Source organism: Mesorhizobium sp. WSM4308 (assembly GCF_002294905.1).
Classification (GTDB): Bacteria; Pseudomonadota; Alphaproteobacteria; order Rhizobiales; family Rhizobiaceae; genus Mesorhizobium.
The window spans coordinates 54,883-109,662 of record NZ_NSFW01000010.1; the positions used below are offsets into that span (position 1 = coordinate 54,883).

Sequence of the window (54,780 nt, forward strand, 5' to 3'; positions counted from 1 at the left end):
GAATCGATGACGACCTTTTCGCCGTCGCGGATCACCGGAACGGTTCTCGAAGCGCCGCCCTCGATGGTGGGCACCTCGAGAAAACGCGTCGGCGCGGTCGAGATATCGAGCCCCTTGTGGGCCAGCGCCATCGTCGCCTTCCAGCAATGTGGACTGAACGGACGGCTCTCGTCACGCCCGACGAGCTCATAAAGCAGAATGGTCATTGGCGCGGGTCTCTTTGCGGTCTAGGTATCGCTCGCGACACCCCGAAACGGGGCGGCTGGAGAAAAGATGAAACAGCATTTCATGATGTTTGCGGCGTATAATCAATGGGCCAATGGCCGCATCTATGATGCCGCCGCGGACCTCGATGAAGAGGAGTTCAATCGCGACGTCGGCGCCTTCTTCGGCTCGCTGATGGGCACCCTCAACCATCTGCTCGCTGCCGATCGCATCTGGATGAAGCGCTTCACCGGCGAGGGCGACGCGCCGACGGCGCTGGATGCCATACTGCACCGGGCCTTGCCCAAGTTGAGGACGGCGCGCGAGGCGGAGGACCGGCGGATCATCGACTGGCTCTCTGGCCTGAGCGACAAGGCGCTGTCGGGCCGTTTCACCTATATGACCCTGTCGGACATGCGCACCGTCTCGCAGCGTCTTGCGCCCGCGCTGGCGCATGTCTTCAACCACCAGACCCATCATCGCGGCCAGGCGCATATGATCCTGACGGTCCTCGGCCGTCCTTCCGTGCCGCTCGATCTGGCGCATTTCCAGCGTACCGAAGAGGGCAGGGCTTTCGCCTGATCCGGGCGAGCTGCCTGCGCCGACTACCGCCGCATCTTCTGCAGAAGCATGGCCTTCACGTCAGGCCATTCGGAATCGATGATGCTGAACCGCACGGAATTGCGTTTCCTGCCGTCCGGCATGATCCGCTCATTGCGAACGATCCCTTCCTGCTTTGCCCCGATCCGCAGAATGGCCGCTCGCGATGCGTCATTGAGCTCATCGGTGGTGAACTGCACCCGCACACACGCCATGACCTCGAAGGCATGCGCCAGGAGAAGGTACTTTGCCTCGGTATTGACCCCTGAGCGCTGAACCGAGGCACTGAGCCACGTGTGCCCAATCTCCAATTTTCTGTTCATGCGATCGATCTTCCAGAACCGCGTGCCCCCGCAGACCGCTCCCGTGCCGCGCAGGACGATTGTATAAGGCATGACAGTCCCGGCCCGTCGTCCAGCCAGGGCGCTGGCTACATAGTCATCGATCGTCGCTGGCCCGGGAACCACGGTCGCCGTCAGGTTCCACAGCTCACCGTCTGCGGCGGCACGCAGAAGGCCCTGCGAATGCCTCGGCTGAAGCGGCTTGAGTTCAACAATCTTGCCGGCCAGGGCGGGTTGCAGGGATTGGACGTCCATTAGCCGACGGTCCTCAATTTTTTGACCGGCGGTCATCGGGGGAAAATTGGGCGCTGATACGAATTTCAGACAGCTTCGGTAGCCAGATCGCGGATTTCACTGTCCAATTGGCGTTGCGTCAAAGCCGCTTCCGCCATGACCCATTGTTTGAACAGCAGCACCTTGCGTGCGGCAAGGCACTTGTGGGGGGAGACGAAATACCAGCCGGCGGTATTCGGATGGTGGACGGCAAAGGGAGCGACCAGCCTTTCGGCGCGGATGTCGCTGGCCATATAGGCACGGTTGGCCACGGCAAAGCCCATTCCGGCATTGGCGGCCTCATAGGACATCATGCACGAGTCGAAATAGATGCTTTTGGTCTCGCTGAGCACGAAACTGGCGCCGGCAAAGCCAAGCCAGGACTGCCAGTTCTGGGTGCAGGTGTCGGAATGCAGAAGCGTGAAGTGCCTGAGGTCGTCGGGCGTCACCTTTGACACCGGCTTGTTGCCAAGAATCTCATGGAACAGTTTGCGGCTGCACACCGGTGTCAGGTCTTCCCGAAACAGCAGATCGGATGGCAGCCCGTTGAAATGGCCGTCTCCATAGCGGATTTCGAGATCGAAATCGGAGGCCGTGAACTCATGCGTCGCGTAGGAGGTCGACACCCGCATCACGATATCGGGATGTCGCCGCTGGAACTCCGGCAGGCGCGGAAACAGCCAGCGCGCGGCGAAGGTCGGCAGCACGGATATTTTCAGCACATGTTCCTGCGATTGTCCGGTCGCTTCCATGCTGGCGGCGACGATCCGCTCCAACGCCTCGCGAACACGCGAGACATAGGTCTCGCCTTCCGGCGTCAACGACACCGCATTGCCACCGCGCTGGAAAATCTTGAAACGCAGCTGATCCTCCAGGCTCTTGACGCGCTGGCTGACCGCTGAGGCGGTGATGAACTGCTCCTCGCCGGCCCGCGTGAAATTCCCGTGGCGCGCAGCACTCTCCACGATTTTCAGCGAATTGAGGTTGACCTGACTGAGCAAACGCACGGGCTTCGACCTTAAGCTGGGCTTACACTAGCACCAGCATTCCTAATTTTACAGGGGGGGCTAATTTAATCGACTGTTAATCAAGTGTTTGCCCCCCACTTGGAGAAGTACAATGAACGCACATACCATACCCGAACTGCGCTATGCGATGAGCCGTGAGGCCATTATCGGCCACGAAACCGCCTGGAAAGTGTCGAGTTTCGGCGTTGCACAGTATCTGCATGGCTATGACCCGGCACTGCTCGCCGCAATCGAGGAGGCCGCTTTGAAGCTCAAGGACAGTCATGCCGTGCACAAGCACCTCGACCTGACCTTCATCACCGGCGCCGACCGTTTCATCCCCGAAATCAAGGAATTGCTGCACGACAAGCGGCGTCTGGAGCGGCTGTCCGACATGATGGGCACGAAGCTGGAGCCCTATCCGCTGTCGATCGTCGGCTCGACCGTCACCTTCATGAATCCCAGGGACGGCGCCGTCGAATGGCATTGCGACGGCGTCCCGGTCACCGAACTCATTCCTTTGTCGATCAGCAACCCGCTGGTCGGCGGCCATCTCGAAATCTATTGCGACGATTCCGAGACGGGCCGCGCCATCCTCGAATCCGGCCGCGAGATCCCGCGCAACCGCATCATGCGCATCGATCACAAGATGAATTACGCGACCCTCGGGCAATTCCTTGGCGTCCTGCATCGCACGGCGCCGATCCAGTATGGCGAGCGCGTCACCCTGGTGCTCAACCAGCGTTCGGTGGCCAAGCCCTATGTCGACGACAACCGCATGTTCTATCTTGCCGCCGACAATGATCACGACCGCGACTGGGTCAACGAATTGGCCGAAGACGTCTGGACCAACCAGCTGCCGGCCTATCGCCGGTTCGAGGCGGAGCATCCGACGCCCGCCCCGTCCGCCGAAGCACAGGTTTCGGGCGGAGCCAGGGAATCATGGTAGTCAACCATGATCCCGAAAAGTGGGAGCCGGTCTTCGGGCAAGATCATGGTCCAACACAGGGATAGAGCCCCAGGCCGATTGTTTCGGCACGGATCAGGTTCGATATCCGCGCTGGTCTTTGCCGCCGGCGCGGTGGCTTTGTGGTCGACCAATGCTTTGGTCGGCAGAACCCTGCTGGCAACACATCCGGTGTCGCAAGTGCAGTTCCTGCAATTTGCGGGAGCTGCACTGGTCTTCGCCTTGATCCGGCTCATGAACCGTGAGGAAGCGCGGCCAATGGCGCCGAGGGCGACACTCGCTCCTCTCGCTGTCGGATTCATCGGTCTGGTCGGCACCATGGTGCTGCAATACGTCGCCTTCGCCTCGATGCCGGTAATCGAAGCCAATCTCGTGGCCTATACCTGGCCCTTGATGGTCGCCGCGGCAGTGATCGCCTTCGACAATCCCCGGCGTCCGGTCATGCTGGGGCTTGCCGCGGCCCTTGGCTTCGCCGGCGTTGCGCTGGTGATTTCGGGAGGGCGTGAGAGCAACTGGTTCCAGGGCAATCTCCTCGGCTATTTCGCCGCATTCGGGTCCGCGCTGTGCATGGCTTTCTATTCGGTGATGGTTGGACGGCTCGCCACTTCACCCGATCGGGTGCTGCTGCCTTCGTCGCTGGTCGGCGTCGCGTTGACGCTTCTATGGTCCGCTGGCGACGGCGTCGCCTGGCCCTCCGGCGTCGATCTCGCCCTGGGGCTCTATCTCGGCGCCGGCCCAATGGGACTGGGTTATTACTTCTGGTCGCGCGCCTTGAAGCTCGAAGGCAGCGGCAAGGTCGCGGTCGTCGCCTATCTCACGCCGATTGGCTCGACATTGCTGCTGACCCTGTCCGGTGAGCGGTTGACGGCAACCGCAATTGCCGGCGCCGTCCTCGTCATCGGCAGTTGTATCGCGGTCGGCCTGGAGCGCTCGGAGGTGCAAGACTATGTTTGACGACAATGAACGTCTCGCCAGGCAGGAAGCGCATTGGCTGATCAAGGAATTTGGCGCCGAAGCACCGCTCTACGCGGCGATGAAGGCCGAAAAGGCGATTGAGCAGAAGGATTTCGGGCGCTGTGCCCGTTGGCGGCGTATTCTTGAGATATTGGCCGACGCTCGGACGACCAAGTCTGCTGCTTCCAAGTATTAGATTTTCTAATTTGCGCAGCGTCGATTTTCCATAAAAATAGTTGACGCCAAGTCTTGATTCGTTTTGGCACTTGGCGCCCGTTGGGGGACGCGGTTAAAGAGATACATCGACGAAAGTCTTCGCTGGGGTGGATGGCTTTCTCGCAAATAGGATGAAAGAATTGTCAAATATCGAGGATAAGACCGTTATAGAGCTAACGGCCGATATTGTCTCGGCCTATGTCGGCAACAATCCACTCCCAGCTTCCGGCCTGCCTGACCTGATTGCCAGCGTCAGCGCCTCGGTTCGAAAACTGGCTGGCGCGGTCGTCGTGGAAAGCCCGAGCCTGGTTCCGGCCGTAAACCCCAAAAAGTCGGTATTTCCCGACTACATCATCTGCCTGGAGGACGGAAAGAAGTTCAAGTCGCTCAAGCGACACCTCAGGACAGACTATGGTCTGAGCCCGGACGACTATCGGGCCAAATGGAGCCTGCCGCCGGACTATCCGATGGTCGCTCCGAATTACTCGGCGACCCGGTCGGCGCTGGCAAAGTCGACGGGACTTGGCCGCAAACCGGCAGCGGCGCCGGCCGCCGTGGCAAAGGGTGCCAAGCGCAAGGCGGCTGGCTAAGCGCGAAGCGTCCCTGCCAACCGGCCTGGACGCGACAGCCAATGGAACCCGGAAAGCGGCTTTGCCCTTCCGGGTTCACCGTCTGATTTGCGGTTGATCGCGCAGAACCACGTTCAGCAACGAACTGTGCACCACGAGTTTCCCATTGTACTCGGTGAATCCGAGATCGCGGAACTTGTTCATGAAGTGCTGACTCCCGGTCGCGTTGTGCCGATCATTTCGGCAAGCGTCTCCTGGTTGACCTTGCCGAGAATGGGTTCGGGCTTTCCTTCCTTGCCGAAATTTGCCAGCAGCAGAAGTGCCGTGCCAGGCGCTTTTCGCTGAAGCCGCGACATCGCCTTGCGAGAATATCTTCTGGTGGCCACCAATTCGCCTCGCGCTCCCGCCTGTGTTTCAGGCCTTGTGCGGCCAACTGGCCCGCAAGGTCTTGCGAAGAGTTGATGTCCGGTGCAAAAGCGCGGCCATGCTGATCATCAACGACCTTTCGCTCCGCATGGCAGGGCGCCTGCTTCTCGACCATGCCTCGCTGACCTTGCCGGCCGGCACCAAGGCCGGCCTTGTCGGCCGCAACGGCACCGGCAAGACGACGCTGTTCAAGGCCATCACCGGCGATTTTCCCTCCGAGACCGGTTCGATCAGCCTGCCGAAGAACACGCGCATCGGCCAGGTGGCGCAGGAGGCGCCGGGAACCGAGGAGCCGCTGATCGAGATCGTGCTCAAGGCCGACCTCGAACGCACGGCGCTGCTCGAAGAGGAAAAGACCGCGACCGATCCGCACCGCATCGCCGATATTCACATGCGGCTGGCCGACATCGACGCGCATTCGGCCGAGTCCCGCGCGGCCACCATCCTCGCCGGCCTCGGCTTCGATGACGCAGCGCAGCGCCGGCCGGCCTCGTCCTTCTCCGGCGGCTGGCGCATGCGCGTGGCATTGGCCGCCGTGCTGTTTTCAGAGCCTGATCTGCTGCTGCTCGACGAGCCGACCAACTATCTCGACCTCGAAGGCACGCTGTGGTTGGAAAACTACGTGTCGAAATACCCGCACACGGTTCTGCTGATTTCGCACGACCGCGACCTGCTCAACCGTGCCGTCAACTCGATCGTTCATCTCGACCAGAAGAAGCTGACCTTCTGGCGCGGCGGCTACGATCAGTTCGAGCGCCAATACACCGAGCAGAAGGAATTGCAGGAAAAGGGCCGCGTCAAACAGGAGGCCGCCCGCAAGCACATGGAATCCTTCGTCGAGCGGTTCCGCGCCAAGGCGTCCAAGGCCAGACAGGCGCAGTCACGCATCAAGGCCCTGGAAAAGATGAAGCCGATCGCGGCGATCGTGAACGATTCGGTGCGGCCGTTCTCTTTTCCCGAACCGGTGAAGACCGTGGCATCGCCGATCGTGGCGCTGAACAACGTCAATGTCGGCTACACCGAAGGCCAGCCGATCCTGAAGAAGATGACGTTGCGCATCGACGCCGACGACCGCATCGCGCTGCTTGGCGCCAACGGCAACGGCAAGTCGACCTTCGCCAAGCTGCTGTCGGGCCGCCTCAAGCAGGAGAGCGGGACCATGACGGTGGCGCCCGGGCTGAAGGTGGCGATCTTCGCCCAGCATCAGCTCGACGATCTGCGTCCGGACGAAAACGCCTATGAGCATGTCCGCCGGCTGATGCCGGAGGCGCCGGAATCCAAGGTGCGCGGCCGCGTCGCCCAGTTCGGTCTGACGACCGAGAAGATGAATACGCCCGCCAAGGACCTGTCCGGTGGCGAGAAGGCGCGTCTTTTGATGGGCCTGTCGGCCTTCGAGGGGCCGAACCTGTTCATTCTCGACGAACCGACCAACCATCTCGACATCGACAGCCGTGAATCGCTGATCCATGCGCTGAACGAATTTCCCGGGGCCGTCATCCTGATCTCGCACGACCGCCATTTGCTTGAGGCGACCGCGGATCGGCTGTGGCTGGTCAAGGATGGCGCGGTCAATCCGTATGATGGCGACCTGGAGGACTACAAGACGCTGGTCACCGGCGTGTCCGGCGACCGCCGCGGCAAGCGCGAGGCCGACAAGGCGTCAAAAGCCGACCGCCGCCGCGATGCGGCCGCGCGCCGTGCCGCCTTCGAACCGCTGGCCAAGGAAATCCGCGCCACAGAAGCGCTGATGGACCGCCTCCGCAAACGCATCGACGGCATCGAGGACGAACTGGCCAATCCGGCGATCTATGAAAGGGATCCCTCGACGGCGACGCGCCTGGCCAAGGAGCGCTCGCAACTCGCCCAGACGCTGGCCGGCCACGAGGAAAAATGGCTGACCATGTCGGCCGAGTATGAGGAAGGCACGGCGGAGTAGGGGGAGCGTTCTTTCGTTTGGGAGAGAAGGAAGGGCGCTATCTGGCCCTACACGCCACGTGCGAAACTCGCTAGACATGCTTCATGAACCAGCACGCCAAGCTTCGCATCGGCCATTCGGCCTGTCCGCATGATTGCCCGTCCACCTGCGCGCTCGAGGTCGAGTTGCTCGACGGCAACCGCATCGGCCGTGTCCATGGCGCCAAGGCCAACAGCTACACATCCGGCGTCGTCTGCGCCAAGGTCGCGCGCTATGCCGACCGCGTCCACCACCCCGACCGCTTGCTGAAGCCGCTGATCCGCGCCGGCGCCAAAGGCGACGGCGTCTGGCAGGAAGCGAGCTGGGAGGCGGCGCTCGACCTCGTCGCCGAAAAGTTCATCGCGGCCGAAGACAAATACGGCTCGGAGACGGTCTGGCCCTATTTCTATGCCGGCACGATGGGGCTGGTGCAGCGCGACGGCATCGACCGGCTGCGTCACGCCAAGAAATATTCGGGCTTCTTCGGGTCGATCTGCACCAATCTCGCCTGGACCGGCTGGATGATGGGGGCGGGCGCCTTGCGTGGGCCCGACCCGCGCGAAATGGCGAAATCCGACTGCGTGGTGATCTGGGGCACCAATGCCGTGGTCACGCAGGTCAATGTGATGACCCATGCCATCAAGGCGCGCAAGGAACGCGGCGCTAAGATCGTCGTCGTCGACGTCTATGAAAACGCGACGATGAAGCAGGCCGACATGGGCCTTGTGCTGAAGCCCGGTACCGACGGCGCGCTGGCCTGCGCGGTCATGCATGTGCTGTTCAGGGAAGGCCTGGCCGACCGCGCCTATCTCGAAAAATACACTGACGACCCGAAGGGGCTGGAGGCGCATCTTCGGACACGATCCCCTGAATGGGCGGCCGAGATCACGGGCCTGTCGGTCACCGAGATCGAGGCCTTTGCCCACCTCGTTGGCACGACCAAGAAAACCTATTTCCGTCTCGGCTACGGCTTCGCCCGCCAGCGCAACGGCGCCGTCAACATGCATGCCGCCTCCTGCATCGCCGCGGTCACGGGCAGCTGGCAGTATGAGGGCGGCGGCGCCTTCCATTCGAATTCCGGCATCTTCAAGCTCAACCAGGAGGTGCTGGAAGGCACCAGGATGCGCGATCCCTCGATCCGCCATCTCGACCATTCGCGCATCGGCCCGGTGCTGACCGGCGCCGGCGACGCGCTCTACGGCGGGCCGCCGGTGACGGCAATGCTGATCCAGAACACCAACCCGGTGAATGTCGCGCCGGAGCAGCGGCTGGTGAGGCAGGGCTTTCTGCGCGACGACCTGTTCACTTGCGTGCACGAGCAGTTCATGACCGACACCGCCAGGCTGGCCGATGTCGTGCTGCCGGCGACGATGTTTCTCGAACATGACGACGTCTACAAGGGCGGCGGCAACCAGCACATCACGCTCGGGCCCAAGCTGATCGAGCCGCCGGAAGGGCCGCGCACCAACCATTTCGTCATCGAGCAACTGGCCGCGCGCCTGGGGGTCGCGGACCGCCCGGGTTTCGGCCTGACCGAACAGCAGCATATCGACATCATTCTCGGCAAGCGTGGGCTGGGCAGTTTCGACAGCTTGAAAGAGCAGAAATGGGTCGATCTGCAGCCGGATTTCGAGGCCGCGCATTTTATCAACGGGTTTGGCCATGCGGATGGTAAATTCCGCTTCCGCGCCGACTGGACCGGCCAGGCGGCTCCCAACCGGCCGCCGAAGAGCATGGGCCTGTTCGGACCGGTGGAACGGCTGCCCGAGTTTCCCGACCATGTCGACCTGATCGAAGTGGCCGACGAAGCGCATCCATTCCGGCTGACGACCTCGCCGGCGCGCAACTTCCTCAACTCGACCTTTGCCGAAACGCCGGTGTCGAAGGAGAAGGAAGGCAGGCCGGCACTCCTCCTGCATCCCGACGACGCAGCGGACCTTGGGCTTGCCGACGGCGACCGTGTCGAGGTCGGCAACCGGCGCGGCGAGCTGGTGCTGCATGCCAAATTCTTCGACGGCATCAAGCGCGGCGTGGTGATCGCCGAAGGCATCTGGCCGAACAGCGCGCATGAGCGCGGCGAGGGCATCAACGTGCTGACAGGCGCCGATGCACCCGCGCCCTATGGCGGTGCTGCCTTCCACGACAACAAGGTCTGGCTGCGCAAGGTGGATTGAGCCGGGCGGAACCAGGTCGTCCGCGAGCCCATCACACCGGCAAGATCTCGGCCGCCTTCGTCCTGTTCAGCCGGTGCCTTATGTCGTCGGCGATCGCCTGGGCCTCGATCCCGATCTCGCGCAGCAATCCGGTGACTGCATTGTGGAAACCGATGAGGTAGAGGCCGAGATCCGAAGCTTTGGGGGTCACTCCACTGCGGTCCGGCTGGATGCCGGGCTCGAGAAATCTGGCATAGCCCGGCCGGTAACCGGTGGCGAAGATGATCGCGTCGAATTCGCCGTGTTTGCCGTCGGCGAAACGGGCGCCGCGTTCCGAAATCTCGGCGATATCGGGCGCGACCTTGATCGCGCCTTCGCGGATCTTGCCGATGGTGCCCACATCGATCACCGGAATGCGCGATGCAATCGCAATCTGCTCCAGCAGTCCCTGTCCCGGCCGTTTGAGCCCGTATTTTTCCAGCCTGCCCAGCACCAGGTCGAGAATGACCGGGAAAAGAACATCGTTGAAGCGCTGCGGCCCCAGGCGCGCGGCCATGCCGACCATCTGGATGGGCACGCCGAACAGTTCGCGCGGCACGATATGAACGCCGCCGCGCACGGAAATCGTCGGCCGTGCGCCGTTTTCCGCCAGATCGAGCGCAATCTCCGCACCGGTGTTGCCCATGCCGATGACCAGCACCGACTGACCGGCGAAAGGCCTGGCATTGCGATAGTCCGCGCTGTGCAATGTCTTGCCCGTGAAGGTATCGATACCGGCAAATCCGGGCCGCAAGGGCTCGGCATTGTAACCTGACGCGATCACCACATGTTTGGCGCGCAACGGCCTGGATAGCGCGTCCACACGCCAGCCGCGACCGTCCCGGGTGACCGCCTTCACCGTTTCTCCAAAGCGGGGCTTGAGGTCGAAGCGTTGCGCGTAGGCATCGAGATAGTCGACGAAGAGCGCACGCGGCACATAACGCGGATAGTGTTTGGGGAAGGGCACGAAGGGCAGCGACGAATAGCGCTTGGTCGTATGCAGGTGGACGCGCTCGTAATGGCGCCGCCAGGCAGGCGCGGCCTGCTGCTCTTTTTCGATGATGATGAAGTCGACGCCCGCCTGCCGCAGGCATGCGGCGACTGCCAGGCCCGCCGGCCCGGCACCGATGATCGCTACTGTCGTGGTGTCGTCCAAGCGCGCCTCCCAGCTCAATTCGCGTCCTGAGAATGTCAAAAGCATGGCGGGACGGACTGGACCCTGCCCGCCGGCAAGCTCAACCCGGCAACGGCACGGTTAGCCCGACCTTGACGCGGTCCATGGCCACGAAGGTGCGAAATTTCCGGACATTGTTGCTGCCGAAGAACAGCTTTCGCGTCAGCGCCTCATAGGCGCCCATGTCGGCTACGGTGATGACGAGGATGAAGTCGGCCTCGCCGGTGACGTAATAGCATTGCTGCACTTCGGGCGTTTGCGAGAATTGCCGCTTGGCCCCGTCGATAAGCTCGGTGCGCTCGCTTTCCAGCTCCACCTCGACGAAGATGGTGATGGGCTGGCCGACCGCCGCGGGTTCGATGATCGCGACATTGCTTGCAATGACGCCCGCCTGCTCCATGCGCTTGATGCGGCGCTGCACCGCCGGTGCCGACAGGTTCACCGCTTCGCCGATCAGCCGCTGCGGTGTCGTGTTGTCTCGCTGCAGGATGGCAAGGATGGCGAGATCGAAACTGTCGAGTGAGGGCGATGATGGAGGCAACGGGCGGCATCCCGGTGAAACAAACTTGCATTTCGCAGGCCTAATTACAGCGCTCTTTGCGCCTGTCCTGCAATATGTTGTCGCTGACTGCCAAGGAGGCGCCCAGTGTTCCTGCCCAATCGCAATGCCTTGCACGGTGAGCCGCTTGATGCGACCGATGCCGAAACCCTCGGGATCGCGGGCGCGGACACGGTCGAGCGCTTTCTCGCCCATCGTGACAATCACGCGATGACGCCGCTGCACGCGCTGCCGACGCTGGCGGGCGAACTTGGCCTCGCTGAGCTGCATGTCAAAGATGAGGGCTTTCGTCTCGGCCTGGGCAGCTTCAAGGCGCTGGGCGGCGCCTATGCTGTTTTCCGCCTGGTGCTGGAAGAGGCCGGCAAGCGCCTTGGCCGCCCCGTCGATATCGAGGATCTCGATCGTGCCGATGTTCGCTCGGTCGCCGCGAAGATGACATTTGCCTGCGCCACCGACGGCAATCACGGCCGCTCGGTCGCGCAAGGCGCCGAGCTTGCTGGCGCTAGGGCCGTGATCTTTGTCCATGCCGGCGTCAGCGACGGGCGCATTGCTGCCATAGCCCGCTACGGCGCCGAGATGGTTCGCGTCGATGGCAATTATGACGATTCGGTCAGGCAAGCGGCGCAGGTCGCGGCCGAGAAGGGCTGGAGCGTGGTGTCGGATACGTCGTGGCCCGGTTATGAGCGCATCCCCGGCCTGGTCATGCAGGGCTATACGGCGATCGTGCGCGAAGCGCTGCGCCAACTCGGCGAACCGCCAACCCATGTCTTCGTCCAGGCCGGCGTTGGCGGCATTGCCGCGGCGGTGGCCGGCCATCTCGCCATCGTGCTCGGCGACGCCAGGCCGACCTTCACCGTCGTCGAGCCGGCGCGCGCGGCCTGCGTTGTCGCGGCTGCCCGGGCAGGGCATGTGGTCAAGGTGGCGCACGACCAGCCGACGGTCATGGCCATGCTTGAATGCTATGAGGCCTCTCAGGTCGCCTGGCGCGTGCTGGCGCGCGTCGCCGATGCCTTCATGACCGTGGACGAGGACGACGCCGTCGCGGTGATGCGGCGGCTGGCCCGGCCTGCCGGCAGCGATCCGGTGATCGTCGCCGGCGAGAGCGGCGGCGTCGGTCTTGCCGGACTGGTCCGGGCGATGGCCGAAAACAGGGCCGATCTAGGCCTCGACGGCAAATCCCGCGTGCTGGTGGTCAACACCGAAGGCGCCACCGACCCGCATCGCTATGCCGAACTGGTCGGCTTGAGCCCGGCCGAGGTGCTGGCCGGCAAGCTCGCTGCCGAGGCAACAGCATGATTGCTGTCGATGCTCAGCGCCTGGTTGGCCGTATCCGCGAACTCGGCGCCGTTGGCCGCGACGGCGAGGGCAGGCTGACCCGGCTCGCGGCCTCCGACACCGACAGACAGGGCCGCGACCTCTTCCTCGGCTGGCTGCGGCAGGCCGGGCTCGATGTCGCTATCGACCGCATCGGCAACATTTTCGGCATCTGGCAAAGTGCCGGCAATGCGGGCGAAGCGCCGCTGCTCATCGGCTCGCACATCGATACAGTCATCGACGCCGGCATCTATGATGGCTGCTACGGCGTGCTTGCCGGGCTGGAGGTGATCGAGACGCTGAAGGCGTCGGGTTTCCCGCCGGCGCGCCCGCTCGCCGTCGCGGCCTTCACCAATGAGGAGGGCGTGCGCTTCTCCCCCGACATGATGGGCTCGCTGGTCCATGCCGGCGGCGTCGATGTCGAGGCGGCGCTCGCCGCTGTCGGCACCGACGGCAGCACGCTCGGGCAGGAACTCGCCCGTATCGGCTATGCGGGGGAACGCGAACCCGGCTTTCTCAAGCCGCACCTCTATGTCGAACTGCACATTGAACAGGGGCCGCTCCTGGAGCGCGAAGGCATTCCGATCGGCGCGGTGGAGACCCTGCAAGGCATCTCCTGGCAGCGCATCACCCTCGATGGCGTCGCCAACCATGCCGGCACCACGCCGATGTCGATGCGCTGCGACGCCGGATATGCCGCGGCACGCGTGGTCACCTTCCTGCATGACCTTGCAGCGGCCTCCAACGCGCCGACCGTTGCCACCGTCGGCACGATGCGATTCGAGCCGAATGCCATCAACGTCATCCCATCGCGCGCCGTCTTCACCGTCGACCTGCGCGATCCCGACGAGCAGCGCCTGCAAGCACAGGAGGCGTCGCTGGCCGCCTTTCTCGAACAGCTCGCCGCCGAGGGCATCACCGTGTCGGTCGAGCGGCTGGCCCGCTTCGAGCCGGTTGTCTTCGACGGGCAGGTCGTCGAATTGATCGAGGCTGCCGCCAGGAAGCGCGGGCTTGCCTCGCGGCGAATGACCTCGGGTGCCGGCCATGACGCGCAGATGATCGCGCGCATGGCGCCGGCGGCGATGATCTTCGTGCCGAGCGCCGGAGGCATCAGCCACAGCCCGCATGAATACACCGAGGATGCCGAGCTTGTTGCCGGTGCCAACATCCTGCTTGATGTCGTCGCTGAACTCGCCGCGCTCAAGGGCTGAACAAAATGGCTGAACTCGATCCGGAAACGCTGAAGCGAGAGATGATCAATTGGCGGCGCGACCTGCACGCGCACCCCGAATTCGGCTTCGAGGAGAAACGCACTGCTGCCTTCGTCGCGGCCAAGCTGCGGGAATTCGGCCTGGACGATGTCGCCGAGGGTGTCGGCGGCACCGGCGTCGTCGGCACTTTGAAGCGCGGCACCGGCAACCGTGCCATTGCGTTGCGCGCCGACATGGATGCGCTGCGCATATCGGAGCAATCGAGCGCGCCCTACCGCTCCGGCAATCCCGGCGTCATGCACGCCTGCGGCCATGACGGCCACACCGCCATGCTGCTTGGCGCGGCAAAGCTGCTGGCGGGTGAGGGTGGTTTCGACGGCACCGTGCGCTTCATCTTCCAGCCGGCCGAGGAGTGGGGCAGGGGCGCGCTGGCCATGCTCGACGACGGCCTGATGCAGCGCTTTCCCTTCGACGAGATCTTTGGCCTGCACAACATGCCTGGCCTTCCCGTCGGGCATTTCGAGACCCGTGCCGGCCCTGTCATGTCGGCAGAGGATAATTTCGAGATCGTGCTCAGGGGGTTCGGCGGCCACGCGGCGCGGCCGCATTCGGGCAACGAAACGCTGGTCGCCGCCTGTGCGCTGGTCACCAATCTGCAGACCATCGTTTCGCGCCGCCTGAGCCCGGCCGACATAGCGGTGGTTTCGGTGACCGAACTGATCACCGATGGCACCCGCAATGCGCTGCCTGGTCTTGCCCGCATCCTCGGCGATACGCGCAGTTTTCGCCCCGAGGTCAGCGCGGCGATCGAACGCCAGATGCGCACCATCGCCGAGGGCACCGCGGCCGCCTACAACATTGCCGCCGAGGTCAATTACACCAGAGAATTCGTGCCTTTGCACAATGATGCCGAACTGGTCGAGGCGGCCTTCGCCGCCGCCAAGAAAATCTTCGATCCCGGCAATGTCGCGGTTGCCCGCGAGCCGATGACGGCGTCGGAGGATTTTGCCCGATTCCTCGATCACGTGCCGGGCTGCTTCGTGTTCCTCGGCAATGGGGAGGCCTCGGCGCCGCTCCACAATTCCAGCTATGACTTCAATGATGACGGGCTGGTCTTCGGCGCCAGTTTTCATGCCGCCATCGCCAGGCAACGGCTCGGAATTTGACCGGCCGCGGCCCCCCTTCGGCACGCCTTTGCCGGTGGAAAACGCCTGGAAAAGGCCGAAATCCGCGATCCCACATGACGCAGCGGCAAGACTCAGCTAGGCTGTGTGGTGCGGCGGACCTGATTTATCCGCTTGGCCGGCGCCTTCTCCTCCCAAGCGGCGCCGGCCTTCTTCCCGCGCCGACCGCCTGCTAAATTAGCATTCATTAAATTTAGAATATTCGCACTTGCAGGGCGTTAGCGTCTTTCTGGCATGGAAGACGCTGGTCCTTGGCTGTTGCGGGAAGGCCAATGCGCGGGCGGAACTGGATAAGGGCGTTGCGTCAGGATGAGGCGCGGCAGGTGCGTGCGCGCATCGCCGAACTCGAAAGAAACCTTACAATGGCATTCCCGGCCCGAGGCCGTCAGCTGCAACAGGACGCCGGGCACGAATTGCGCAATGCCAAGTTCCGCCTCGAGCGGCTCGAAGAATGCATCGCGGCAATGCAATGAGGTTTCGACGGGTCCTCAGTGCACCGGGATCATCTCAGTTGCCCAACACTCTCCGTGTTCATGACAGGATTGCTGGCATAGGAGCTTTGTTCGGCACCAGGAGCCTTGGTCGGTGGCAATTTGTTGTCGCAGGCCGAGACAGCCAAAGCGACCAGCACAAGGGCTAATCCTAGCTTCTTCATCGCTATCGCCTCCTTGCTTTCAACGACCCGCCATCGGTTTGGTTGCGAACTTGGCGCGATGGAACAAACCGTCATGTTTCCGGTTGACCCTCATCAGAGGAGACCGCGGCATGATCCGTTTGCTTCTGGCAGGTACTTTTGCCTTTCTCGCTTACCGCCTCACGCGCAAGATGATCGATGACGTGCCCGGCGACATCGATCCCCTGTTGCTGCCCGCGCCGAGAAGTGACCGCGAAGCTCTGCGCCGCCAATCGGCGGCCATGGGTGTCGATCCCCGGCGGTAGAGCAATTCCAGGAAAAGTGTGAAGCGGTTTTCCCTGGAAAAGCGTAGCGCTTTCCCTTGAGAGTTGCGCCAAGACCAAGGGGCCGTCGCAAAGCTTCTATGTTGCGAACAAAGCGGAAACGATGCTTGATGGGCGATGAACCTCGCCGCTCATGATTCGACCTTTGTGGAATCGACTGCCCAGCCCGCCTATCTCGCGCGGCTGAACGATGCCCAGCGCCAGGCCGTCGAGCATGGTGACGGCAAGATCGCCGGGCCGTTGCTGGTCATTGCCGGCGCCGGCTCGGGCAAGACCAACACGCTGGCGCATCGCGTCGCTCATCTCATCGTCAGGGGTGCCGACCCGCGCCGTATCTTGCTGATGACCTTTTCGCGGCGCGCCGCATCCGAAATGGCGAAACGTGTCGAACGTATTGCCGGCGAGGTGCTCGGCCGCGACGCCGCGGTGATCACCGATGCGCTGACCTGGGCCGGCACTTTCCACGGCATCGGCGCCCGGCTGCTGCGCGACTATGCGCTGGAGATCGGCCTCGACCCGGCCTTCACCATCCATGATCGCGAGGATTCCGCCGACCTGATGAATCTGGTGCGCCACGAACTCGGCTTCTCGAAAACGGAAGCGCGCTTTCCGACCAAGGGCACCTGCCTTGCCATCTATTCGCGCGCCGTAAACGCGCAGGCGCCGCTCGGCGAAGTGCTGGGGTCGGCCTTCCCCTGGTGCGCCGGCTGGGCCGAGCAGTTGAAGCACCTGTTCGCCGGTTACGTCGAGGCCAAGCAGGCGCAGAACGTGCTCGACTATGACGATCTGCTGCTCTACTGGGCGCAGATGGCGGCCGAGCCGGACATAGCGGCGCATCTGGGCGGGCGTTTCGACCATGTTCTGGTCGACGAATACCAGGACACCAACCGCCTGCAGGCTTCGATCCTGATGGCACTGAAACCCGACGGCGCCGGGCTGACGGTGGTCGGAGACGATGCGCAGTCGATCTATTCGTTCCGCGCCGCCGAGGTGCGCAACATCCTCGACTTTCCAAAACAGTTCGCGCAGGCCGCCGATGTGGTGATGCTGGAGCGCAATTACCGCTCTACGGAAACCATTCTGGCCGCCGCCAATGCGGTGATAGGCGAGGCCTCGGAGCGCTTCACCAAGAACCTTTGGTCGGAGCGCAAATCCACCGACAAGCCAAGGCTGGTCAGCGTCCGCGACGAGGTCGAGCAGGCCAACTTCGTCTGCGATACCATCCTCGCCGAGCGCGAGGCCGGTACGGCGCTGAAATCGCAGGCGGTGCTGTTTCGCGCCTCGCACCACAGCGGGCCGCTGGAGATCGAACTGACGCGGCGCAACATTCCCTTCGTCAAGTTCGGCGGCCTGAAATTCCTCGATGCCGCCCATGTCAAGGATGTGCTGGCGGTGCTGCGCTTTGCCGAAAACCCGCGTGACCGCGTCGCCGGCTTTCGCGTTCTGCAACTGATGCCGGGCATTGGCCCTTCGGCTGCCGCGCAGATCGTCGAGACGATGACGACAGCGCTGGATGAAGCGATGGGCTTGGCCGGATGGCGGCCGCCGCAGCGCGCGGCGGACGACTGGCCCGGTTTCGTCTCGCTCTATTCCGGCCTGCGGGCCGGCGCCAAATGGCCAGCCGATCTCGAACAGGTCAGGCTCTGGTACGAGCCACATCTGGAACGCATCCATGAGGATGCCATCACACGCCGCGCCGACCTGTTGCAACTCGAGCAGATCGGCTCGGGCTACGCCTCGCGCGAGCGCTTCCTGACCGAACTCACGCTCGATCCGCCGGATGCGACCAGCGACCAGGCTGGACCGCCGCATCGTGACGAGGACTATCTGATCCTTTCGACCATCCATTCGGCGAAGGGCCAGGAGTGGAAGAACGTCTTCGTGCTCAACACCGTCGATGGCTGCATCCCGGCCGATCTCGGCGTCGGCACCAAGGAGGATATCGAGGAGGAGCGCCGGCTGCTCTATGTGGCGATGACGCGGGCCAAGGACAGCCTCAACCTCGTCATGCCGCAGCGCTTCTTTCCCCATGGCCAGGCCGCGCGCGGCGATCGCCATCTCTATGCCTCGCGCACGCGCTTTATCCCGGCCTCGATTCTCGCCGCGTTCCAGCAGATGTCGTGGCCGGGCGCACAGGCGGCACAGGGCAGGGCGCCCCGGCCGGACGTGCGCGTCGATATCGGCGCGCGCATGCGCGGCATGTGGAAATAGCTGAAACCATGGCGCAGCCGTCGATCAGGATCGCCATCGCCGGGGCGCTGGGCCGCATGGGGCGGCAGATGGCGGAGGCCGTTCTGGCCGATCCGCGGCTGGCGCTTGCCGCCCGCTTCCATCGCCCGGGCAGTGTCGGCGACGGGCTGGTGAGCCGCGACGAGGCGCTCGCCGTGGCCGATGTGGTGATCGATTTCACCACGCCGGCGGCCTCCGCCGATCTGGCGAGGGTTTGCGCAAACCGGGGCGGCCCCGCTTTGGTGATCGGCTCGACCGGTTTCGATGCCGCCGAACTGGCTGATATAGCCGATGCCGCGAAAGCGGTTCCCATCGTCCGCTCCGGCAGTTTTTCGCTCGGGCTCAACATGCTGGTCGGGTTGGTCGAGCGGGCGGCGAGAGCGCTCGCCCCCGAAGATTGGGACGCCGAGATCTTCGAGGCGCATCATCGCCACAAGATCGATGCGCCGTCGGGCACCGCGCTGATGCTGGGACAAGCCGTAGCCGGTGGACGCGGCGTCGAACTGGACGCGGTCGCAAGGCGCGTCTGCGACGGCGTCACCGGCGCGCGGCCGGCCGGCGAGATCGGTTTTGCGGTGGCTCGCGGCGGCAGCATCGTCGGCGAACACAGCGTCAGCTTCTGTGCCGAAGGCGAGCTTGTTACCGTGTCGCACGCTGCCGGGGACCGCATCATGTTCGCTCGTGGCGCCATCGCCGCGGCACTTTGGGTGTCGGGACGCAAGCCCGGCGAATACGATATGCGCGACGTGCTGGGATTTAATCGCTGAACTTGGCACGGCGTGCATTTTCACGCCGCCGCTATTGTCCGCCGGCCGCGGCTTGCCGATCCGCAAGCCTTGCCGTCATTTTCGGCTTTACCCTGAAAGCTGGATGAAAGGTTGGTGCCATAACTCTTGTCCGGCGCCCCCATATTGTCGCGCAAAAGCGATGGGAGAGAGAGGGGCGCGGGAAACGAACAAAGGGAAGAGGCCATGTCGCTCGCGCGAATTCTGCTCGATTCAGCCGCCACAACCGCACTCGTCGCCACCATGGCCTTGTCAGCGCCGTCCGTACACGCCGCCGACAAAGTTTCCATCATGGTCGGCGGCTACGAGAAGCAGATTTACCTGCCAGCCAAACTGACCGAAGCACTCGGTTACTTCAAGGACGAGGGTCTCGACGTCGAGTTGCTGAATGAGCCGGCCGGGGTCGACGCCGAAAATGAGATGCTTGCCGGTGCCGTGCAAGGAGTTGTCGGCTTTTATGATCACTGCATCGATCTGCAGGCCAAGGGCAAATTCGTCGAATCCATCGTCCAGTTCAGCCAGGCGCCGGGCGAGGTCGAGCTCGTTTCGACCAAGCATCCCGAGATCAAGTCGCCCGCCGACTTCAAGGGCATGAGCCTGGGCGTGACCGGTCTAGGCTCATCGACGAATTTTCTTACGGAATATCTTGCCGTCAAGAACGGTTTGAAGCTCGGCGAATTCACCTCGGTTCCGGTCGGCGCCGGCAACACCTTCATTGCCGCCATGCAGCAGGACAAGATCCAGGCGGGCATGACGACCGAGCCGACGATCACGCGGCTGCTGAAGACAGGCGAAGCGTCCGTTCTCATCGACATGCGCACGATAGAAGGTACCAAGGCTGCTCTCGGCGGCACCTACCCGGCCGCCTCACTCTATATGCAGACAGATTGGGTCGAAGCGCACAAGGACATCGTGCAGAAGCTGGCCAATGCTTTCGTCAAGACGCAGAAGTTCATCAATTCGCATAGCGGCGCCGAGATCGCCGACAAGATGCCGAAGGACTATTATGTCGGCGACAAGGAAGGCTATGTGAAGGCCCTCGATGCCGGCAAGGCGATGTTCACCCCCGACGGGATCATGCCCGAGGGTGGACCTGAGACAGTGCTGACGGTTCTTTCAGCCTTCAAGAAGGAACTGCAGGGCAAGCAGATCGACCTTGCCAAGACCTACACCTCGGAATTCGTCAAGAACGCCAAGTAGCAGACAGTACCGGCGCGATGAACGACATCGCGCCGGTACCCTCAGTTTTTCACCTCCGGCGACCTTGGGGCCGACGGCGGGCGTCTGCTCTTATCCAGGAGTTCCACCATGGCTATTGAAAAAAATGCACCGGCGATCGAGCTGATCAACGTCAGTCGGCGTTTCCTTTCACCCACCGGCAAATCGCTGACGGCACTGCGCGACTTCACCATGACCGTACAGCGCGGCGAATTCGTCGCCGTTGTCGGTCCGACCGGCTGCGGAAAATCCACCACACTCAATCTCGTCACCGGGCTGGCAAGCCCAAGTGCCGGCGAGGTTCGTGTCATGGGCGCACCGGTCAAGGGGATAGACCCGCGCATCGGCTTTGTTTTCCAGAGCGATGCCCTGTTTCCGTGGCGAACCGTGATCGACAACGTCATGGCTGGTCCGCTCTTTCGCGGCAAGGCCAAATCCGAAGCCACGGCTGCGGCGCGCGACTGGCTGGCGCGCGTCGGGCTGTCGCGTTTCGAGCAGCATTATCCGCACCAGCTTTCAGGCGGCATGCGCAAGCGTGTGGCGTTGGCGCAGACTTTCATAAACGGTCCGGAGATCCTGCTCATGGACGAGCCGTTTTCAGCGCTTGACGTGCAGACTCGCGTGCTGATGCATGAGGAACTGCTGCGCCTTTGGTCCGAAGCAAGGGCTTCCGTGGTCTTCGTAACCCATGACCTGGAAGAGGCGATTGCCTTGGCCGACAAGGTCTATGTCCTGACCGCCGGGCCGGCCACCGTGAAGTCGGTCTACACGATCGACCTGCCGCGCCCGCGCGTCGTCGCCGACATCCGTTACGAACAAAGCTTCATCGATTACTCGCGCACCATCTGGGCCGACCTCAAGGAAGAGGTCGAGACCAGCTATGCACGCGCGGCAGCCTGAGGAGGAAAGCCATGACCGATGCCGCAATCGACATCAGAGCAGGCGCTTTCAAGCCTGGCACTTCCGACGCGGAAATCGAAGCCGCCGCGGCAAAAACATCGCAGCGCCGCCGCCGCACCGTCATATTCTGGCGGGTCGCCATCCTGGTCGCCTTTCTCGGCCTGTGGGAGATTGCCGCGCGCCTGGCGTGGATCGATCCGTTCTTCTACGCGATGCCGAGCGCGATCGCGCAGCGGCTCTATGAATGGACGACGGAAGGAACGTCCGAAGGGCCGCTGTGGTATCATCTCTATGTTACCATGGAGGAGTCGGTCATTGGTTTCGTGACCGGTTCGGTAGCTGGCATCATCATCGGTGTCGCGCTCGGTCGCAACCGGATGGCCGCAGACATTTTCTCCATCTACATCAAGGTGATCAATTCCATCCCTCGCGTGGTTCTGGCACCGATCTTCATCATGATCCTCGGCCTTGGCCTCGCTTCGAAAGTGGCGCTTGCCTTCGTCATGGTTTTCTTTGTTGTCTTCCACAATGCATTCCAGGGCGTGCGGGAGGCCGACAGGGCAATGATTGCCAATGCCCGTATCCTCGGGGCTTCCAACTGGCAGTTGACGCGCTCGGTGATCGTCCCTTCGGCGATGAGCTGGATCTTCGCCAGCCTGCATGTCAGCTTCGGCTTTGCCATCATCGGTGCGATCGTCGGCGAATTCGTCGGCTCGCGCTATGGCATCGGCCTGCTGATCAATATCGCCAAGGGATCCTTCGACGCTGCCGGCATGTATGCCGCCATCGTCATCGTCATGGTGGTGGCGCTCGGCGCCGAATATCTGATGACCATGGTCGAGGATCGCCTGGCGAAATGGCGCCCCCAGCCGCTGCATGAGACGCAGTGAGCGGCGACATGGGCTAGCTGCTTGCCAGCGGCAACCTCACGTCAACCACCAGACCGCCGGCCGCGCCATCCCGCAGGGTGACGCGGCCGCCGGCGTTTTCGACGACCTCGCGCACGATGGCGAGCCCCAGCCCGCTGCCTTCCTCGGTCGAGCCGGCGATGCGGTAGAAGCGCTCGAACACGTGATCCCGCTCTTCCACTGGAATGCCAGGCCCGTCGTCGGTGACCGTCAGCACGGCTTCGCCATCGACGGCCGCCAGCCTCACAGTGACGCTGCCACCTGACGAGGAGTAGCGCAGCGCATTGTCGACGAGGTTGACGATCATTTCGCGCAGCATGGTGCCGTCGCCGATGACCGGCGCGGGGCCGGCTTCCTCGAGGCCGAGATCGACGTTGCGGCTGACGGCAATCGGCGCATGGGTTTCCAGAACCTGACGAGCCGCTTCAGTCAGGTCGACACGGTCGGCGCGCGGCCGTCGGCTACCCGGCTCGGCTCTCGACAAGGTCAGCAGTTGTTCGGCAAGCCGTGCCAGGCGGCCGGAGCTTGCCTGCAGGGCCACCAGCGCCTCGTGGCGGGCGTCGGGGACGGTTTCTCGCAGCGCGTAGCTCGCCTGCGTTGACAGCAGCGCCAGCGGCGTGCGCAACTGGTGCGCGGCATTGGCGACGAAGCGGCGTTGCGACGCCATCTGGGCCCGCACGCGTGCCATATAGGCGTTGAGCGCTTCGATCAGCGGGCGGATTTCGCTTTGGGCGCCCGGCACTTCGACCGGGTCGAGGTCGCTGCGGTTCGGCGAACGCACTGCGTCGCGCAGCCTGATGAGCGGCGCCAGGCCCCGATGCAGGCCAAGGAGCACGAAAAGGCCGGCGATCGCCACCAGCGCCAACTGCTGGGCAAAGGCGCCAAACCAGAGTCGCCGCACCATCGCGTCATGTCCGGCAAGGGTGACGCCGACGGTAACCGATATCGGCGAATCCTTGCCGGCGCCGACCACACCCTGGCTGAAGGTAAGCAGCCGCAGCCGGTGGTCGCGATAGGTTGCCTCGGTGCTGGACGGCGTCAACGCCTCCGGCAGATTGGGATAGCCGGTCAGCAGCCGCCCTCTGGCAGTCTTGACATGGTAGTAGACGCTGTCGCGGTCGCCCGTATCGAACATCTCGATCGCTGCCGGCGGGATCGTGGCATCGAGCACGCCATCGGTCATGGCGACCTGCTCGGCGATGGTCCGCGCCGAGCCGAGCAGCATTCGGTCGGTGACCAGGTTGGCTGTGGCCAGCGCGCTGCCATGGCTGGTCCACAGATTAATGGTGGCGAGTCCGGCCAGTGGCAGCACCACCCATGCCAACAACTGCAGGCGGAGGCTATTGATCTTCATGCCGCAGAAGATAGCCGAGGCCACGCAAGGTGGCGATCTGGACCCGCGACCCTTCGAGCTTCTTGCGCACGCGATGCACATAGATCTCGATGGCGCTGGGGTCGGCATCGGTCTCGAAATCATAGATCGCCGCCGAAAGTGCCGCCTTGCTCACCGTGCGCCCGGCCTTCACCATCAATTGCTCCAGCACCGCATGTTCGCGAGGTGTGAGCGCCAGTGGTTCACCGGCCAGCGAAAACAGCCTTGTGTTGGTGTCGAAGACGAGATCGCCGCAGGCAACGACAGGCGCGGTGCGGTCGTTGGCGCGGCGCAGCTGCGCCCGAATACGGGCCTCGAGCTCCTCGATCTGGAATGGCTTGGCCAGATAGTCGTCGGCGCCTTCGTTGAGGCCCTTGACCCTGCCGTCGAGGCTGGCATTGGCGGTCAGCACGATCACCGGCACCCGGTTGCCGCGCGCCCGCAGCATGCGCAGCACCTCCAGGCCGCCCATGCGCGGCAGTGCCAGGTCTAGGATGACGAGCGCATGGTCGCCCGCCGCCAGCGCGTGCTCGACATCCTCGCCCTCATGGACGATGTCGACCACATAATTCGCCTGGCGCAGGGTCTTGCCCAGCCAGTCGGCCAGTTCGCGGTTGTCCTCAACGAGCAGCAGTCGCATATCTATGATAGTCCGGATTCATTTGCGGCCTTCCAGCGGATCGCCTTGGCCTGATCGGTCGCGGCACCCCTGATCTCTCCTGAATGAGCGACAGTATCGATCTCAACGCAAGACAAATGCGGTCTTGGCGAGGTAACAGCAGGCCCTTGCAGGTTTCGATCAGCCTATTCTCACCTGAAATCGAACCGAACGGTTCGGTTCTGGTTGACAGATTGTGTCGCAAACAGTGAACAATCGCCTCCAAAAGCGCTCCGATCTTGTCGGAAGGGCTGAACTTAATAAACTGAAATGATTGCATAAATTGCGTTGAAATTGCTGCGCATGCAATATGCATTGTCTATAATATAAGGAAATTCTGCAAAGCCGACGCGACTGGTAATCCAAAAGGCATTCCCTACTTCGGGGTGGTCCGAGCGACGCGAAATTCCTCCCAAGGGCACGCCACTAGACGGACAGGACAGATAAATACTGGAGTGCTTAAAATGACCAAGATCGCTCTTACCGCCGCCGCCATCCTCGTCGCTACGGGCGCCGCCTTCGCTGGCAGCGACCATTATGGCTCCGGCAACTATGGTTCCAACAACGTCAACCAGCCGGCTGCCAGCCAGTCGTCCTCGAACATCGACACCACCTATACCGGTTCGATCGTGAAGTCTTTGAAGACACAGGGCGACGCCAATGCCAACGTGCCGGCTCAGTCGGGCCAGGGCATCTGGGGCCGTTAATTCCTCCAATCCCCGGAAAATTGACAAAGAGCGGTGGGCCTGGCCCGCCGCTCTTGTTTTGCGCAGCAGGGCAGGCATCGGTTTCAAGCAGCCGGGTCTTTGCAACCGGCGGAAAAGCTCCGCCTCCGGGAATAAAACCAGACGGCCTCGGGTCTTGTTCCTGCGGAGCCGTCCTCCCAAGACGCCGCCCAACGGATGAGACAGGAGATTGAAATGAACAAGATTGCTATCGCTATAACCGCCATCCTCCTTGCGACCGGCGGCGCCCTTGCCGGCAGTGACCATTATGGCTCCGACAATGCCAACCAGCCGGTTGCCTCGATTGCCGGGGTTGATCACGCCGCCACCGGCGCGGTAAAGGACACGGATATGGCCGGGCGCAAGGCAGCCGATACCAGGATGAAGACCACCACCGACTGGCCGGAACCCGGCCAGGGCATCTGGGGCAACTGAGGTCTCGGGCGCGGCGGGCTTGCCCGCCGCATGCCTGGCAGGACTGCTAGCTCAGATCCTTCGGGCGCAGGCAATGCGTCAGTCGTGCCGTCGAAAGGCCAGACCAGTCGCTGTCGAAGACAAGGCGCGCGATGGCTGCCGTGGGGAACTTTTCCTCGAGCCTCTTGTGGGCTTTGGTCTCCGAGCCGGATCCGGCAAGCTGTTTCGCCAGATCCTCCAGGCCCGGATTGTGGCCAACCACCACCAGGCAGCCGCTTGATGGGTCGACTTTACGAATCTGGCTCAGAATATCCGCCGCCGAAGCCTCGTAGAGCGCTTCGGCAAACACGACCCGGGGATGTGCCGGCAGTTCCGCGGCGACCAGCCGCCATGTATCACGGGTGCGCAGAGCCGACGACACCAGCGCAAGATCGGGCAGCCAGTCGCGCGCCGCAAGCTCCCGCCCCATCAATTTGGCCGCCTTCAATCCGCGTTCGGCCAGCGGCCGGTCGACATCGTCGAGAGCAGGGTCGTCCCAGCTCGATTTGGCATGGCGCAGGAGAAGAAGCTGTTTCATCAATTTGCGTCCGACCAGGGAATGTCGGCATGAAAGTCCTTGCCATATCCACCGCCGTGCCGCGTGCCGGCTTCGACATCGAAGGCCGCCGCCAACTGGCCATGGATGAATAGGCCGACACGCCGTTCACCGTTGTCCCACTTAGCGACGATGTCGGTTTCGGCGATCGGCCAGGCTCCGGATCGAATGTGTATTGTGCCGATGATTGGCCCGACGGTTCTGCCCTGCATTTCACAGAGGTAAAAATATGCTGTGGCGTTTTGCGGGTCTCCGGCCTCGTCATATTCGAAAACGTCGGCCAGGTCGCCTTTAATGCGGATCGCACTGTCGAAAACGTCCATTGGCCTCGGCTCAGGGCGTAATCCGCGCCAGATGTTCCAGATCGGCTTCCTCGCGCAGCGGATCGGGCGCCATCACCACCGAGGTGCCGTTGTCGGCATCATCGGCAAAGTGGGCGAGCACCGTGCGCCCGGCCTCCATGCGCGCCTTGCCTTCGGCGACCAGGCCCAGAGCCAGCGGGTAGAGCCGGTGCTCGGCCTTCAGCACCCGGGCAGCCAGCGTATCGGCATTGTCGCCGACCATCACCGGCACGGCCGCCTGGGCGATGATCGGCCCGTCGTCCATCTCCGACGTGACGAAATGCACGGTGCAGCCATGGATGCGCAGGCCGGCGGCCAGAGCGCGCGCATGGGTGTCGAGGCCCTTGAATGCCGGCAGCAGGGCAGGGTGGATGTTGATCATCCGGCCCTGCCATTTCTGGACGAAGCCGGAGGAGAGAATGCGCATGTAACCGGCCAGGGCCACGATGTCGGCATTGAAGGCGGTGAGTGCGGCGTCGATCGCCGCATCATGCGCCTGCTTGCTGCCATGGTTGGCGCGGGCAATGACCTGCGTGGCGATGCCGCGTGCCTTGGCGATACCGAGGCCTGTGGCGTCGGCCTTGTCTGAAATCACGCCGACGATCTCGGCCGGGAAGGCCGGGTCGCTGGCCGCGGCGATCAGCGCGGTCATGTTGGAGCCGCGCCCCGAGATCAGGACGACAGTGCGTTTTCTCTGCGTGCTCATAGGCCGATCGAGCCCCGATAGATGACGCCGGCATCGCGGCGCGGCACGATGCGGCCGATCGGCGTCACCGTCTCGCCGGCTTCCTGCAGCACGGCGGCGACCTGCGCCGCCTGGCCGGAGGCGACCGCCAGGATCATGCCGACGCCGCAATTGAAGGTGCGCATCATCTCTTCCGGCGCCACGCCGCCGGTCTTGGCCAGCCACGAGAACACCGCCGGCACGTCTATGGCTTCCAGGTCGAGTTCGGCCGAAAAATCCTTGGGCAGCACGCGCGGAATGTTTTCCGGGAAACCGCCGCCGGTGATGTGCGCCAGCGCCTTGATGCCATGCGTGTTGCGGATCGCCTTGAGGATGGACTTGACGTAGATGCGGGTCGGTTCGAGCAACGCCTCGGCAAGCGTCGCCTCGTCGTTGAACGGCGCCGGATCGCTCCATGCCAGGCCACTGGCGGCGACGATGCGGCGCACCAGCGAAAAACCGTTCGAATGCAAGCCCGAGGAAGCGAGGCCCAAAAGCACATCGCCTTCGACGATGTCGTCGGTGGGCAAAAGCTGGCCGCGTTCGGCCGCGCCCACGGCAAAGCCGGCGAGATCATAGTCCTTGCCGTGATACATGCCGGGCATTTCCGCCGTCTCGCCGCCGATCAGCGCGCAGCCGGCCTGCCGGCAGCCCTCGGCGATGCCGCCGACGATCGCCGCTCCCTGGTCGGGATCGAGCTTGCCGGTGGCGAAATAGTCGAGGAAGAACAGCGGTTCGGCGCCCTGCACGACGATGTCGTTGACGCACATGGCGACGAGGTCGATGCCGATCGTGTCGTGCTTGCCGGCATCGATGGCGATCTTGAGCTTGGTTCCTACACCATCATTGGCGGCGACCAGCACAGGATCGGTAAAGCCGGCCGCCTTGAGGTCGAACAACCCGCCGAAACCGCCGATCTCGCCATCCGCACCCGGCCGGCGCGTGGCACGCACCAGCGGCTTGATCTTCTCGACCATGAGATTGCCGGCATCGATATCGACGCCGGCCTCGGCATAGGTGAGCCCGTTCCTGCGCTTGCTCGTTTTGGCCTGGCCCGTTTTGGGCTGGCTTGTGTCGCGCTTGCTCATCGCAATTTTCCTGCTCGTTTGCGGGCTCTTCGCATGAACGGTTTCGGTCCGCAAGGATAACGGCGGAGCCGAGCGCCATTTGACCTGACAAAAGCGTGGATAGAATGGCATAGGATTGGCGCTCGCGCCTGGAACGAACTGTCCTTGTGGCGGCTCTCCATCTCCTTCATCTATCTCCAAACAGCGCATGGCGGGACAATGAGTTGACCATCCCCAATCTGATCACCATCCTGCGCCTTCTCCTGGTGCCTGCCGTGGTGCTGGCCATGCTGCAGGCCCGTTGGGACTGGGCCTTTGCCGGCCTCGTCATCGCCGGCGTCTCGGATGGCATCGACGGCTTCATCGCCCGCCGCTTCAACCAGCAGTCCGAACTCGGCGCCTATCTGGATCCGATGGCCGACAAGCTGCTTCTGGTTTCGGTGTTCGTCGTCATGGGCTTCATCGGGCAATTGCCGCTGTGGCTGGTCGTCACCATGGTGTCGCGCGATGCGCTGATCATCTGCGCGGTCCTGTTGTCCACCGTGATGGCGCACCCGGTCGAGATAAAGCCGTTCCTGGTGTCGAAAGCCAATACCGCCATCCAGATCGTGCTGGCGGCGGTCGTGCTGGGCGAGCTCGCCTTTGCCCTGCACCTCGACCCTCTGCGGCCAGCCCTCATATTGCTGTCCGGGGTCTTGACCGTGGCTTCGGCCGCAGCCTATCTCGTGGCTTGGCTGAGGCATATGAGCGGCTATGGCGAAGGCTCCAATCCGGACATCTGATAAAGAAGCGGCGGTGATCGAGGCCGCAGCCGCCGATCTTGTCGCGGCCTCCGCGTTCCGCCGGCAGATCGCCTTCTGGGTGGCCGGCATCGCCGGACTTGCGTTGTTCCTCTATGTATTCAGCGCCATCCTGCTGCCCTTCGTCGCCGGCATGGTGCTTGCCTACTTCCTCGATCCGGTCGCCGACCGGCTGCAGCGGCTTGGCCTGTCGCGTTTCATGGCGACGGTGGTCATCCTGATCACCTTCCTCATCGTGCTGGTGCTGGCCTTTGTTATCCTCATTCCGGTCTTGGCGACGCAGATGGCCGATTTCGCCGGCAAACTGCCGGAATACCTGACCCGGCTGCAGAGCCTGATCACCTCCTTCGATCCGAAATGGCTGGAGCAGAAATTCGGCGTCAACGCCAATGGCTTGCGTGATGGGCTGAATTCGCTGCTGACCTCGGGTTTCGGCCTGCTCACCACGGTCTTCACCTCGATCTGGAGTTCGGGCGTGGCGCTGGTCTCGGTGGTCAGCCTGTTCGTGGTGACGCCGGTGGTTGCCTTCTACATGCTGCTCGACTGGGACCGCATGGTGGCGGTCATCGACAGCTGGGTGCCGCGCGACAACGTCGCGACCGTGCGCGCCATTGCGCGCGACATCAACACCGCGACCGCCGGTTTCGTGCGCGGCCAGGGCACGCTCTGCCTGGTGCTCGGCGCCATGTACGCCACCGGTCTGACGCTGACCGGGCTGAACTTCGCCATCCTGATCGGCCTGTTCGCCGGGCTGATCTCGTTCATTCCCTATGTCGGCTCGCTGACCGGGCTGGTTCTGGCGGTCGGCGTCGCTTTTGTGCAGTTCTGGCCGGACTGGACAATGATCGTCGCCGTCGCCGTGGTCTTCTTCATCGGCCAGTTCATCGAAGGCAACATCCTGCAGCCCAGGCTGGTCGGCAAAAGCGTCGGCCTGCATCCGGTGTGGCTGATGTTCGCTCTGTTCGCCTTCGGCGCGCTGTTCGGTTTTGTCGGTCTGCTGATTGCCGTGCCGGCTTCCGCCGCCGTCGCCGTTCTGGTGCGCTTCGCCATCGCCCGCTATCTCGAATCGCCGCTTTACAAGGGCCACGCGACAGGGGCCGCGCCGCCGATGCCGGCCGATCGTGGCGGCGGCCACCGCACCCCACCACGTCGCTCGAAGTGACCGCCCAGCGAACCGATCCGCCGCGCCAGCTGCCGCTCGATCTCGGCCACGGCACAGGCTATTCGCGCGACGAACTCGTCGTCTCCGGCACCAACAACCAGGCGGCGGCACTGGTCGACCGCTGGCCGGACTGGCCCTCGCCTGTGGTGGTGCTGGCAGGTCCCGCCGGCTCCGGCAAGTCGCATCTGGCCGCCATCTGGCGTGCGCGCGCCAACGCGGTCGTGGTCGACGCCCGGCTCATCGGCGATTGCATCGCCAGTCTCGGCGCCCGGCCGGCGCTGATCGACGATGTCGATGCCGGCGCGGTCGACGAACAAGGCCTGTTCCATCTGATCAATGCGGTGCGCGGCGCCGGCTCGACGCTGCTGTTGACCGCACGGCGTTTTCCCTCGGCCTGGGGCGTGTCGCTGCCGGATCTGGCCTCGCGGCTGAAAGCGGCGGCGACGGTCGAGATCCATGAGCCCGACGACCTGCTGCTGGCCGGCGTCATCACCAAGCTGTTCGCCGACCGCCAGGTCGAGGTCGAACCGCATGTCGTGCAATATCTGGTGCGGCGCATCGAGCGCTCGCTGGCGACAGCCATGCGTGTGGTGGAGCGGCTGGACCGCACGGCGCTCGAGCGCAAGATGCCGATCACGCGGGCGCTCGCCGCCGAAACGGTCAGCGCGATGGATGAGGGGCAGGGCGCGTTCGAGATTTAGTAATCCTAAGGCGACCGGCAACAGGGCGTGTCCCATTTTGGGAAAGAACAGCTGGCATCCATCTTGCTGCACCAGCTTGCCGGCTGACCCCGGTCCTGATTGCGTTCCAAATCAGGTTGTAGGCTCGCCGGGATTGAGTTTGGGTTCTCGCCCGGCGAGCTTGCCTTTAATTGATCTTAGGACCCGATCTATCCACGACCGACATAGAAAGCCCGCTCCCGGCTTGAAGTCGGGCGGGGGCGCTTATTCAACAGAACTGGACCGGCGCGTATCGTCGCATGGGAAGGCGGGAGCGCGTATCGCCCGATCAAGGGCACGACAAAGGCGGCGACCGTGGTTCAGGCTCTCGTGGCGGGCGAGGGCGCCTAGATCACATTGCTATGAAGAAGATGGTCGGAGTGGAGAGATTCGAACTCCCGACCCTCTGGTCCCAAACCAGATGCGCTACCAGCCTGCGCTACACTCCGAACGGTCTGTTGCCTATTCATTTCGGTGTTGGATGGCAAGAGCAAAAACCTTGCCGCCATGCGCATTGCGCAGTAATGACGGGCGAAGGGGCGGCGATGCTGCCTTGCACAACCATGAGGTGGCCATGTCCGCGCGCATTTTCAGCCCAGCCAAAACCGCGATGCAATCCGGCAAGGCCAAGACCGGCCACTGGGTGCTGGAATTCGACCCCGAGATGCGCAAGAAGATCGACCCCTTGATGGGCTATACGACGTCGGGAGACATGAGAAGCCAGATCAGGCTGACCTTCGACACGCGCGAAGAGGCCGTGGCCTACGCCGAAAAGGAAGGGCTTGCCTTCCGTGTCGAGGAGCCGAAAGAGACCAAGCGCCGCCAGATTTCCTATGCGGAGAATTTCCGCTATGACCGCAGGACGCCCTGGACGCATTGAACGGCGTCAGCGCCAGATATCCAGCCGGCCCCTTTGGCCGGCCAGCGGTCCCGTAGCTCAGCTGGATAGAGCACCGGCCTTCTAAGCCGATGGTCACAGGTTCGAATCCTGTCGGGATCGCCAATAAATCAATGATTTTACGAGGTTATTTCTTTCCTTTGTCTTTTCGCTTCTGCAGCGCTGGGACGGTGCAGGCTCGCTGTAAGAAATGACCAGCGGGAACCTGACGCTTGCCCGCGCGTTGCATCGCATGCTCAACGCGTTGCATCGCATGCTCAAGAAGATCGCCTTCGCCGCCGTGCTGTTCCAGGTTGCCGTTTTCTCGGCTCTGATAACGCAGACGGTTCTTTTCGCATCGACGGCGACCCAAGCCGCAGACGTACGGCGCAGCGAACCCATTGCCGTCACCGACAGGGAATGCGCCGCCGCGAGGTGGCCGAACATTCCGGGTCGGTGTCTGGAGCGGGTTGAGGCGCGCAACTCTATTACGACGCTGGTGCTGACGGCGGGCCAATAGAGCAGAGCTGCGTGGGCGACCCGGAATTATTTCGTGATCCGCCGAAGTTGGAACCTTAGCCTACATCAGGCGTTCGGGGCCTTGTATTCGCGGAGCCTCATAAAAGGCAATGTGCGGGCCGGCGAACGGGCGGGACAAAACAAGCGCGGGTTGGGGGAGGAGAAAACGAGGCCATGTCGAAACGTGAAATTGGAACGTCCCCCGCCCTGGGGCGGCGTATCGCTCAACTCAGAGCCAGAATGCAGGATGCCGAAATTTCCGATCATGAGATGAAGACCTTCCACAAGGTCGCGGCCATCATGGGGGCGGGCGACGGGTCCCTACAACTGGATGCCGACGACCTGATCGCGGCATCCTTCGTTGTCGAAGCAAGTGGACCGGCGCCGAACCATCGACGTTCTGAATTCCCCGCATCGCGCGAAATTTAGTCGGCGGGCTTGCGTTCACCGCCGGGGCACGGCGGTCCATTTGGGCGAGCATGCTCCGGCTCCCTGATCTCGAATTGAAGGGAAAGTCTTATCAATTTGTTTGCGTTGGCGCGTCATAGTAGCGACGGCTAACGGAGTGGAATGGGATGAAGTTCGACCTGTCGTCGACCAGTTGGGGCAGGGTGATCGCTGTCACCGCCGCCGGCACGGTATTCTTCATTGCCGTGGCGTTTTTCGTCGATTCCTTCAATTTCCCCTATCTCTCGCCCGAGGCTGTCTGGCGCGCGCAAATGACGGATCTCATGCTGCCCCTGGTGCTGGGCGGGTCGTTTCTGTTTTTTCTCATGTGGAAGATTCGCCAGCTGGCGATAGCTCAGCGCGACCTCAGCGTCATCGCCGCCACCGACAGTCTGACGGCCGTGCTGAATCGCGGCGCCTTCTCGATGCTGGTCGAGGCCTATCTGGAGGAGACCCGCAAGCAGGAACAGACCCGTTCCGGCGCGCTGCTGATCATCGATGCCGACCACTTCAAGTCTATCAACGACCGCCTCGGCCATGACTGTGGCGACCAGGCGCTCAAGCTCATCGCGCAGGCGATCAAGGGACAGCTGCGCGGCAGCGATATCGTCGGCCGCATCGGCGGCGAGGAGTTTGGCGTGTTTCTTCCCGGTGTCGACCCCTCGCAATCCTGGCTGGTTGCCGAAGGCATCCGCCGGCGAATTCGCGAAATGGACTTTTCGCCTGGCGGCCGCGCCTGTCCGCTTTCCGTCAGTATCGGCGGCACCAGCTTCATCGGGCCGACGACTTACGAGGCGATATTCTCCGCCGCAGACAGACGGCTCTATGCCGCCAAGTCGAATGGCCGCGATCAGGTCAGTTTCGACCCGGCGGAAGCCGCCCTGGTGTCTCAGTCCGGCGCCGCCACGGTGCATTGACCGCAGCCTTGCTGCGCGTGAAGGCTGAGGTCGCCGCTTCCTTGACGCCGTCTTGCCGGTGTGCTTCCTCCGGCTAAGGTGATGTATTGGGCGTCGCCAGAGACATTTCTGCTTTCTTGATCTCCTCGGTCTTCCGGGCCACCGGCGCAGTCACGACCTGTTTCGGTGCCGGGCGAACGAGTGGCGGGATGGCCCGGGCCAGGCAAGCGCGGCGATCATGATCCATTTGTTCAACGGCTTTCAGAACCCGTTTGGCGGCAGCGAACGCGAAACCCTGGACCTGTATCGGCTGTTGAGTGCCGATCAGCAGGTGTGTCTTTGGGCAACCTCTTCGCGCGTGTCCGACGAACTGATGCGGCAATTTCCGATTCGCCGCGTGTCGCTGACAAAGCGCGAGGTGCCGGACGGCGGCACCTATGTCTTCCTCGGCGCGCATTGGCGCAACAAAATCTGGCCTTACCTGATCCGGCGGCCACGCCGGCTGATCTATGTCTTCAACACCTTTCACCCGAAGATCATCGGGCTGACGACCGGCATGCCGCGCCTGCTGGGCTGGCCCGGCGCCGAATTGGTGCTGATCTCGGAATTCCAGAAGCGCATGCTGCAGGTCGAAGGCGTCGTGCATCCGTCGCCGATCGATATCGGGCGTTTCTCACCACGACCGGCAAGGCCGGACGGTCCGTTCACGGTGGGACGGCTGAGCCGCGACACGGCGGACAAGCATCATGCCGACGATGTGGCGCTCTACGAGGCCTTGCTGGCGGACGGCGTTGCGGTACGGATCCAGGGCGGCATGCCGCTGAAGGACAGGCTCGCGCCACATCCGCAACTCGAACTCCTGCCGCAGGGCCAGTTTGCCGCCGAGCAGTTCTTGCCGACGCTCGACGCCTTCTACTATCGCACCGGCTCGCATGTGGAGACATTCGGCCGCGTGGTGTTCGAGGCGATGGCCTGCGGTTTGCCCGTGGTCTGCCATGCGCATGGCGGCTATGCCGACTATATCAGCCATGGCGAAAACGGTTTTCTGTTCGAGTCGACGCAACAGGCGGCGCGCATCCTGGCCGAGCTCAAGGCCGATCCGGCGCTGCGGGCTGACATGGGCCACAAAGCGCGGCAGACCGTCGAGCGACTGTTTTCGCCGCAGGCATTGCAACAGCGGCTGGATTTCTATCGGCGTTAGCGGTACCGCCCCGTTTGTCGTCAATCTCGACATCGCTAAAGTTGACATGCAAAAGAACCACCAGGCGGACGCATCGGCGCCACCAGATCGAGCAGGGCTTCTTACCAATGACGTTGATGGGCGCGGCGGCACTGCTGATCCTGGTCCTGACCTATGCCGGCGTCGCCATCGGCCGCATCCCCGGTTTGCGTCTTGACCGGGCAGGCATCGCGCTGCTTGGCGGCGCCGCCATGATCGCCGTTGGCGCGATCAGCATGGAGGACGCCTACCGCGCCATCAATTTCGACACGATCACGCTTCTGCTCGGCATGATGATCGTGGTGGCGCATCTGAAGGTCTCTGGCGCCTTTCGCGGCCTGGGCGCCATCGCCATCGAACACGCGCACGCGCCCTTCATGCTCCTGGTGATGGTGACGCTGCTGACCGGCGTGCTGTCGGCCTTCCTGGTCAACGATGCCATCTGCTTGGTCATGGCGCCGATCGTCGTCCACGTCACCCGCGTCATCAATCGCAACCCGATCCCGTATCTGATCGCCACCGCCACCGCCTCGAACTGCGGCAGCGTCGCCACCATCACCGGCAATCCTCAGAACATGGTCATCGGCGCGCTGTCGGGCATTTCCTATCCCGCTTTTTCGGCGGCACTCGCGCCGGTCGCCCTGTTCGGTCTCGTCGCGGTCATCGTCATCGTGCGCATCGTCTATCGCGCCGAATTCACCCGCACCGCTGAATTGACGCCGCATGTCTCGCGCGGCCGGATGCATCGAGGGCAGGTGCTGAAAGCCGTGATCGTCTGCATCGGGCTGGCCATCGCCTTCTTCGCCGGCGTCCCCGTTGCCAAGGCGGCGTTGATCGGCGGAGCCATTCTCCTGCTCACTCGCGCCATCAAGCCGGACCGCATCTACCGTGAGATCGATGGCCCGCTGCTGTTCATGTTCGCCGGTTTGTTCGTGGTGGTCGCCGGCGCCGAAAGGACGTTGCTGACGCCGGATCTCATCGCCTCGGCCAAGAATCTCGGCCTCGACGATGTCTGGCGCCTGTCCAGCTTCACCGCGGTGCTCTCCAACATCATGAGCAATGTTCCGGCGGTGCTGGCGCTGCGGCCGTTCATACCTGGGCTGGAAAACCCCGAACGGGCCTGGCTGGTGGTGGCGATGAGTTCAACGCTCGCCGGCAATTTCACGCTGCTCGGTTCGGTCGCCAACCTGATCGTCGCCGAGCAGTCCAAGGCTGCCGGCACGCCCTTGTCGTTCGGTGCCTTCTTCAAGGTCGGCCTGCCGCTGACGCTGATCACTCTCGTCGCCGGCACGGCATGGCTGGCCTTCGGGTTCTAACCGGAGTGGTAAAAGCGGTGACGGATACGAATCAAGTCGAAAGTGGCGATCTGATCCGACGTGCGGTGGCTGCTTTCAATTCCGGCAATCACGGCCAGGCAATGCAGCTGTGCGAGTTAGGCCTGAAGCAACGCCCGAACGATCCGGCTCTTTGCCATCTTCTGGCGGCGATCCTGTTCGCCAGGGCGGATTTGTCGGGAGCTCGCACGCGCATCGAGACGAGCCTGGCCACTCATGCGGATAATGTGCCCGCTTTGATTCTGGCATGCAGGATTGCTCGGGCCGACGGCCGGTTCGAGGCAGCGTTGCAACAGCTGGATCGCGCGGCAAAGCTGTCATCACAGGCGGAAATACTGATCGAGCGGGCACGTACCCTTGATCAGGCAGGCAATGCTTTGGCCGCGGGCGAATGGTGGACACTCGTCTTGCAACGGGATCCGAAATCCGAGGAGGCTGCGGCGCGCCTCGGGCGCCTTGCCTGGCAACGCGGCGCGTCTGTTGAGGCAGAGGACTTGCTCGAACGCGCCGTCGCTGGCGGCGGGCATCCTTCTGCCTGGTTTGATCTCGGGTTGGTGCGTCAGGACATGCGCAAGTTCGGCGCCGCTGCCCAGGCCTATCGACGCGTGCTGGAGATGAGCCCCGATACCCCGGAGGCTGCCGTCAATCTGGGCGTCGTCTTGCAGGAAACTGGTGATCTGGATGGGGCGATGCTGGCGTATTCAACGGCCTATCGTCTGCGCCCATCCACGTTCGGCGTCATCGCCATGGCGCTTACATCGGCGCCGAGTGGTCGGCTGTGGCTCGATGAGGAAGCACTGCGTCGCTTACTCGCCAGTGGAGCGCCCCCGCCGGGCGCGGAACCGCTTGCGGTAGACACCCGGCGTTGACAGGACATTACCGACGGTGCGCGCATAAGACGCCTGCCGTTCTTCGTCGAACACCTCGTATTCCAGCTGCGGCGTCGCCCGCGGAACCGCAAAGCACTGTGCGACCGGGGTTCCTTTCCCGAGCACGCCGGAGAACCCAGGTTCCGTCCAGACCGCCGGGAAATTGATGCCGCCATCGCTGAACCGGTCGGAATCCACCAGCCCAGTCACCAGCCTGAAAGGAAGATCCTCGCGATTGACCGGATGCGTCGCGAACAGCGACCAGCCTTCCTCGACCTCGATGGTCCAGAAGCTGTTGAATTTGAGGGCGGCTTGGCCGGGCGTAGCAAACGGGCTGCCGGCGAGCTGCCCCGGTGTGTGGAAGCTCAATGGCGCTCTGGGGTGGTTCTGCGTGACCGGTTCTGGAATTTGCCAGTCCCACGAAAAGGTGCCCTTGTCGACGACGACGTCGCACGGCAGCAGGACCATGAAGCCATAGGTCATCGCATCGACAACGGGTGGGCATTGCTTGAGCGTGCGAATGTCGCGGCCGTGGATCGCCGAATAGGCGGTGGCGGGCATGGCGCGCAGCCATTCCGGCAGAGCGCCGCGCGCCGGGATCGGGCGCGGCAAATGCTCGATCAACATTGGATCACATCGAAAGATGATACGCATCACCGCCTCCCTGGCATTGCGATACCATGCTTGCCGGCTGCGTTCCAAGCCACGGCTGGTTCAGTCCTTGTTCCGCGATCTGACCCGGACAAGCGTGGCCGCTGCTCGTCCTGCCGCCTCGATGTAATCGGGATTGCGGTGGACCAGCATGATCGAAAAGGAGCCATCGATCAAAAGCACGATCTCGCGCGCCGCCGCCTGTGGTTCCTCGACGCCGTGGTCCGACAACGCGCCGACCAGCCATGCCTCGAAATTCGACTTGTGGCGTGATCCGACCTTGATCGCCGGATGGCCGGGCATCGAAGCGAGTTCCGCGGCCGTGCGCAGGAAACCGCATCCCTTCCATTTCGGGTGGCGCGCAGCCCGCGCCAGATTGCTGAAGATCGCCTCGGCCTTGCGGTCCGCGCCGCCTTCCGCGGCATCGAACCAGCCGGCCATTTGCCGCAGATTGGGCTGGTCCCGCCCGTCCAGATAGGCGGCGATCAGGTCGTCCTTGCTCTTGAAGTGGTAGTAAAGCGTCCGCTTGGTGAGGCCGGCCTTTTCCGCGACGGCGTCGACGCTGACGCGGCCGATTCCCTCGGCATAGAACAGCTTCGTCGCGGCATCGACGATGCGTTTGCGGGTCGGGCTGGCGGCTTCAGGCATGAGCCATGTATACCGACTAGTGAATATACACGCAATCGAAAGAGTGATCCCTTTCCGTGGTATCTGGAAAGGAAGAACAATGGCCGATCTTGTCCTGAACGAGACCCGCGACGGGGTAAGCGTCCTCACCCTCAACCGCCCGGAAAAGCTCAATGCGCTGAACTACGCCCTGATCGATCGCCTGCTAGCGATCCTCGACACGATAGAGGCCGACAATGCGGTCCGCGCCGTCATCCTGACCGGTGCCGGCGAACGCGCCTTCTCCGCCGGCGGCGATATCGGCGAATTCTCATTGAGTGTCGCCGCAGGCACGGATGTGGCGCTGCGCGACTTCGTCCTGCGCGGCCAGCGACTGACCGCAAGGCTTGAAGCCTTCCGCAAACCCATCATCGCCGCCGTCAACGGGATTGCCTTCGGCGGAGGCTGCGAGATCACCGAGGCCGTGCCGCTGGCCATCGCCAGCGACCGCGCCCTGTTCGCCAAGCCGGAGATCAACCTCGCAATGCCCCCGACCTTCGGCGGCACGCAGCGCCTTCCGCGGCTTGCCGGGCGCAAGCGCGCGCTTGAACTGCTTTTGACGGGCGCAACCTTTTCGGCTGAACGAGCGGCCGAACTCGGCCTCGTCAACAAGATTGTGCCGCATGCCGAGCTGATGCCGGCAGCACACGATCTTGCCCGCCGCATCGTCACGCATTCGCCGGCAGCGCTCGCCGGCATTCTCACTGCGGTGGCGCGCGGCATCAACCTCAGCATCGCCGAAGGGCTGTTGGTCGAGGCCGAGCAGTTCGCCCGCATGGCGCCGACCGCCGATCTCAGGGAAGGCCTTGCCGCCTGGATCGAGCGGCGCAAGCCCAGCTACGACGGCACCTGGACACACATCACAAGGCCGGACGAGATAAGGCGCGCGTCGCTGCGGCTCGACCATTCGTAGGCGGTGGCAAGTGGCGCTCGCCCGAGGCGCTTCTGCTGCCGATCGGCGAAGTGCTGGCGCGGTTCGTCCGCAGCGAGGATTTCTCACACGTGAAAGCCTGCGAGGCCTGCACGCTGGCGGCTGTGCACCGCCAGCCCGCGAAGGCATCACGGCGCCACGTTCATATGGCCCCTCATGTTGGGGTGGAAGCGGCAGAAATAGTCGATCGCTCCAGCCGCCTTCAGTGTCAGGCTCGCCGATTTCTTCGGCGGGATCATCACCTCCCAGCCGCCCTTGACGGTGGCCGTGTGGGCAACCACATCCTTGTTCACCCACTCGACCGTGTCGCCGACCTTCGCCTCGACGGTTGCCGGGGAGAAGACGAGCTTGTCGATGGTGACCTCTATGGTTGCGGCCGCCGCCGGCGCCGTCATAAGCGCCAGAGCGGCCAGCCATGGCAGACGGATCAAGACGCCCGCCTTCATTTCAGCATGCCGGCGACATGTTCGGCGTGCTGCTCATGCCCCTGGAAGATCTTGAGGCCGGTCTCGAGCAGGCTCTTCAACTCGGCATTGCTGGCCGAAGGGATGAGCAGCGTTTCGAGCGCGCCGTTGACCTGCTTGTGATAGGCGACTTCATTCTCGATATAGGCCTTGTCGAAAGCCGCGCCCTTCAGCTTGGCGAGCTTGGCGCGTTCTTCTTCCGCCGCCTTGGTCAGCGCCCGGCTGGTGGCGTTGTCCTCGGGCTTCACCTTGAGCTTCTTGACCAGGTCGAGCGCCTGCTTGTTCACCGCCTCATGGTCGCGCTCCATGTCCTTGGCGAACGCGACGACCTCCTTGTTCTTCGATGTCTTGATCGCCTGCTTGGCCGCCTCGATGTCGAGGACGCCGGCCGTGTAGGCGATATGGGCGATCTGCGGGTCGGTCGGCTTGTCGGCGGCCTGCGCGAACGGAGCAGCGCTGACGAAAAGCACGGCGGCAAGGGCGGCGGTATATCGGGTGAACATGGCATCCTCCTTCGCCCGGCCGCGAGGAAGCGCCGGGCTTACATTTCCAGTTGACGCCGATTGGATGCGCGGCCGGGAGAAACGTTCCCGCAAAATCGCGACGGGATCATTCGAAGCCCAGCCGTCCCATAACGGCCTTGGTCAAACGCTCGCAGCGGCGGCCGGCGAAGGGGAAGGCGTCGAGCAGGACCGGGCCGATCTCGTCGTCCAGCGCCTTGCGCAACAGGCTACGCGCCCGGTGCAGCCTTGTCTTGACGGTCTCCGGCCGCACGCCCAACAGATCGGCGGTTTCCTCCATGCTCAGGCCCTCGATGACACGGGCCACGAAGACCATGCGGTAGATGTCGGGCAGGCTGTCGGTCGCCCGTTCGACAAGTGCGAGAATCTGCCGCTGCGCCATCGTCCGCTCCGGGTCGTCGCTGGGGTTGAGGGGAAAGCGGATGATTTGCGCTTCCGGATTTTCGGGCATCGCCACGGTGCGGCGCCTCTTGCGCAGGCGGCCGAGTGCTTCGTTGATGACGATGCGCGACAGCCAGGTGGCAAGCGAAGAGTCGCCGCGAAATGTCGCCAGATTGGCGAAGGCGTGGACATAGGCCTCCTGGACGACGTCCTCGGCTTCGGCGTCGTTGCGCAGTATGCCGCGCGCGATGCGGTAGAGCCGCTGGTTGTATGTCTTGATGATGGTGCGGAAGGCGCCCGCGTCGCGCGCCAGGGCTCGCTGTACAAGCAGCATGTCGCCGGAAAGAGCCTCGGCCACCCCGGGCATTTTGACGGGTATTGCGAGCTTGCTCATCGCGACCGGATCTCCCCGAACAGACGCTTGACTGCACGTTCGATGCGCCCGCCGGAAAAAGGTTCCCGGATTTCGGCAACCTGGCTCCGCTATTCTAGATCAGTTCACCGTTTCACGGAAACGGCGAACTGCTCCAACTCTTTGTGTTGACGCAATTCCCAAGGGAAAGCGCTGCGCGCTTTTCCGAAAACCGCACACACTTTTCCTGGAGTTGCTCTAAGCCGCCGCCAGTCCTTTGTCTGCGGCCTGCACGCGCGCTGCCGCCGCCAGCAGGTCGGTCTGGGTGATCAGGCCGAGGATGCGCCGCTCATCGTCGACGATGACCACGGCGTGGCTGCGGCCGTCGGTCAGTACGGGAAGCAGGCTCATCGCCGGTGTCTCGGGCGAAGCGGTGCCGGCCTTCGACATCACGCTCTTCACCGCATCGGTCGTCTTCGTCAGCTCGCGCAGGCCGACAGCGCCAACCAGCCGGCCATCCGCGTCGACCACCGGCAAGGTGCGGATGTTGTGATCGAGCAGTTGCTGGCGCGCCTCCTCGGCGGTGGCCTGCTCGGGCACCGAAACCACGTCGCGGGACATGATGTCCTGGCAAAGCAGCGTCCGGTGTGAGCGCACCATGGCCTGCAGCTCGACTTGCCTCAGGAGCCGTTCGAGGTCGTTGCGGTCGATGTCGAAGGTTTCGTCGAGCGTGGTCAGCGCCGCGTCGATATCCTCGGGCCGGAAGCCGACGCGCTGCCGCGCCGGCGGATCGGCCGTCCCATGGCTGTTGGCTGGGGAGGCAGCGACATGCGGGTAGTTGCGCCGCGCCAGCCTGTGGAAAAGCAGTCCGAGCGTGACCAGGATGATCGAATTCAGGGCCACCGGCACGAACGGAAACAGGAAGCCGGCGCTGACTACGGCCGGCCCGCCGAGCACCGCCGTCAGAGCCGCCGCGCCACCGGGCGGATGCAGGCAGCGCGTGAACGACATGGCCGCGATGGCGAGCGCCACGGCGAGGCCCGAGGCCATGACCGGATCATGGATGAAATGCGCCACCGTCACACCCACCAGCGCCGATATGGAGTTGCCGCCGATGATCGACCAGGGCTGCGCCAAAGGGCTGGCGGGCACGGCGAAGAGAAGCACGGCGGAGGCGCCCATCGGTGCCACCAGCAGGGCCACATGCGGGCCGCCGCCCATTGCCAGCCCGCTGATCACGCCGGTCAGCGCGATGCCGATCGTGGCGCCGATACAGGCCAGCAGCCGCTCTCGCAGCGTCGCGCCGGCAAGGATGGGGACAAAAAGACGAAAGGCCATGACAGGGTTGGGACCAATGGGATTGGACGAGGGTACCAGTGCAGCACGCAATGCGACCGAACCCACGGATTTGAAAGTCAAACAAATCCCGAAAGCAGCGGCCCGAGAGAATAATATTGCGTGACGCGCAACAATGGGATGCCGCGAGCGGCTCGCGCTTTGTCATCAGCGCCAAGGCCTCGCGGCCGTCTGCTGATTCTGTCCGGCAGTCAGCCCGTGCGCGCTGGTTAGGCCGTCGCTGCGGCCAGACCGCGCAAAATGTCGGCTTTCAGGTCGTCTATATCCTCGAGGCCGATCTGCAGGCGGATCAACGGGCCTTCATAGGGGCCTTTTGCAACGACGCGGTCGTCGAGCCAGACTGGCACCGCAAGGCTCTCATAGCCGCCCCAGGAATAGCCGAGGCCGAAGATCTGCAGCGCGTCGAGGAAAGCGTGCTGCTCCTTCTGGCCGCCGCCGGCGAGCACGATGGAAAAGATGCCGCTCGAACCGCAAAAGTCGCGCTTCCATAGAGCGTGGTCCGGGTGGCTGGGAAGGGCAGGGTGGAGCACGCGCGCCACGCCCTTCTGGCCTTCGAGCCACGACGCGATGGCAAGCGCGCTGCGCTGGTGATGCTCCAGGCGCACGCCCATGGTGCGCAAGCCGCGCAGCACCTGGTAGACATCGTCGGGACCCGCGCAGCAGCCGAGCGTGCAGAAGCTCTCATAGAGCTGTTTCCAGTGGCTTTCATTGGCCGAGACCGTGCCCAGCAGCACGTCGGAATGGCCGGCCGGGTACTTCGTCGCCGCGTGAATGGAGATGTCGACGCCGTGGTCGAGCGGCCGGAAATAAAGCGGCGTTGCCCAGGTGTTGTCCATCATCACGATAGCGCCAGCCGCGTGCGCCGCCTTGGCGATCGCCGGGATGTCCTGCACCTCGAACGTGTTGGAGGCTGGCGATTCCGTGAACACCACCTTGGTGTTGGGCTTGATCAGGGCGGCGATGCCAGCGCCGATACGAGGATCATAATACTCCACCTCGACGCCGAGCCGCTTCAGCATCGTGTCGGCGAAATTACGGGTCGGATGGTAGACGCTGTCGACGATCAGCAGGTGATCGCCGGCCGACACGAAGGCGAGCAGCGGAATAGTCACCGCCGCAAGGCCCGACGGCACCACGATCGTGCCGGCGGATCCCTCCAGCGCATCGATGGCCTGGGCAAGGGCGTCCGTCGTCGGCGTGCCGCGCGTGCCGTAGGTGTATTTCTGGCTGCGGCCAACCATTGCGGCGGCGTTGCGGAACAGCACGGTCGAGGCGTGCACGACAGGCGGATTGACGAAGCCGAAATAGTCGTGCGGGTTGTTGCCCGAATGGGCCAACCGCGTGTTGATGCCCATTTTGCCGGAACCCTGTTCGTTGCCGTCCTTAGCCATTCTTCGTCTTCGCCTGTTTGACAAGGCGCTAGCCATAGTGCGGCGGCATGGACCGCGCAACAGCCCACCATCCGCCAGGGATAGACTTCGAATATGCCAATTCTCCACCTGAACGGCATAGCTGCGGGGTCCTGAAACGGGCTCGGCAAGGTGTGCGGAAGTGATTGTCGGCGGAGCCGATCGTCCCTCGGTCAACCTATTGTAGACGGCTGCGAAACATATATAATAAGTCTCTAATATTAATCACCGGATTGCCTCGATCAGATGCTGCCGGATGGTTTTGGCAGGGTTCCTCCTGATCCCCCGGTCCGGGTATCGCGCTCACAGAGCGCCGCAAGGGGAGGAATGCCATGCCCAACGTCAAATGGACGATGAAGGCGCGCGAATTCGTCAACTGCAATTGCGCCTATGGCTGCCCATGCCAGTTCAACGCCATGCCCACACACGGCTTCTGTCAGGCGGTTGCCGGCATCGAAATCGAGAGCGGCCATCACGGAGCCACCAAACTCGATGGATTGCGGCTCGTCGGGATTTTCCGCTGGCCCGGCGCCATCCATCAGGGCGGCGGCGAAGCAGCGGTGGTTGTCGACGAGAGGGCGAGCGAGGCCCAGCGTGAAGCGCTGCTTCGCATACTGGGCGGGCAGGACACCGAACCAGGCGCGACAATATTCGAGTTCTTCTCGACCACGCTGGAGAAATTCCATGACCCGATCTTTGCCCCGATCGAATTCGAGGTCGACGTCGACGCGCGAACCGGACGGCTGCATGTCGAGGGCGTAGCCGACGGTCATGGCGAGCCGATCAAGAATCCGGTCACCGGCGCCGAGCATCGGGCACGCATCGACCTGCCGCACGGCCTCGAATACGCAATGGCCGAGATCGGGCGCGGCTGGACCAAGGCGACAGGCCCGATCAAGTTCGGGGTGGCCGATACGCACAGTCATTTTGCCAATCTGCATCTCACGCAGAGCGGCGTCGTCGTCCATTGAGCTGATCCAATGGGCGACAGGGCCTTGGAGGCGGTGCTGCGGCGCGACCGCACGGTCGTGATGGCCGCGCTCGTCGTGATTGCGGTGCTCGCCTGGGCCTATGTGCTGTGGCTTGCCATCGACATGGCCATGCCCGAATCCCCGATGCCGGCCGGAGCAAGCGGCGATATGGCCGCAATGGACATGTCGAATATGGACATGGCTGGAATGGATGTGGGCGCCGCCGTGGCGCCTGGCTTCCGAGCCTGGACACTCGCCGATTTCGCTTTCATTTTCACGATGTGGGCGGTGATGATGGTCGGCATGATGACGCCTTCGGTCGCGCCGCTGCTGCTGCTCTATGCTGGCATCGGCCGCAAGGCGCAGGCGGCTGGCCGCCCCATCGCTTCGACCGGATGGTTTTTTACCGGCTATCTCACCGTCTGGATCGTCTTCAGCATCGCCGCGACCGGCGCGCAATGGCTGCTCGGCCGGCTGGCCCTGCTCGACCCCTCGATGGCAACCGACAGCACGATCCTCGGTGGCCTCGTCCTGATCGCCGCCGGCCTCTATCAATGGACGCCGATCAAGAGCTCCTGCTTGCGCCAATGCCAGGGGCCGATCGGGTTCCTGATGAGCCATGGCGGGTTCCGTTCCGCGCCGCTCGGTGCGATTCGGCTAGGCGTCGATCACGGCCTCTATTGTCTGGGCTGCTGCTGGGCGCTGATGGCCCTGCTGTTCGTCGGCGGCGTCATGAACATCCTGTGGATCGCCGGTATCGCCATCCTCGTTCTCCTGGAAAAGACGGCCACGAGCGGGCCGTTGATCTCGCGCATTTCCGGCGCGCTGATGGTGGCGGCCGGCGTGTGGTTGATGTCCCGTGCGCTTTGACGGCGCAGGTCCGATGACAGTCTTCGGCCATGCCAATTCATCCGGTGTCCAGATCAGGGACGCCAAGCTGGCGCCAGTTATGGATTTCGCCGCTGGCCCGCATTTGCGTTGAATGCGCTTTGCCGACTTTATTCGCGCCGTGACTAAAATGCGGGCGCGTTTGTCTGCAATTCGGGCATTTCAGGCAATCGATTTTCAAAGACGTTCGGATTCGGTCATTTCCCTTGACCTCACAGGAATTATCGCCTTCGATGCTGTTCGTGAATGGGAGGCGGCGCGTCGGTTACGATGCGGGATTCCGGGAATGGGCTGGAATGGGAACTGCGTTCACACGGGAAAAAAGATCAGGTTTTGCCTGAAAACAGAAAAGGGTCTGTGGGTCATGAAACATATTGCTATCGGCATCCTTGGCGCCGCTACGCTCGGGTTTATGGCGTCGGCAGCGTCGGCGACGACGCTCGACACCGTCAAGGCGAAGGGCTTCATCCAATGCGGTGTCTCGACGGGTCTGGCCGGTTTCTCGGCGCCCGACGACAAGGGTGACTGGCAGGGCATCGACGCGGATTTCTGCCGCGCTGTCGCGGCCGCCGTCTTCGGTGACGGCACCAAGGTCAAGTTCACCCCGCTCAGCGCCAAGGAGCGCTTCACCGCGCTGCAGTCCGGCGAGGTCGACATCCTGTCGCGCAACACCACCTGGACCATCAATCGCGACACGGCGCTTGGCCTGAATTTTATCGGCACGACCTACTATGACGGCCAGGGCTTCATGATCAACGCCAAGAAGCTGCCGGGCGTCAATTCGGCGCTCCAGCTCTCGGGCGCGGCCGTGTGCGTGCAGAGCGGCACCACCACCGAGCTCAACCTCGCCGACTACTTCAAGGCGAACAAGATGGAGTACAATCCGGTCGTCTTCGAGAAGCTCGAAGAGGTCAACGCCGCCTATGACGCCGGCCGCTGCGATGTCTACACCACGGACCAGTCGGGCCTTTACGGCATCCGCCTGACGCTGGGCTCGCCGGCCGATCACGTCGTGCTACCCGAGATCATCTCCAAGGAGCCGCTCGGGCCGGCGGTGCGCCAAGGCGACGACCAGTGGTACCACATCGTCAAGTGGACCTATTTCGCGCTGCTTGACGCGGAGGAACTCGGCATCACAAAGGCCAATGTCGATGAGATGAAGAACTCGGCCAGCCCGGAGATCAAGCGCGTTCTCGGCCAGGAAGCCGACACCAAGATCGGCACCGATCTCGGCGTCTCCAATGACTGGGTCGTCAATATCGTCAAGGCCGTCGGCAATTACGGTGAAATGTTCGATCGCAATGTCGGCTCGGGCAGCCCGCTCAAGATCGCGCGCGGCATCAATGCGCTGTGGACCAAGGGCGGCCTGCAATACGCTCCGCCGATCCGCTGACCGAAATGTGATCCGGAAGGCAGATATCTGCCTTCCGGTTTCTCTTTTCAGGGGACGGGCACATGGCATCGCAGGAAGTTCTTCGCGAGGAGTCCAGCAGGGCTTCCTTCATCAATGACCCGAAGATACGCAGTCTCTTCTTCCAGACGCTGGTCGTCATCGTCCTGTTCGGTTCCGTCTGGTGGATCGTGCAGAACGTCATCGACAATCTGCAGCGCCTGCACATCGCCTCCGGCTTCGGCTTCCTCAGGGGACGCGCCGGATTCGACATTTCGGATACGCCGATCGCCTATACGTCGGACTCGACCTATGGCCGCGCCATCGTCGTCGGCCTGATCAACACCATCATCGTCGCCGTGGCCGGCATCATCACCGCCACAATCATCGGCTTCGTCATCGGTATCGGCCGCCTGTCGCAGAACTGGCTGATCCAGAAGATCTGCACGGTCTATGTCGAGGTCTTCCGCAACATCCCGCCGCTGCTGGTCATCTTCTTCTGGTATTCCGGCGTGCTCGCCGTGCTGCCGGCGCCGCGTGACAGCTACCATCTGCCCTTCGGCTCCTTCCTTAACCAGCGTGGCTTCTACTTTCCCCGCCCGGTCTGGGGCGAGGGCTCCTGGCTGATCGTGGTCGCCCTGCTTGTCGGTATTGCCATGGCCTGGTTCGTCGCCCGCACGGCGCGTCAGCGGCAGATGGCGACAGGCCAGCAGTTTCCGGTGCTCTGGACCTCGGTGGCGCTGATCATCGGCCTGCCATTGCTCGCCTATGTGCTGAGCGGCTTTCCGCTGAGCTTTGATCTTCCCAAACAATCGACCTTCAATCTGACCGGCGGCTTTCAGGTCAAGCCGGAGTTCCTGTCGCTTTATCTGGCGCTTTCCTGCTACACGGCGGCCTTCATCGCCGAAATCGTGCGCGCCGGCATCAGGGGCGTGAGCAAGGGCCAGACCGAGGCGGCGGCGGCACTTGGGCTGCGGTCCGGGTCGATCTTGCGGCTGGTTGTCGTGCCGCAGGCCATGCGTATCGTCATCCCGCCGCTGACCAGCCAGTATCTCAACCTGACCAAGAACTCCTCGCTGGCGATCGCCATCGGTTATCCGGACCTGACGGCGACCGCCGGCACGGTCCTGAACCAGACCGGACAGGCGGTCGAAGGTGTGCTGATCATGATGATCGCCTATCTTATACTTAGCCTGGTGACCTCGGCCGTCATGAACGTGGTCAACGCCAGAATGGCGCTGGTGGAAAGGTAGAGCCATGCAGGAACACGATATGTCCTGGGTGCGCACCGAAATGGCCTTGGCGCAGCCTGCGCCGACAAGTGTGCGCGGCCCAGTGGCCTGGGTGCGCAAGAACCTGGTCGGCACGGTCGGCGACACCATCCTGACCATCCTTGGCATCGCCATCGTTGCCTGGGTCCTGCCGCAAGTCATCAACTGGGCGTTCATCAATGCCGTGTGGACCGGGCCGGACCGCACGGTCTGTGCGACTGCCGCACAGGGCGGCATTCAGCCGGAGGGCTGGACGGGCGCCTGCTGGGCATTCGTCAACGCCAAGTTCGGCCAGTTCATGTTCGGTACCTATCCGATCGAGGAGCGCTGGCGGCCGATCCTGGTTGCCATCCTGTTCGTGGTTCTGCTGGTGCCGATGCTGATCCCGCGTGTGCCGCGCAAGGGGCTGAATGCCATCCTGCTCTTCCTGGTGCTGCCGATCGTCTCGTTCTTCCTGCTGATTGGCGGCGTGTTCGGCCTGCCGCATGTCGAGACCTCGCGCTGGGGCGGCCTGCTGGTCACACTCAGCCTGTCCTTCGTCGGCATTGCCGTGTCGTTGCCGCTGGGCACAGTGCTGGCGCTCGGCCGGCGTTCGAAAATGCCGATCATCAAGACGCTGTGCGTGATCTTCATCGAAACGGTGCGTGGCATCCCGCTGATCACCGTCCTGTTCTTCGTCAGTGTCATGCTGCCGCTGTTCCTGCCCGCGGGCGTCACTTTCGACAAGTTCCTGCGGGCGCTGATCGGCGTGTCGCTGTTTGCCGCAGCCTATATGGCTGAAGTCGTGCGTGGCGGCCTGCAGGCGATCCCCAAAGGCCAATATGAAGGCGCCGATTCACTCGGGCTCGGCTATTGGCAGAAGATGGGGCTGATCGTACTGCCGCAGGCGCTGAAGCTGGTCATTCCCGGCATCGTCAACACCTTCATCGGCATGTTCAAGGACACCAGCCTGGTCCTCATCATCTCGATGTTCGACCTGCTTGGCGTCGTCAAGCAGAACTTCTCGGACGCCAACTGGGCGACGCCGCAAACGGCCAGGTCCGGCCTGGTGTTCGCCGCCTTCGTCTTCTGGCTGTTTTGCTTCGGCATGTCGCGCTATTCAATGTACACTGAACGCCGGCTCGACACCGGCCACAAACGCTAACAAAAGAATAAGGGGACCCTGTCATGGCCACCGAAAACGCCGTCAGCGCCGAAGAGATCAAGGTCAACGCCGCCAAGATGCACATCTCGACCACCGATGTCGCCATCGACATCATCGCCATGCACAAATGGTACGGCGAGTTCCATGTGCTGAAGGATATCAACCTCAAGGTGATGCGCGGCGAGCGCATCGTCATCTGCGGCCCGTCGGGTTCCGGCAAATCGACGATGATCCGCTGCATCAACCGGCTGGAAGAGCATCAGAAGGGCAAGATCATCGTCGACGGCAAGGAACTGACCAACGATCTGAAGAAGATCGACGAGGTGCGCCGCGAGGTCGGCATGGTGTTCCAGCACTTCAACCTGTTCCCCCACTTGACCATCCTGGAGAACTGCACGCTGGCGCCGATCTGGGTGCGCAAGACACCGAAGAAGCAGGCCGAGGAAATCGCCATGCACTTCCTCAAGCGGGTCAAGATCCCGGAACAGGCCAACAAATATCCCGGCCAGCTGTCCGGCGGCCAGCAGCAGCGCGTGGCCATCGCACGTTCGCTGTGCATGAACCCACGCATCATGCTGTTCGACGAGCCCACATCGGCGCTCGACCCGGAAATGATCAAGGAAGTGCTGGAGACGATGGTCGGTCTGGCCGAAGAAGGCATGACCATGCTGTGCGTCACCCACGAAATGGGCTTTGCGCGGAAAGTCGCCAACCGCGTGATCTTCATGGATCAGGGCCAGATCGTCGAGCAGAACACGCCGGCCGAGTTCTTCGACCACCCGCGCCACGAGCGCACGAAACTGTTCCTCAGTCAGATCCTGCACTGAGCGGTTCCACACCGAGCGCAAGAGCCCGGCCGCAATGCGGCCGGGCTCTTTGCTTGTGGATCGGCTGATGCGGTTGGCGGCGGGGCGTCATCGATGAGAAAAGTCCTGCGTTTCCTCTTCATGGTGCTGGCCGCGATCGTGCTTGCGGCGACCCTCGGCACGCTGGTGCCGCGCCCGCTCTGGCCGGCGGCGTCGGCGGGCGAGGGCACGCGGCATATACTGGTGCTGAAGAACCCGATCCATACCGATATCGCCATTCCGGCGGACGCCGCCATACGCAAGCGCTTCCACTTCCTGGCAGAAGCCGGGCTGCCGTCCGATGCGCCGGAAGTGCGCTACATCGTCTTCGGTTGGGGCGGCCGCGCCTTCTATCTGGAAACACCGACATGGTCCGAGCTCAAGGCCGTTCCGGTGATGAAGGCGCTGACCCTCGACGCCTCGGTCATGCATGTGGATGTCGCTGGCGCTATCGTCGAACCGCATCCCGATGTTGCCGGCTTCGACATTGGTGATGATCAGTTCGCGGCGCTGCTCGATTTCATCGAAGCCAGTTTTCAGCAGGGGCCTGGCGGCCCGATCGTTATCGAGAATGCGGCCTACTCCAGCTTCGACCGCTTCTATGAGGCGAACGGCCATTTCAATGCGGTGGTCGGCTGCAACACCTGGACCGCCGCAGCGTTGCGTACCGCCGGCCTGCGCACCGGCTGGTGGAACCCGCTGCCGGTGTCGCTGGGATGGTCGATGCGGCTGTACAATTGAGACTCCGCGATGGTTCCAAGATCTGGCGCTGGCGCCAAAGCTATCCGGTTCTATTGCCTCGACACCTACCGCCTGACGACCTTCGGTTCCTCCCAACCATAAAGCCAGTCGAGGTCGGCAGCGAGCTTCTCCGCCGGCTGCGTCGCCAGCACGAGGTTGCGGGCCAGCGCCACCGGGCCTCGGGCGTGCCAGGCAAGCCGGTTGAGCGCGCCACGCTTAAGGACCTTCTCCACGCGCGGTCGCCGGAGATTTTCCCAGATGGTGAGGCTTTGGCGCGGATCGGCGCGAAAGTCGGCGACCAGCGTGGCAAGCGTCGCGGCATCCTCGATTGCCATTGCCGCGCCCTGCGCGGCGAACGGCGTCATCGCATGCGCGGCATCGCCGATCAGCGCAATGCCGGTTGGCATTGTCCAGGGCTGCTTCTGCTCCACGGTGTGCAGCGGCCAGGTCAACCATGGGCCGGCCATTTCCACCAGCTTGACGAGTCCTGGCGCGGTGCCGCGCATGGCGGCAGACAGGATGCCGGGATCGGCACGGCCGGACCAGCCCTCGGCGATGCGCTCGCCTTTGGTGAAGGCGACGAGATTGAAGGCGTCGCCCTTGCTGACGGGATAGGCGACCATATGGAACCCCGGATACAGGAAAGTCGTGACGCAATCGGCCGCGCCGATGGCGGCAAAGGCTTGCCCGGCGCTGCTGTCGGCCGCAACGGTGGTGCGCCAGGCCAGCTCTCCCGAAAAACGGCTTCTTGGCGATGCCATCCTTTTTGCATCGACAAGCCCGCGCACCGACGACCAGACGCCATCGGCGCCGACCAGCAAGGAGCCCTGTTCCTCTGCCGTCTTGCCGCCGATCTCGACGGTCGCCGTGATACCATGGCCGCCAGTCGCAATTTTTTCGACGCGCGCCCCGAGCGTGAGATGGATATCAGGCATCTCTGCCACACACGCCATCAGCGCAGTCTGCAGGTCGGCGCGATGGGCGACGAGATAGGGAGCGCCCCAGCGACTTTCACCTGATTGTCCCAACGGCACACGCGCCAATTGGCGTAACGTCCTGGCATCCCTCAGCACCACGGCCTCTGGTCGCACCGTCGCCGGCAGCAGCCGGTCGAGCACGCCGAGGTCACGCAGGATGCGTGTGGCGTTGGGAGAAAGTTGGAGGCCGGCGCCTACGGCTTCCAGGCGCGGCGCTTGCTCGAACACCTGCACGCGATAGCCGCGTTTGGCAAAAGCAAGTGCGGCAGTCAGCCCTGCGACGCCCGCTCCGGCGATGACGATTTGCCGGGAGCGCTGGTCGTCCATCAGGTCCGTCGGGAAAGAATCAAGCGGCCTGGTCGATGTAAAGGCAGCCTGCCGGCAGCGTTTCCGTTGCCTTCAGCTTCGGCGAATAGCGGTAAAGCGTCGAGCAATAGGGGCAGACTTTTTCATTGTCGTCGCCCATGTCGAGAAACACATGCGGGTGGTCGAAAGGCGGATTGGCGCCCGTGCACATGAATTCCTTGACCCCGATGTCGATCGCCGGATGGCCGGCATCGTTCTGGAAATGGGGAATGGAACCGCCTGCCATCGTCGTCTCCTTAACGCAGTCTCGCATGCATCTGGATCATAACAGGTCTCTTTGCAAGATCGATGAAATGAAACTGTCGCAAAACCCTGTCAGAGGATAAGTTGAGCCGGTTAAGCGTGTGACCGCGGATGCCAAGCGATTCCGCGACTGATCACGCTTCACGAAGGCATGTTTGAGCGTTCATCGTCGTCTGGCGGCGCTCCAAGGGAACGGTTGTGGGCAGGGACAATGAACGAACTGAAGCCGGTGCAGAGCGAATTCGTCAATGTCGAGGTGGCCAATTCAGAGGGCGGCAACCCGGATCGCTTCGTCAACCGGGAGTTTTCCTGGCTGCAATTCAATCGCCGCGTTCTCGAGGAATCGCTGAACACCCACCATCCGCTGCTGGAACGCGTCCGCTTCCTGTCGATCTCCGCCGCCAATCTCGATGAATTCTTCATGGTGCGTGTCGCCGGCCTCGCCGGCCAGGTGCGCGAAGGCATTACGCTGAAAAGCCCTGACGGCCGCACCCCCGAACAGCAGCTCGAACAGCTGCTGCGCGAGGTCGAGCGGCTGCAGGAAGACCAGCAGAAGAGCCTTTCGGCGCTTACCGTGCTGCTCAACAAGGAAGGCATTGAGAGCATCACGCGCGATGCGCTGACCAAGGACGAGAAGGTCTGGCTGGAAGAGCATTTCCAGGACCAGGTGTTTCCGGTGCTTACCCCGCTGTCGATCGACCCGGCGCATCCGTTCCCGTTCATTCCCAATCTCGGCTTCTCGATGGCGCTGCAGCTACGCCACCGCAAGAATGGCGAGGAGATGAGCGCGCTCTTGCGTCTGCCGGTGGCGCTGAAGCGCTTCATCCGGCTTCCCGATCGCAAGCACCATGTCCGCTTCATCCCGCTTGAGGAGGCGGTCGGTCTCTATATCGGCAAGCTGTTTCCGGGTTATGAGGTCAAGGGTTCCGGCACATTCCGCATCATCCGCGACAGCGATATCGAGGTCGAGGAGGAATCAGAAGATCTGGTGCGCCTGTTCGAGACGGCGCTGAAGCGCCGCCGCCGCGGCTCGGTGATCCGCATCGAGTTCGACAGGCTGATGCCTGCGGAACTGCGCGATTTCGTGGCCGGTGAGCTCGGCGTCTCGTCCAGCCGCATCAGCGTGCTGACCGGTCCGCTGGCGCTCAGCCAGATCTCCGAGATCGTCTCCGTCCCCCGCGACGACCTGAAGTTCACCCCCTACAATCCGCGCTTTCCTGAGCGTATCCGCGAGCATGGCGGCGACTGCTTTGCCGCTATCCGCGAGAAGGACATCATCGTCCACCACCCCTACGAATCCTTCGACGTCGTCGTGCAGTTCCTGCGCCAGGCGATGGCCGATCCGGAAGTGGTGGCGATCAAGCAGACGCTTTACCGAACCTCCAACGACAGCCCGATCGTGCGCGCGCTGGTCGACGCGGCCGAAGCCGGCAAGTCGGTGACCGCGTTGGTCGAGCTTAAGGCGCGTTTCGACGAGGAGGCCAACATCCGCTGGGCGCGCGACCTCGAGCGCGCCGGCGTGCAGGTCGTGTTCGGGTTCCTCGAGTTGAAGACCCACGCGAAAATGTCGCTGGTGGTGCGGCGCGAGGATGGCAAGCTGCGCAACTACGTGCATCTGGGCACCGGCAACTACCATCCGGTCACCGCGCGCATCTACACCGACCTGTCCTTCTTCACCACCGATCCGACGATCGCCCGCGACGTCGCCCAGCTGTTCAATTTCATCACCGGTTATGCCGAGCCGACCGCCGAAATGCGGCTGGCTATCTCGCCATTCACGCTGCGCAACCGCATCCTGCAGCACATTTCCGACGAAGTCGCGCATGCGCTGGAGGGAAAGCCGGCGCGCATCTGGATGAAGATGAACGCGCTGGTCGACCCGATCATCATCGACGCGCTCTATGATGCCAGCCGCGCCGGGGTCGAGATCGACCTCGTCGTGCGCGGCATATGCTGCCTGCGGCCGCAGGTGCCGGGCCTGTCGGAAAACATCAGGGTCAAGTCGATCGTCGGCCGCTTCCTCGAACACAGCCGTATCTATTGTTTTGGCAATGGCTATGGCCTGCCCTCGGACGAGGCGATCGTCTACATCTCCTCCGCCGACCTGATGCCGCGCAATCTCGACCGTCGCGTCGAGACCATGGTGCCGATCATCAATCCAACTGTGCATGAACAGGTTTTGGGCCAGATCATGCTGGGCAACATCATGGACAATCAGCAAAGTTTCGACGTATTGGCTGATGGAACCTCCCGGCGCGTGGTGCTGGAAGAGGGCGAGGAACCGTTCAACGCGCAGGAATATTTCATGACCAATCCGAGCCTGTCGGGACGGG

Annotated in this window: 59 protein-coding genes, 2 tRNA genes and 1 pseudogene (2 of these 62 cut by a window edge); 39 read left to right on the plus strand and 23 right to left on the minus strand. The window is 63.1% G+C overall.

Going from position 1 to position 54,780, the window contains the following annotated elements:
- A protein-coding gene (locus tag CK227_RS19445) for a glutathione S-transferase family protein (protein WP_095770645.1) crosses the window boundary here: on the minus strand, positions 1–206 show its beginning. Its footprint begins 487 nt before the window's first position; only the first 206 of its 693 coding nucleotides appear in the window; its start codon is at positions 204–206; its stop codon lies beyond the left edge, outside the window.
- Between the two features lie 67 nt (positions 207–273).
- On the opposite strand from CK227_RS19445, the gene CK227_RS19450 reads away from it, so the two are divergent.
- On the plus strand, positions 274–786 hold the full coding sequence (locus CK227_RS19450; protein ID WP_019857317.1) for a DinB family protein: 513 nt from the start codon (positions 274–276) through the stop codon (positions 784–786).
- A gap of 23 nt (positions 787–809) precedes the next feature.
- Here CK227_RS19450 and CK227_RS19455 read toward each other — a convergent pair whose 3' ends face one another.
- Together CK227_RS19455 and CK227_RS19460 are read right to left on the minus strand one after the other, a co-directional pair.
- A complete protein-coding gene (locus CK227_RS19455) occupies positions 810–1,400 on the minus strand; it encodes a GNAT family protein (RefSeq protein WP_245317991.1) in 591 nt (196 codons plus the stop codon).
- A gap of 65 nt (positions 1,401–1,465) precedes the next feature.
- Positions 1,466–2,425, minus strand: coding sequence for a LysR substrate-binding domain-containing protein (locus CK227_RS19460; RefSeq protein WP_095770643.1), 960 nt, complete (start codon positions 2,423–2,425; stop codon positions 1,466–1,468).
- 112 nt (positions 2,426–2,537) lie between these two features.
- Between CK227_RS19460 and CK227_RS36775 the strand changes: the two genes are divergently transcribed.
- The 4 genes from CK227_RS36775 (at position 2,538) to CK227_RS19485 (ending at position 5,152) form a co-directional block, all read left to right on the plus strand.
- Positions 2,538–3,374, plus strand: a complete 837-nt coding sequence (locus tag CK227_RS36775) for a hypothetical protein (protein WP_179295916.1) — start codon at positions 2,538–2,540, stop codon at positions 3,372–3,374.
- A gap of 45 nt (positions 3,375–3,419) precedes the next feature.
- The gene (locus CK227_RS19475) at positions 3,420–4,346 is read left to right on the plus strand and encodes a DMT family transporter (RefSeq protein WP_095770924.1); all 927 of its coding nucleotides are present in this window, start codon (positions 3,420–3,422) and stop codon (positions 4,344–4,346) included.
- A complete protein-coding gene (locus CK227_RS19480; RefSeq protein ID WP_010915223.1) occupies positions 4,339–4,542 on the plus strand; it encodes a hypothetical protein in 204 nt (67 codons plus the stop codon). The genes CK227_RS19475 and CK227_RS19480 overlap by 8 nt, the downstream gene beginning before the upstream one ends.
- Positions 4,543–4,693: 151 nt before the next feature.
- Positions 4,694–5,152, plus strand: a complete 459-nt coding sequence (locus tag CK227_RS19485; RefSeq protein ID WP_019857325.1) for a MucR family transcriptional regulator — start codon at positions 4,694–4,696, stop codon at positions 5,150–5,152.
- Between the two features lie 75 nt (positions 5,153–5,227).
- Here the strand turns inward: CK227_RS19485 and CK227_RS19490 are convergent.
- Positions 5,228–5,474: pseudogene (locus tag CK227_RS19490) on the minus strand (helix-turn-helix domain-containing protein); the annotation flags it as partial.
- A 141-nt stretch (positions 5,475–5,615) separates the two neighbouring features.
- On the opposite strand from CK227_RS19490, the gene CK227_RS19495 reads away from it, so the two are divergent.
- A complete protein-coding gene (locus tag CK227_RS19495) occupies positions 5,616–7,493 on the plus strand; it encodes an ABC-F family ATP-binding cassette domain-containing protein (RefSeq protein ID WP_095770642.1) in 1,878 nt (625 codons plus the stop codon).
- An 83-nt stretch (positions 7,494–7,576) separates the two neighbouring features.
- A complete protein-coding gene (locus CK227_RS19500; protein WP_095770641.1) occupies positions 7,577–9,685 on the plus strand; it encodes a molybdopterin oxidoreductase family protein in 2,109 nt (702 codons plus the stop codon).
- A gap of 31 nt (positions 9,686–9,716) precedes the next feature.
- Here the strand turns inward: CK227_RS19500 and CK227_RS19505 are convergent, their stop codons facing one another.
- Positions 9,717–10,904, minus strand: a complete 1,188-nt coding sequence (locus CK227_RS19505; RefSeq protein WP_179296322.1) for an NAD(P)/FAD-dependent oxidoreductase — start codon at positions 10,902–10,904, stop codon at positions 9,717–9,719.
- 34 nt (positions 10,905–10,938) lie between these two features.
- Complete coding sequence (locus CK227_RS19510; RefSeq protein WP_095770640.1) at positions 10,939–11,418, minus strand: Lrp/AsnC family transcriptional regulator; 480 nt, start codon at positions 11,416–11,418, stop codon at positions 10,939–10,941.
- A gap of 105 nt (positions 11,419–11,523) precedes the next feature.
- On the opposite strand from CK227_RS19510, the gene CK227_RS19515 reads away from it, so the two are divergent.
- The 4 genes from CK227_RS19515 to CK227_RS19530 all read left to right on the plus strand — a co-directional run bounded on the left by CK227_RS19515 (position 11,524) and on the right by CK227_RS19530 (position 15,618).
- Positions 11,524–12,732 (plus strand): diaminopropionate ammonia-lyase, encoded by a 1,209-nt coding sequence (locus CK227_RS19515; protein ID WP_095770639.1) that lies wholly within the window; start codon positions 11,524–11,526, stop codon positions 12,730–12,732.
- Positions 12,729–13,961: a Zn-dependent hydrolase gene (locus tag CK227_RS19520; RefSeq protein ID WP_095770638.1), complete on the plus strand. Its 1,233-nt coding sequence runs from the start codon at positions 12,729–12,731 to the stop codon at positions 13,959–13,961. The genes CK227_RS19515 and CK227_RS19520 overlap by 4 nt, the downstream gene beginning before the upstream one ends.
- A 5-nt stretch (positions 13,962–13,966) precedes the next feature.
- A complete protein-coding gene (locus tag CK227_RS19525; protein WP_095770637.1) occupies positions 13,967–15,127 on the plus strand; it encodes a M20 aminoacylase family protein in 1,161 nt (386 codons plus the stop codon).
- Positions 15,128–15,468: 341 nt separating this feature from the next.
- Positions 15,469–15,618 carry a hypothetical protein gene (locus CK227_RS19530; protein ID WP_245317989.1) on the plus strand — a complete coding sequence of 50 codons (150 nt, stop codon included), beginning with the start codon at positions 15,469–15,471 and terminating at the stop codon, positions 15,616–15,618.
- Between the two features lie 29 nt (positions 15,619–15,647).
- Here CK227_RS19530 and CK227_RS36780 read toward each other — a convergent pair whose 3' ends face one another.
- On the minus strand, positions 15,648–15,800 hold the full coding sequence (locus tag CK227_RS36780) for a hypothetical protein (RefSeq protein ID WP_179296321.1): 153 nt from the start codon (positions 15,798–15,800) through the stop codon (positions 15,648–15,650).
- A 110-nt stretch (positions 15,801–15,910) separates the two neighbouring features.
- On the opposite strand from CK227_RS36780, the gene CK227_RS36785 reads away from it, so the two are divergent.
- The 6 genes from CK227_RS36785 to CK227_RS19560 all read left to right on the plus strand — a co-directional run bounded on the left by CK227_RS36785 (position 15,911) and on the right by CK227_RS19560 (position 22,124).
- Positions 15,911–16,084 (plus strand): hypothetical protein, encoded by a 174-nt coding sequence (locus tag CK227_RS36785; protein ID WP_095770635.1) that lies wholly within the window; start codon positions 15,911–15,913, stop codon positions 16,082–16,084.
- A 135-nt stretch (positions 16,085–16,219) separates the two neighbouring features.
- On the plus strand, positions 16,220–18,313 hold the full coding sequence (locus CK227_RS19540) for an ATP-dependent helicase (RefSeq protein ID WP_095770634.1): 2,094 nt from the start codon (positions 16,220–16,222) through the stop codon (positions 18,311–18,313).
- 8 nt (positions 18,314–18,321) lie between these two features.
- Positions 18,322–19,098: a 4-hydroxy-tetrahydrodipicolinate reductase gene (gene dapB / locus CK227_RS19545; protein ID WP_095770633.1), complete on the plus strand. Its 777-nt coding sequence runs from the start codon at positions 18,322–18,324 to the stop codon at positions 19,096–19,098.
- Between the two features lie 204 nt (positions 19,099–19,302).
- A complete protein-coding gene (locus CK227_RS19550) occupies positions 19,303–20,316 on the plus strand; it encodes an ABC transporter substrate-binding protein (RefSeq protein WP_095770922.1) in 1,014 nt (337 codons plus the stop codon).
- A 108-nt stretch (positions 20,317–20,424) separates the two neighbouring features.
- Positions 20,425–21,234: an ABC transporter ATP-binding protein gene (locus CK227_RS19555; RefSeq protein WP_095770632.1), complete on the plus strand. Its 810-nt coding sequence runs from the start codon at positions 20,425–20,427 to the stop codon at positions 21,232–21,234.
- Positions 21,235–21,245: 11 nt separating this feature from the next.
- Positions 21,246–22,124 (plus strand): ABC transporter permease, encoded by an 879-nt coding sequence (locus tag CK227_RS19560; protein WP_095770631.1) that lies wholly within the window; start codon positions 21,246–21,248, stop codon positions 22,122–22,124.
- 13 nt (positions 22,125–22,137) lie between these two features.
- Here CK227_RS19560 and CK227_RS19565 read toward each other — a convergent pair whose 3' ends face one another.
- Both CK227_RS19565 and CK227_RS19570 read right to left on the minus strand, forming a co-directional pair.
- The gene (locus CK227_RS19565; RefSeq protein WP_095770630.1) at positions 22,138–23,496 is read right to left on the minus strand and encodes a sensor histidine kinase; all 1,359 of its coding nucleotides are present in this window, start codon (positions 23,494–23,496) and stop codon (positions 22,138–22,140) included.
- On the minus strand, positions 23,483–24,154 hold the full coding sequence (locus CK227_RS19570) for a response regulator (RefSeq protein WP_095770629.1): 672 nt from the start codon (positions 24,152–24,154) through the stop codon (positions 23,483–23,485). Before CK227_RS19570 ends, CK227_RS19565 begins: the two co-directional genes overlap by 14 nt.
- A gap of 482 nt (positions 24,155–24,636) precedes the next feature.
- Between CK227_RS19570 and CK227_RS19575 the strand changes: the two genes are divergently transcribed.
- Entirely contained in the window at positions 24,637–24,879 is a 243-nt protein-coding gene (locus CK227_RS19575) for a DUF680 domain-containing protein (RefSeq protein ID WP_095770628.1), read from the plus strand.
- Positions 24,880–25,092: 213 nt separating this feature from the next.
- Positions 25,093–25,332 (plus strand): DUF680 domain-containing protein, encoded by a 240-nt coding sequence (locus tag CK227_RS19580; RefSeq protein ID WP_095770627.1) that lies wholly within the window; start codon positions 25,093–25,095, stop codon positions 25,330–25,332.
- A gap of 46 nt (positions 25,333–25,378) precedes the next feature.
- Here CK227_RS19580 and CK227_RS19585 read toward each other — a convergent pair whose 3' ends face one another.
- Genes CK227_RS19585 through purM form a run of 4 tightly spaced genes read right to left on the minus strand, consistent with a single transcriptional unit; the run spans position 25,379 to position 28,059 of the window.
- Entirely contained in the window at positions 25,379–25,888 is a 510-nt protein-coding gene (locus CK227_RS19585) for a histidine phosphatase family protein (RefSeq protein WP_095770626.1), read from the minus strand.
- Positions 25,888–26,229, minus strand: a complete 342-nt coding sequence (locus tag CK227_RS19590; RefSeq protein WP_095770625.1) for a hypothetical protein — start codon at positions 26,227–26,229, stop codon at positions 25,888–25,890. The genes CK227_RS19585 and CK227_RS19590 overlap by 1 nt, the downstream gene beginning before the upstream one ends.
- A gap of 10 nt (positions 26,230–26,239) precedes the next feature.
- Complete coding sequence (gene purN / locus CK227_RS19595; RefSeq protein WP_095770624.1) at positions 26,240–26,953, minus strand: phosphoribosylglycinamide formyltransferase; 714 nt, start codon at positions 26,951–26,953, stop codon at positions 26,240–26,242.
- The gene (purM, locus tag CK227_RS19600; protein ID WP_095770623.1) at positions 26,950–28,059 is read right to left on the minus strand and encodes a phosphoribosylformylglycinamidine cyclo-ligase; all 1,110 of its coding nucleotides are present in this window, start codon (positions 28,057–28,059) and stop codon (positions 26,950–26,952) included. Before purM ends, purN begins: the two co-directional genes overlap by 4 nt.
- A gap of 203 nt (positions 28,060–28,262) precedes the next feature.
- Between purM and CK227_RS19605 the strand changes: the two genes are divergently transcribed.
- Genes CK227_RS19605 through hdaA form a run of 3 tightly spaced genes read left to right on the plus strand, consistent with a single transcriptional unit; the run spans position 28,263 to position 30,701 of the window.
- Positions 28,263–28,820, plus strand: a complete 558-nt coding sequence (locus CK227_RS19605; RefSeq protein WP_095770622.1) for a CDP-alcohol phosphatidyltransferase family protein — start codon at positions 28,263–28,265, stop codon at positions 28,818–28,820.
- A complete protein-coding gene (locus CK227_RS19610; protein WP_095770621.1) occupies positions 28,792–30,000 on the plus strand; it encodes an AI-2E family transporter in 1,209 nt (402 codons plus the stop codon). Before CK227_RS19605 ends, CK227_RS19610 begins: the two co-directional genes overlap by 29 nt.
- Entirely contained in the window at positions 29,997–30,701 is a 705-nt protein-coding gene (gene hdaA / locus CK227_RS19615) for a DnaA regulatory inactivator HdaA (RefSeq protein WP_095770620.1), read from the plus strand. Before CK227_RS19610 ends, hdaA begins: the two co-directional genes overlap by 4 nt.
- A gap of 390 nt (positions 30,702–31,091) precedes the next feature.
- Here the strand turns inward: hdaA and CK227_RS19620 are convergent.
- Positions 31,092–31,168, minus strand: a tRNA-Pro gene (locus CK227_RS19620).
- A 125-nt stretch (positions 31,169–31,293) separates the two neighbouring features.
- Here CK227_RS19620 and CK227_RS19625 point away from each other — a divergent pair.
- The 8 genes from CK227_RS19625 (at position 31,294) to CK227_RS19660 (ending at position 36,880) form a co-directional block, all read left to right on the plus strand.
- Positions 31,294–31,599 carry an ETC complex I subunit gene (locus CK227_RS19625; protein ID WP_015318428.1) on the plus strand — a complete coding sequence of 102 codons (306 nt, stop codon included), beginning with the start codon at positions 31,294–31,296 and terminating at the stop codon, positions 31,597–31,599.
- A gap of 46 nt (positions 31,600–31,645) precedes the next feature.
- A tRNA-Arg gene (locus tag CK227_RS19630) sits at positions 31,646–31,722 on the plus strand.
- A gap of 85 nt (positions 31,723–31,807) precedes the next feature.
- Complete coding sequence (locus tag CK227_RS19635; RefSeq protein ID WP_095770619.1) at positions 31,808–32,116, plus strand: hypothetical protein; 309 nt, start codon at positions 31,808–31,810, stop codon at positions 32,114–32,116.
- 173 nt (positions 32,117–32,289) lie between these two features.
- Positions 32,290–32,544: a hypothetical protein gene (locus CK227_RS19640; protein ID WP_095770618.1), complete on the plus strand. Its 255-nt coding sequence runs from the start codon at positions 32,290–32,292 to the stop codon at positions 32,542–32,544.
- 146 nt (positions 32,545–32,690) lie between these two features.
- Positions 32,691–33,479, plus strand: a complete 789-nt coding sequence (locus CK227_RS19645) for a GGDEF domain-containing protein (RefSeq protein WP_095770617.1) — start codon at positions 32,691–32,693, stop codon at positions 33,477–33,479.
- 217 nt (positions 33,480–33,696) lie between these two features.
- A complete protein-coding gene (locus CK227_RS19650) occupies positions 33,697–34,659 on the plus strand; it encodes a glycosyltransferase family 4 protein (protein WP_095770616.1) in 963 nt (320 codons plus the stop codon).
- Between the two features lie 107 nt (positions 34,660–34,766).
- A complete protein-coding gene (locus CK227_RS19655; RefSeq protein ID WP_095770615.1) occupies positions 34,767–35,993 on the plus strand; it encodes an anion transporter in 1,227 nt (408 codons plus the stop codon).
- 17 nt (positions 35,994–36,010) lie between these two features.
- A complete protein-coding gene (locus CK227_RS19660) occupies positions 36,011–36,880 on the plus strand; it encodes a tetratricopeptide repeat protein (protein WP_095770921.1) in 870 nt (289 codons plus the stop codon).
- Here the strand turns inward: CK227_RS19660 and CK227_RS19665 are convergent.
- Both CK227_RS19665 and CK227_RS19670 read right to left on the minus strand, forming a co-directional pair.
- Entirely contained in the window at positions 36,818–37,507 is a 690-nt protein-coding gene (locus CK227_RS19665) for a hypothetical protein (protein WP_245318023.1), read from the minus strand. The two genes, CK227_RS19660 and CK227_RS19665, sit on opposite strands and share 63 nt — an antisense overlap.
- Before the next feature lie 87 nt (positions 37,508–37,594).
- Positions 37,595–38,179 (minus strand): TetR/AcrR family transcriptional regulator, encoded by a 585-nt coding sequence (locus CK227_RS19670; protein WP_095770613.1) that lies wholly within the window; start codon positions 38,177–38,179, stop codon positions 37,595–37,597.
- A 79-nt stretch (positions 38,180–38,258) separates the two neighbouring features.
- Between CK227_RS19670 and CK227_RS19675 the strand changes: the two genes are divergently transcribed.
- Entirely contained in the window at positions 38,259–39,110 is an 852-nt protein-coding gene (locus tag CK227_RS19675; protein ID WP_095770612.1) for a crotonase/enoyl-CoA hydratase family protein, read from the plus strand.
- Between the two features lie 146 nt (positions 39,111–39,256).
- On the opposite strand, the gene CK227_RS19685 is transcribed toward CK227_RS19675, so the two are convergent.
- The 5 genes from CK227_RS19685 to CK227_RS19705 form a co-directional block, all read right to left on the minus strand.
- Complete coding sequence (locus CK227_RS19685) at positions 39,257–39,574, minus strand: cupredoxin family copper-binding protein (RefSeq protein ID WP_095770611.1); 318 nt, start codon at positions 39,572–39,574, stop codon at positions 39,257–39,259.
- Positions 39,571–40,095: a DUF4142 domain-containing protein gene (locus CK227_RS19690; RefSeq protein WP_095770610.1), complete on the minus strand. Its 525-nt coding sequence runs from the start codon at positions 40,093–40,095 to the stop codon at positions 39,571–39,573. Before CK227_RS19690 ends, CK227_RS19685 begins: the two co-directional genes overlap by 4 nt.
- A 106-nt stretch (positions 40,096–40,201) precedes the next feature.
- Positions 40,202–40,888, minus strand: a complete 687-nt coding sequence (locus tag CK227_RS19695) for an RNA polymerase sigma factor (RefSeq protein WP_179296320.1) — start codon at positions 40,886–40,888, stop codon at positions 40,202–40,204.
- Between the two features lie 216 nt (positions 40,889–41,104).
- The gene (locus CK227_RS19700) at positions 41,105–42,184 is read right to left on the minus strand and encodes an HPP family protein (protein WP_095770609.1); all 1,080 of its coding nucleotides are present in this window, start codon (positions 42,182–42,184) and stop codon (positions 41,105–41,107) included.
- A 227-nt stretch (positions 42,185–42,411) separates the two neighbouring features.
- Complete coding sequence (locus tag CK227_RS19705) at positions 42,412–43,593, minus strand: cystathionine beta-lyase (RefSeq protein ID WP_095770608.1); 1,182 nt, start codon at positions 43,591–43,593, stop codon at positions 42,412–42,414.
- Between the two features lie 350 nt (positions 43,594–43,943).
- On the opposite strand from CK227_RS19705, the gene CK227_RS19710 reads away from it, so the two are divergent.
- The 7 genes from CK227_RS19710 to CK227_RS19740 all read left to right on the plus strand — a co-directional run bounded on the left by CK227_RS19710 (position 43,944) and on the right by CK227_RS19740 (position 50,861).
- Positions 43,944–44,582, plus strand: a complete 639-nt coding sequence (locus tag CK227_RS19710) for a DUF1326 domain-containing protein (protein WP_095770607.1) — start codon at positions 43,944–43,946, stop codon at positions 44,580–44,582.
- 9 nt (positions 44,583–44,591) lie between these two features.
- Positions 44,592–45,452, plus strand: coding sequence for a DUF2182 domain-containing protein (locus CK227_RS19715; protein ID WP_095770606.1), 861 nt, complete (start codon positions 44,592–44,594; stop codon positions 45,450–45,452).
- A 382-nt stretch (positions 45,453–45,834) separates the two neighbouring features.
- Entirely contained in the window at positions 45,835–46,863 is a 1,029-nt protein-coding gene (locus CK227_RS19720) for an amino acid ABC transporter substrate-binding protein (protein ID WP_095770605.1), read from the plus strand.
- Between the two features lie 62 nt (positions 46,864–46,925).
- Complete coding sequence (locus CK227_RS19725; RefSeq protein ID WP_095770604.1) at positions 46,926–48,113, plus strand: amino acid ABC transporter permease; 1,188 nt, start codon at positions 46,926–46,928, stop codon at positions 48,111–48,113.
- Positions 48,114–48,117: 4 nt separating this feature from the next.
- Positions 48,118–49,275, plus strand: coding sequence for an amino acid ABC transporter permease (locus CK227_RS19730; RefSeq protein WP_095770603.1), 1,158 nt, complete (start codon positions 48,118–48,120; stop codon positions 49,273–49,275).
- A gap of 23 nt (positions 49,276–49,298) precedes the next feature.
- The gene (locus CK227_RS19735; protein WP_010915400.1) at positions 49,299–50,102 is read left to right on the plus strand and encodes an amino acid ABC transporter ATP-binding protein; all 804 of its coding nucleotides are present in this window, start codon (positions 49,299–49,301) and stop codon (positions 50,100–50,102) included.
- 93 nt (positions 50,103–50,195) lie between these two features.
- Positions 50,196–50,861, plus strand: coding sequence for a TIGR02117 family protein (locus tag CK227_RS19740; RefSeq protein WP_095770602.1), 666 nt, complete (start codon positions 50,196–50,198; stop codon positions 50,859–50,861).
- A gap of 65 nt (positions 50,862–50,926) precedes the next feature.
- On the opposite strand, the gene CK227_RS19745 is transcribed toward CK227_RS19740, so the two are convergent.
- The gene (locus tag CK227_RS19745; RefSeq protein ID WP_095770601.1) at positions 50,927–52,165 is read right to left on the minus strand and encodes an FAD-dependent monooxygenase; all 1,239 of its coding nucleotides are present in this window, start codon (positions 52,163–52,165) and stop codon (positions 50,927–50,929) included.
- A gap of 19 nt (positions 52,166–52,184) precedes the next feature.
- Positions 52,185–52,430 carry a zinc-finger domain-containing protein gene (locus CK227_RS19750; protein WP_015318409.1) on the minus strand — a complete coding sequence of 82 codons (246 nt, stop codon included), beginning with the start codon at positions 52,428–52,430 and terminating at the stop codon, positions 52,185–52,187.
- Positions 52,431–52,658: 228 nt separating this feature from the next.
- On the opposite strand from CK227_RS19750, the gene CK227_RS19755 reads away from it, so the two are divergent.
- Positions 52,659–54,780 carry the 5' portion of an RNA degradosome polyphosphate kinase gene (locus CK227_RS19755; protein WP_095770600.1) on the plus strand. The gene runs 80 nt beyond the window's last position, so 2,122 of the gene's 2,202 nt are visible here — the first part of the coding sequence; its start codon is at positions 52,659–52,661; the stop codon falls past the right edge of the window.

Coding starts and splice junctions, on each gene's coding strand:
- CK227_RS19740 (WP_095770602.1), top strand. CDS start 50,196: ATGAGAAAAGTCCTGCGTTTCCTCTTCATGGTGCTGGCCGCGATCGTG.
- CK227_RS19705 (WP_095770608.1), bottom strand. CDS start 43,593: ATGGCTAAGGACGGCAACGAACAGGGTTCCGGCAAAATGGGCATCAAC.
- CK227_RS19645 (WP_095770617.1), top strand. CDS start 32,691: ATGAAGTTCGACCTGTCGTCGACCAGTTGGGGCAGGGTGATCGCTGTC.
- CK227_RS19640 (WP_095770618.1), top strand. CDS start 32,290: ATGTCGAAACGTGAAATTGGAACGTCCCCCGCCCTGGGGCGGCGTATC.
- CK227_RS19455 (WP_245317991.1), bottom strand. CDS start 1,400: ATGGACGTCCAATCCCTGCAACCCGCCCTGGCCGGCAAGATTGTTGAA.
- CK227_RS19590 (WP_095770625.1), bottom strand. CDS start 26,229: ATGGACGTTTTCGACAGTGCGATCCGCATTAAAGGCGACCTGGCCGAC.
- CK227_RS19580 (WP_095770627.1), top strand. CDS start 25,093: ATGAACAAGATTGCTATCGCTATAACCGCCATCCTCCTTGCGACCGGC.
- CK227_RS19685 (WP_095770611.1), bottom strand. CDS start 39,574: ATGAAGGCGGGCGTCTTGATCCGTCTGCCATGGCTGGCCGCTCTGGCG.
- CK227_RS36785 (WP_095770635.1), top strand. CDS start 15,911: ATGATCCGTTTGCTTCTGGCAGGTACTTTTGCCTTTCTCGCTTACCGC.
- CK227_RS19745 (WP_095770601.1), bottom strand. CDS start 52,165: ATGGACGACCAGCGCTCCCGGCAAATCGTCATCGCCGGAGCGGGCGTC.
- CK227_RS19505 (WP_179296322.1), bottom strand. CDS start 10,904: ATGCTTTTGACATTCTCAGGACGCGAATTGAGCTGGGAGGCGCGCTTG.
- dapB (WP_095770633.1), top strand. CDS start 18,322: ATGGCGCAGCCGTCGATCAGGATCGCCATCGCCGGGGCGCTGGGCCGC.
- purN (WP_095770624.1), bottom strand. CDS start 26,953: ATGAGCACGCAGAGAAAACGCACTGTCGTCCTGATCTCGGGGCGCGGC.
- CK227_RS19560 (WP_095770631.1), top strand. CDS start 21,246: ATGACCGATGCCGCAATCGACATCAGAGCAGGCGCTTTCAAGCCTGGC.
- CK227_RS19585 (WP_095770626.1), bottom strand. CDS start 25,888: ATGAAACAGCTTCTTCTCCTGCGCCATGCCAAATCGAGCTGGGACGAC.
- CK227_RS19610 (WP_095770621.1), top strand. CDS start 28,792: ATGGCGAAGGCTCCAATCCGGACATCTGATAAAGAAGCGGCGGTGATC.
- CK227_RS19570 (WP_095770629.1), bottom strand. CDS start 24,154: ATGCGACTGCTGCTCGTTGAGGACAACCGCGAACTGGCCGACTGGCTG.
- purM (WP_095770623.1), bottom strand. CDS start 28,059: ATGAGCAAGCGCGACACAAGCCAGCCCAAAACGGGCCAGGCCAAAACG.
- CK227_RS19550 (WP_095770922.1), top strand. CDS start 19,303: ATGTCGCTCGCGCGAATTCTGCTCGATTCAGCCGCCACAACCGCACTC.
- CK227_RS19525 (WP_095770637.1), top strand. CDS start 13,967: ATGGCTGAACTCGATCCGGAAACGCTGAAGCGAGAGATGATCAATTGG.
- CK227_RS19700 (WP_095770609.1), bottom strand. CDS start 42,184: ATGGCCTTTCGTCTTTTTGTCCCCATCCTTGCCGGCGCGACGCTGCGA.
- CK227_RS36780 (WP_179296321.1), bottom strand. CDS start 15,800: ATGAAGAAGCTAGGATTAGCCCTTGTGCTGGTCGCTTTGGCTGTCTCG.
- CK227_RS19715 (WP_095770606.1), top strand. CDS start 44,592: ATGGGCGACAGGGCCTTGGAGGCGGTGCTGCGGCGCGACCGCACGGTC.
- CK227_RS19635 (WP_095770619.1), top strand. CDS start 31,808: ATGACCAGCGGGAACCTGACGCTTGCCCGCGCGTTGCATCGCATGCTC.
- CK227_RS19655 (WP_095770615.1), top strand. CDS start 34,767: ATGACGTTGATGGGCGCGGCGGCACTGCTGATCCTGGTCCTGACCTAT.
- CK227_RS19720 (WP_095770605.1), top strand. CDS start 45,835: ATGAAACATATTGCTATCGGCATCCTTGGCGCCGCTACGCTCGGGTTT.
- CK227_RS19735 (WP_010915400.1), top strand. CDS start 49,299: ATGGCCACCGAAAACGCCGTCAGCGCCGAAGAGATCAAGGTCAACGCC.
- CK227_RS19575 (WP_095770628.1), top strand. CDS start 24,637: ATGACCAAGATCGCTCTTACCGCCGCCGCCATCCTCGTCGCTACGGGC.
- CK227_RS19625 (WP_015318428.1), top strand. CDS start 31,294: ATGTCCGCGCGCATTTTCAGCCCAGCCAAAACCGCGATGCAATCCGGC.
- CK227_RS19495 (WP_095770642.1), top strand. CDS start 5,616: ATGCTGATCATCAACGACCTTTCGCTCCGCATGGCAGGGCGCCTGCTT.
- CK227_RS19650 (WP_095770616.1), top strand. CDS start 33,697: ATGATCCATTTGTTCAACGGCTTTCAGAACCCGTTTGGCGGCAGCGAA.
- CK227_RS19690 (WP_095770610.1), bottom strand. CDS start 40,095: ATGTTCACCCGATATACCGCCGCCCTTGCCGCCGTGCTTTTCGTCAGC.
- CK227_RS19710 (WP_095770607.1), top strand. CDS start 43,944: ATGCCCAACGTCAAATGGACGATGAAGGCGCGCGAATTCGTCAACTGC.
- CK227_RS19475 (WP_095770924.1), top strand. CDS start 3,420: ATGGTCCAACACAGGGATAGAGCCCCAGGCCGATTGTTTCGGCACGGA.
- CK227_RS19665 (WP_245318023.1), bottom strand. CDS start 37,507: ATGTTGATCGAGCATTTGCCGCGCCCGATCCCGGCGCGCGGCGCTCTG.
- CK227_RS19675 (WP_095770612.1), top strand. CDS start 38,259: ATGGCCGATCTTGTCCTGAACGAGACCCGCGACGGGGTAAGCGTCCTC.
- CK227_RS19520 (WP_095770638.1), top strand. CDS start 12,729: ATGATTGCTGTCGATGCTCAGCGCCTGGTTGGCCGTATCCGCGAACTC.
- CK227_RS19540 (WP_095770634.1), top strand. CDS start 16,220: ATGAACCTCGCCGCTCATGATTCGACCTTTGTGGAATCGACTGCCCAG.
- CK227_RS19695 (WP_179296320.1), bottom strand. CDS start 40,888: ATGAGCAAGCTCGCAATACCCGTCAAAATGCCCGGGGTGGCCGAGGCT.
- CK227_RS19480 (WP_010915223.1), top strand. CDS start 4,339: ATGTTTGACGACAATGAACGTCTCGCCAGGCAGGAAGCGCATTGGCTG.
- CK227_RS36775 (WP_179295916.1), top strand. CDS start 2,538: ATGAACGCACATACCATACCCGAACTGCGCTATGCGATGAGCCGTGAG.
- CK227_RS19730 (WP_095770603.1), top strand. CDS start 48,118: ATGCAGGAACACGATATGTCCTGGGTGCGCACCGAAATGGCCTTGGCG.
- CK227_RS19670 (WP_095770613.1), bottom strand. CDS start 38,179: ATGCCTGAAGCCGCCAGCCCGACCCGCAAACGCATCGTCGATGCCGCG.
- CK227_RS19565 (WP_095770630.1), bottom strand. CDS start 23,496: ATGAAGATCAATAGCCTCCGCCTGCAGTTGTTGGCATGGGTGGTGCTG.
- CK227_RS19450 (WP_019857317.1), top strand. CDS start 274: ATGAAACAGCATTTCATGATGTTTGCGGCGTATAATCAATGGGCCAAT.
- CK227_RS19750 (WP_015318409.1), bottom strand. CDS start 52,430: ATGGCAGGCGGTTCCATTCCCCATTTCCAGAACGATGCCGGCCATCCG.
- CK227_RS19485 (WP_019857325.1), top strand. CDS start 4,694: ATGAAAGAATTGTCAAATATCGAGGATAAGACCGTTATAGAGCTAACG.
- CK227_RS19725 (WP_095770604.1), top strand. CDS start 46,926: ATGGCATCGCAGGAAGTTCTTCGCGAGGAGTCCAGCAGGGCTTCCTTC.
- CK227_RS19500 (WP_095770641.1), top strand. CDS start 7,577: ATGAACCAGCACGCCAAGCTTCGCATCGGCCATTCGGCCTGTCCGCAT.
- CK227_RS19555 (WP_095770632.1), top strand. CDS start 20,425: ATGGCTATTGAAAAAAATGCACCGGCGATCGAGCTGATCAACGTCAGT.